The organism is Shinella sp. R2-11, from assembly GCF_055330205.1.
This window is the reverse complement of record NZ_JBVAPC010000013.1, coordinates 1-52,028: the sequence shown is the minus strand read 5'-3', so window position 1 is coordinate 52,028 and position 52,028 is coordinate 1. Positions and strand designations below refer to the sequence as shown.

Below are 52,028 nucleotides of genomic sequence, written 5' to 3'. Positions count from 1 at the left end.
GTTACAAATTGGTAATTGAACCTTATGACCGGAAAGGGTTTTTTCCGTGTCCGGAACAAGGCTTGCCTTGCGGGACCTTAGAGCAGCGCGTTGAGGAAGGCCGTCAGGTTCGACGTCGCATAGTCGATATGCCTGTCATCGTCCGTGCGCTTTTCCCAGGCGTCGGTGAATTCGTGGTCGATGTCGCGCGGGGTGAGCAGCACGGTCTTCATGCCGAGCGCCTTCGGCACGACGAGGTTGCGCGGCAGGTCCTCGAACATCACCGCATGGCCGGTATCGACCCGGTGCAGCGCCATGAACTTGTCATAGGTCTCGCCGGCCGGCTTCGGCACATATTCCGCCGCCACGATGTCGAAGACGTCGTCGAAATGATGGAAGATGCCGAGCGCCCTTGCGGCCATCTCGGCATGCTTCACGCTGCCATTGGTGAAGATGAACTTGCGGCCGGGCAGCGCCTGGATCGCCTCGCCGAGCGGAAGGTCCGGCGACAGCACGTCGTAATCGATCGCATGCGCCTTTTCGAGGAAATCGGCGGGATCGATGTGATGGTGGATCATCAGCCCCTTCAGCGTGGTGCCGTGATCGAAATAATACTGCTTCTGCAGCGCCCGCGCGTCCTCGCGCGAAAGGCCGAGCAGCGCCGAGACGTAAGCCGTCATGTTCTTGTCGATCTGGGCGAAGAGGTCGACATGGTGCGGATAGAGCGTGTTGTCGAGGTCGAAGACCCAGTCACGCACATGGGAAAAATCGGCTTTGCTCGGAAGATCGGTCATGGGCCGTCTTATGGCACGGGTCCGGGGCGAGGGAAACGGAATTTTCCGCGATGGCCCGCCGCGGGTGATGGATTTGCGGCAAGCCCCATGCTAGCGGGCTGGCATGGAACTCTGGATCCCCATCACCATCGCCGCCGCCTTCCTGCAGAACCTGCGCTCGGCCCTGCAGAAGCACCTTCAGGGCTCGCTCGGAACGCGCGGCGCGAGCTTCGTGCGCTTCGGCTACGGCTTTCCTCTGGCGATCCTCTACGTGCTGGTGCTGCGCCTTGCGGTCGGCCTGCCGTTTCCGGCGCTCAACGGAACCTTCGCCTTCTGGGCGGTGATCGGCGGCCTTGCGCAGATCTTCGCGACCATGCTGCTGGTCTACCTCTTCTCGCTGCGCAACTTCGCCGTCGGCACGGCCTATTCCAAGACGGAGCCGGTGCAGGCGGCGATCTTCGGCTTCGTGCTGCTCGGCGAGCGCATCACCTTCGGCGCGGTCGTCGCCATCATCGTTGGCGTCGTCGGGGTGATGCTGATCTCGCTCGCCCGCGCGCCGCTCTCCTGGCGCAACATCCTCGCGGCGCTGACAAGCCGCACCGCGCTGATCGGCATCGCCTCGGGCGCGGTCTTCGGCATCTCGGCGGTCGCCTATCGCAGCGCCTCGCTGTCGCTTCAGGGGCCGGGGCCGATCATGGACGCCGCCGTGACGCTCGCCTGCGTCACCACGTTCCAGACGGCCTTCATGCTGGTCTGGATGGGCTGGAAGGACAAGCGGGAGATCGTCGACGTCCTGAAGAGCTGGCGCTCGTCCTCGCTGGTCGGTATTGCCGGCGTGCTCGGCTCGGCCTGCTGGTTCACGGCGATGAGCCTCCAGCAGGTCGCCTATGTGCGCGCGCTCGGCCAGATCGAGCTGGTCTTCACCTTCATGGCGTCGTATTTCCTGTTCCACGAGCGGGTGAACCGCACGGAGGCGGCCGGATGCCTGCTGATCGTCTGCGGCATCCTCGGCCTTCTCTTCCTGTAGGGCTCAGGGCACCAGCAGCGTGCCCGCGCCGTGCTCGGTGAAGAGTTCCAGCAATACCGAATGGGCGGTCTTGCCGTTGAGGATGACGACGCCCTGAACACCCGCCTTGATGGCGTCGATGCAGGTCTCGACCTTCGGGATCATGCCGCCGGAGATCGTGCCGTCCTTGATGAGCGCGCGGGCCTCGGCGACGGAGAGCTCCTTGATGAGCTGGCCGTTGCGGTCGAGCACCCCCGGGACATCCGTCAGGAAGAGCAGGCGCGTCGCGTTCAGCGCGCCGGCGATGGCGCCGGCGAAGGTGTCGGCGTTGATGTTGTAGGTATGGCCGTCGCGGCCGGGCGCGACCGGGGCGATGACCGGGATCATCTCGGATTTGGCGAGCAGGTCGATCAGCGTGCGGTCGACCTCCACCACCTCGCCGACGAAGCCGAGGTCGAGGATGCGCTCGATATTGCTGTCGGGGTCGATGACGGTCTTCTTGGCCTTCTCGGCGAAGACCATGTTGCCGTCCTTGCCGCACAGGCCGATCGCCCATTCGCCCGTCTGGTTGATGAGCGCGACGATCTCCTTGTTGATCGAGCCCGCCAGCACCATCTCGACGATCTCGACCGTCTTCTGGTCGGTGACGCGCAGGCCCCCCTCGAACTTCGATTCGATGCCCATCTTGGTCAGCATCGCGCCGATCTGCGGGCCGCCGCCATGCACGACGATGGGGTTGACGCCGGACTGCTTGAGAAGCGCGATGTCGCTGGCGAAAGCCTTGCCGAGCTCGGCATTGCCCATGGCATGGCCGCCGTATTTGACCACGATGGTCTTGTTCTCGTAGCGCTGCATATAGGGCAGGGCCTGGGCGAGAAGGCGGGCTTGGGTTTCGCTTTCGGATAGGGACATGGCGGCCTCGTGGAATTGGACGGGGGCCTGTTTAACGCATGTTTCGTGACGATGGAATGATCCCCATGATCGGTGGCGCAAAAAGCCGATGGGGAATATGATGCGGCTCCGCGCCTGCCTATAGGCAAAGGCCCACCGGCGTCCCTATATGTGGAAAGAGGCCAAGTCCTCGCGTCAGTCCTGGAACCGAGAGAGTGGATGAGCCGATGGCGGCGTCCGACCGAGAGATGAGAGAACCGTGCTGCGATCAGGTGATCGCGGGCGAATACGTGCTCGGGGTCCTGTCCGACGAAGACCGCCGCAAGGTCGAGGCACGGCTGATGCGCGACCGCCAGTTCGCCGCCATGGTGAGCCGCTGGGAGGAGAACCTCGCCACCTTCGGCGACGGCTACGAGCCGCTGCATCTTTCCCCCGGCGCCCGCGCGCCCGTCGAGCAGCATATCCTCACCACCACCCCGTGCGACGCCGTGTTTTCCGGCAAGGTCTCCGGCGGCTGCTGGCATTCGCTGGCGCTCTGGCGCGCGCTCGCGCTCGCCTCCTTCGCCGTCGCCGCCGGCCTTGCCCTTCTCCTCAGCGCGCTTCTGGCGCCGCGTCCCGTCAATGGCGGCCGGCTGGTCGCCGGCATGACCGGCGAGAACGCCGCGATGGGGCTGGTCGCCCGCTATGACGATGCGAGCGGCACGCTCGCCGTGACGCCCGTCGCCGCCGGTCCCGAAAAGGAAAGGTCGCTGGAGCTCTGGCTGACCGAGGCGGGCAAGGCGCCCGTCACGCTCGGCGTCCTGCCGCAGACCGGCGAGGGACGGCTGGCGGTGCCGCGCGAAATGCGCAGCCGCATCGTCGAGGGCGCGACGATCTCCGTCAGCGTCGAGCCCTTCGGCGGCTCGCCGACGGGCAGGCGGACCGGCCCGGTGCTGGCGACCGGCGCGGCCCGGTTCGACTGACGGTCCCGATTATCGATCGATGGCGCTGAGGATCGCGGCCCGCAGGTCGTCGAGCCCGCGGCTCTTCTCCGACGAGGTGGCGAGCACCTCCGGATAGGCGGCCGGGTGCTTGGAGATCTTCTGGAGCGTCTCCTCGACGAGGCGCGGCACGCCGGCATCCTTGATCTTGTCGGTCTTGGTCAGCACGACCTGGTAGGAGACCGCTGCCTTGTCGAGCAGCGAGAAGACCTCGTCGTCGTTCTTCTTGATGCCGTGGCGGCTGTCGATCAGCACATAGACGCGCTTCAGCGTCGAGCGGCCGCGCAGATAGTCGAAGACGAGCTTCGTCCAGGCGTCGACCTGTTCCTTCGGCGCCTGCGCGTAGCCGTAGCCCGGCATGTCGACGAGCGCCATCGGCGGCAGGTCGTCCTCGGCGCCGGAAAAGCCGTCCGGCACGAAATAGTTGAGCTCCTGCGTGCGGCCGGGCGTGTTGGAGGTGCGGGCAAGGCCCTTGTGGCCGACCAGCGCGTTGATCAGCGACGACTTGCCGACATTCGAGCGGCCGGCAAAGGCGATCTCCGGCGGGCCTTCGGGCGGCAGGAATTTCATCGCCGGCACGCCGCGGATGAAGATCCACGGCCTGCCGAACAGCGGCTTGTCGCCCGTTGCGCTCGTCTCTGTCATTGCTTCCAGCCTTCCTTGTCAGGCCCCCGGCTTCCCGGTTTTGGCCGCGAAAGTCAAGCGCGCGCCCGCCGCCGGGCATACGGCAAAAGAAAACCCCGGCCGATGGCCGGGGTTTCGCATGTCGTCCGACGGGATCGTCAGGATGGTTTCGTCTTCTTCCCGAACAGGCCCTTCAGATTGTCGAAGAGCTCGATCTTGACGCCGTGGCGCTTCATGATGATCGCCTGCTGCACGATGGACAGCGTGTTGTTCCAGGCCCAGTAGATCACGAGGCCGGCCGGGAAGGATGCCAGCATGAAGGTGAAGACCAGCGGCATCCAGGTGAAGATCATCGCCTGGGTCGGGTCCGGCGGCGTCGGGTTCATGCGCATCTGCATGAACATGGTGATGCCCATGACGATCGGCCAGACGCCGATCAGAAGCACATGCGGCACGTCGTAGGGCAGGAGGCCGAACAGGTTGAACAGCGACGTCGGATCGGGCGCCGAAAGGTCCTGGATCCAGCCGAAGAACGGCGCATGGCGCATCTCGATGGTGACGTAGATCACCTTGTAGAGCGCGAAGAACACCGGGATCTGCAGGAGGATCGGCCAGCAGCCCGCCAGCGGATTGATCTTCTCCTCCTTGTAGAGCTGCATCATCGCCTGCTGCAGCGCCATGCGGTCGTCGCCGTGCTTGGCCTTCAGCTCCTCCATCTTCGGCTGCATCTTCTTCATGTTGGCCATGGAAGCGTACTGCTTGCTGGCGAGCGGGAAGAAGAGGCCCTTGACGACGATGGTCGTGATGAGGATCGCGATGCCGAAATTGCCGAAGTAGCGGTAGAAGAAGTCCATGAGCTGGAACATCGGCTTGGTGAAGAACCAGAACCAGCCCCAGTCGATCATCAGGTCGAAGCGCGGGATCGAGTAGGACGTCTTGTACTGGTCGATGATCGGCACTTCCTTGGCGCCGCCGAAGAAGAGGTTCTTGACCTCGATCGTCTGGCCGGGAGCGATGGTCACGTCATCCTGGCGATAGTCGGCCTGGTAGCGCGGGCGGCCGTCCTGGAAATAGGAGAAGCGCGTCTCGTAGGGGGTCGCCTGCGGCGGCACGAGCGCGGTCGCCCAGTACTTGTCGGTGATGCCGAGCCAGCCGCCCGTCGCCTTGCCGGGCGCGACGGTGGTGTCCTTCTCGGCGTCCTTGTACTTGACTTCATGCAGGCCGAGGTCGCCGAGCTCGCCGATGAAGCCTTCGTGCAGCACGTAGACCGACGGGGTCGTCGGCTTGAAGAAGCGCGTCGTGCGGCCATAGGCCGAAAGCGCGACCGGCGCTTCCGTGCGGTTCTCGATGCTGTCGGTGACGGTGAACATGTAATGCTCGTCGACCGAGATCGTGCGGGTGAAGGTCATGCCCTTGTCGTTGGTGTAGGAGAGCTTGACCGGGGTCGCCTGCGTCAGCTTGCCGGCGCCGTCCTGCGTCCAGACGGTCTGCGGGCCGGGCATCTGGCCGGTCGCCTCGCTGCCGACATAGCCGATTTCGGCGAAGTAGCCGTGCTCGGTCTCGGCGGGGCTGAGAAGGGTGATGATCGGGCTCGTCTTGTCGACGGTCTCGTGGAATTCCTTGAGCCTCAGGTCGTCGAAGCGCGCGCCCGTCAGGTTGATGGAGCCGGCAAGCGCGGGCGTGTCGATCTCGACGCGGGCGGACTTGGCAAGGGCCTGTTCACGCGTTTCCGTCGTGGTCGCCCCGGCTGCGGCGCCCGGCAGCGTGCCGTTCGTCCCGGTGGCGGCGGGCGTGGTGCCGCCTGCGGTGGTGGTCGTCGTCTGCTCGCTCGTCTGGGCGGTCTGCTGGGCTTCCAGCGCGGCGCGATCCTTCTCGAGCTTGGGGTTCACATAGAGGAACTGCCAGGCGACGAGGATCAGCACGGACAGCGCGATCGCCACGAAGTAATTGCGGTTTTTTTCCATCACTCTTTCCCGGGCGCAGCAGGGTGCTGCTGCTTGTGTTTCTTCTGCCGCGTGGTGATCCGGTCCTTCAGACCGGCCTGCAGGGTTTCGAAGGGCGCGCCGAGCACGTCCCGTCTGGCGACAACCACATAGTCGTGTCCGGGCTCCATTGCAAACCCGGCCGATAGCCGCACGGCCTCTTTCAGGCGGCGGCGCATGCGATTGCGTTCCACGGCGTTGCCGTGCTTCTTGGTAACGGTGAAGCCGACGCGGGGCGGTTCGTCCGGCAACTGCCGGTCACGCACTTCGAGAAGGAACAGGGGACCCTTGCGCCTCTCGCCCTCGCGCACAAAAAGAAACTGCGGACGGCTTTTCAGCCGTCCGACAGCAGATTTTTCATCAGTTTTCGTCATTGCCCGTCGCCTCTGTTCGGGCAGGCACGGCCTTAGGCCGAGAGACGTGCGCGGCCGCGGGCGCGGCGTGCGGACAGGACCTTGCGGCCGCCCTTCGTAGCCATGCGGGCGCGGAAGCCGTGACGACGCTTGCGGACAAGCTTGGAGGGTTGGTAGGTACGCTTCGACATTTATTTAATACCGCGGTGTGCGGCCCTTCTTGGGTTTGCGTTACGCAAGGAGCGTGAAAGTCCGGCACAGGGTTGCCCTCGCGGGAAGCCGAGCTTTCCGGACGTGCGCGGCTTATAAGGGCAAAGCCGGTCGAAAGTCAATTGTAGCGGAATTCTTGCCATGCGTCCGTCACAGTCGTTAATGGCGTTGCCCTTCAAGGTTGTATATTCCTTGAATATCGTCAGCTTCGCTTCACGCTGGGTGAGGGGAAGCGGAGCGGAAATTCCCCGGAAGCAGGGCATGCGCCAATATTAGGAAGCTTTCACTCGTCCCCCGTTTGTGCCGGGTTGCATCAAAATCTAATTAACCTTTAGCCTTTACCGTTCCTGCCAAAGGTAAGCAGGACCCTTCCGCTTGCCGATTGCTATCCGTGCCATTGGGAGTGTGACGTGAAGATACGCGGCAAGATTTATCTCATCGTTGGGGTGATGGGCCTCATTTCGGTCCTCATCGGCGGTATCGCCGTCCATGTCGTCTCCGAATACAGCGACAAGCTTCGCCAGTATGAGAATGCCGCCGACCGCGCCTTCCTCGGCGAGCACCTGAACCGCCAGGTCACCGCCGTCGTCATGGAAGCCCGCGGCATCTATGCCGCCAAGGATGCCGAGGGCGCCGGGAAGTTCGCCGAAGGCATCGCCAAGGAACTGGACGGTATCGACAAGACGCTGAACGAGTGGCGCCCGCTGGTGCCGGCCGAGCAGAAGGCCGCCTTCGACGCCGTCGTCGCCCGCGCCGCCGAATTCCGCACCTTCCGCACCGAGACCGCGCGCCTCGGCAGCGAGGGCTCCATCGCCGCGGCCAACGAGCAGGGCAACAACGAAGGCAACCGCGCCAACCGCAAGGCCTTCCAGAAGGAAATCGACGCCGTCGTGGAGACGGACAACCAGAACCTCGCCGCGATCCGCGGCGATATCGAGGCCTTCGAGACGCTGATGCTGATGCTGGTGCTCGGCACGGTCGGCGCGGGCCTCGTGATCGGCGGCGGCACCGCCTTCTATATCGCGACCAACGAGCTCAGCCGCCCGATCCAGAACGTCACCGAGACCATGAAGCGCCTTGCCGGCGGCGACCTCGAGACCGAGGTCCCCTATGCCGGGCGCAAGGACGAGATCGGCGAAATGGCCGGCGCCGTCGCCGTCTTCCGCCAGAACGCCATCACGGTGCGCGACCTCAACGCCCAGGAACAGATCCTGCGCGAGAAGAGCGCCGACCTGCAGTCCTCCATCGCGGCCGTCGTGCATGCCGCCGCCGCCGGCGATTTCAGCTCGCGCATCGCCAAGGACTACCAGAACGACGACCTCAACCGCTTCGCCCGCAGCGTCAACGAACTCGTCGCCGGCGTGGAGGAGGGCATCGCCGAAACCCGCCGCGTCATCGGCGCGCTGGCCGAAGGCGACCTGACGCAGACCATGGACGGCAGCTTCCGCGGCGCCTTCGCCGAATTGCAGCAGAACGTCAACACGACGCTCGCCACGCTCCAGAGCACCATGCGCGAGGTGCGCGCCTCCACCGACGCGATCAACGCCAATTCCGGCGAGCTGCGCACCGCCTCCGACGACCTTTCCAAGCGCACCGAGCAGCAGGCCGCCGCGCTGGAGGAGACCTCGGCCGCGCTGGAGGAGATTACCGCCGCCGTCAAGAACTCGACGGAGCGCGCCAACGAGGCGAGCGTCATGGTCGGCGAGGCGACGCAGAGCGCCAAGCAGTCCGGCGCCATCGTGCGCAACGCCATCGACGCCATGGGCCGCATCGAGCAGGCGTCGAGCGAGATCAGCCAGATCATCTCGGTGATCGACGAGATCGCCTTCCAGACCAACCTGCTCGCGCTCAATGCCGGCGTCGAGGCCGCCCGCGCGGGCGAGGCCGGCAAGGGCTTTGCCGTCGTCGCGCAGGAAGTGCGCGAGCTTGCCCAGCGCGCCGCCAGCGCCGCCAAGGACATCAAGGGCCTCATCACCAAGTCGGGCGACGAAGTCTCCGTCGGCGTGCGCTACGTGCAGGAGACCGGCACGGCCCTTTCCGACATCGAAAGCCGCGTCGTCACCATCAACGACCGCATCCACTCGATCGCCACGGCCGCCCGCGAGCAGGCGACCGGCCTTCAGGAGGTCAGCACCGCCATCAACCAGATGGACCAGGTCACCCAGCACAATGCCGCCATGGTCGAGGAGACCTCGGCCGCCACGCACAAGCTCAAGGGCGAGGCCGACAGCCTTGCCGGCCTTGTCGCCCGCTTCCGCACCGGCGACGGCGCCTTCCAGGCGGCGCCTGCTCCGGTTCGCGCCGATGCGCGCCCGGTCGAATCGCCCGCCCGCCGCATGATGGGCAGCGTCGCCCGCGCCTTCGGCGGCAACCGCGCGGCGGCCGCCACGGCCACGGAGAGCTGGGAGGAATTCTGATCTCTGATCGGGTTCTTTGAATGAAGGCGCGGCGGTCACAGGATCGCCGCGCCTTTGTCTTTCCTGCGGCAGCGTTGGAAAAATTGCCGTAATTCTCTATCATGGGCTGTCGGCTGTGGCCGAAGGTGTCGCCCATCGTCGGTCGCGGCATCGAGCGCCGCCTTGCGGCATGTCCGGGAGTGGGAGACATGGTGGACAGAGACGGGACGCCGTCCTTGACCGAGACGCCGGTTCCGGCGGTCGGGTTCCTGTCCGGCCTGTCGGGAAAGCTCCTGCTGCTCACCGCCGTCTTCGTCCTGATCGCCGAAGTGCTGATCTTCGTGCCCTCCGTCGCCAATATGCGGCTGATGTGGCTGCGCGACCGGCTGAACACGGCCGCCGCCGCCGCCGTCGTCATCGAGGGCCTGCCGGACCAGGAGCTGCCGCGCCCGGTGCAGGAGGAAACGCTGTTGGCGACGGGCACCAAGGCGATCGTGCTGAAGAAGCAGGACGCTTCCCGCATGGTCGCCGCCGTCGACATGCCGCCGAGCGTCGACGCGCAGTACGACCTTTCCGACGTCTCGACGCTCACTTCGGTCTATGACGCCTTCGAAACATTGCTCTTCGGCGGCAACCGCGTCATCCGCGTCTACGGCCCCGTCGGCGAGACGACGACGCGCATCGAGCTCCTGCTCGACGAGGGCGCCTTGCGCCGCGCCATGCTGCACTATGCGCGCAACGTCTTCATCTTCTCGATGCTCATGTCGCTCGCCACGGCAAGCCCGATCTTCTTCGCGCTCAACCGCCTGCTGATCCGCCCGATGCGCCGCATGACGGCCAATATCCGCGAATTCGCCACCGACCCGTCCAACCCGGCCCGCGTGCTGGAGCCGTCCGGCGGCCGCGACGAGATCGCCGTGGCCGGCATCCACCTCGCCGCCATGCAGCAGACGCTCCAGCGCACGCTGAAGGAGCAGAAGAACCTCGCCGATCTCGGCCTCGCCGTGTCGAAGATCAACCACGACATGCGCAACATCCTCTCCTCCGCCCAGCTCATGTCCGACCGCCTGTCGGATGTCGACGATCCGGTGGTCAAGCGCGTGGCGCCGAAGCTGCTGCGCAGCATCGACCGGGCGGTGGGCTATACCAACGAGGTGCTCTCCTATGGCCGCATGCGCGAGCCGGAGCCGCGCCGCCGCTTCGTGGCGCTGCGCCCGCTCGTGCAGGAGGTCTCCGAGGTGCTGGCGCTCGATTCGCGCGGCGACATCGATTTCGTGGTGCAGATCGAGCCGGGCCTCGAAGTGGATGCCGACGGCGAGCAGCTCTTCCGCGTCATCCACAATCTCTGCCGCAACGCCGTCCAGGCGCTGCTTCAGGATGCAGCCCTGCGCGAGCGCGCGGTCCTGGTGACGGGCCTTCGCACCGGCAGCGTCGTTTCCATCTCCATCGACGACAACGGTCCCGGCATGCCCGCCAAGGCGCGGGAAAACCTCTTCGCCGCCTTCCGCGGTTCCGTGCGCTCCGGCGGCACCGGCCTCGGCCTTGCCATCGCGCGCGAACTGGTGCTCGCCCATGGCGGCACGATCGCGCTGGTGGAGAAGGCGACGCCCGGAACGCTCTTCCGCATCGAGCTGCCGGACCGCCCCGTGCCGCTCGACGCCTTCCGCCACCGTGCCTGATTTCCCGGGCGATTTGCGTCGCGACAGGACGGCGCGATGAAAAAAGTACATTTTTTCTCCGAAAGGCGCTTGCAATAAGCCCAAGCACCCTTTAGAGAACCGCCTCGCAGCCGGGCACAACGACCCGCCACTGCCAGCGCACCCGTAGCTCAGCTGGATAGAGCACCAGACTACGAATCTGGGGGTCAGGAGTTCGAATCTCTTCGGGTGCGCCATTTCTCCTCGCTAAGCTGCTGTCTTTGTTGCGATTTTTGGGGCGGAATGTTTAGCCTTCCCCCATCGCTTCCCCCAATTCGCACCGGAAGGTGATAAATCTTGCTGGAACATGCTGGATGGTTCCAGCCGGATATCTTGCTGCCGTAGCGGAAAACCAATTTCAGTCATATCGTGCGAGCGGGAGCCGCCTCACGCTCGTTAAAGCCGGCGGGCAGGCGGAGCGAGCTTAAGGCAATGAACGAATGACAGCACCCGAAGGTAGCCTCAATCTCAAACTGTCTCCTAACGTTCGACTAAGGATGACGTTTGAACGTGAAATGATGCTGGATGAGGATGGCAGCATCTTCACCGATGCGCTCCATCAAAAGTATTTGGAGATGCACAGCCGGACGCTGGCAAAGCAGGAGGCTCTGATAAAGACGGCTCTCCTGAGTGACGGCCTATTGGCTCTCCTGCTTTTCGGCAAGAACGTCACCATCCCCGGAACATCCATCGGGATCCAGGACCTTCCTGCCGCGACAGAGGTTATGACCATATTTGCGTCATTCAGCTTTATGGTTCTTTCGTTGGCATTTATGAACGCTCAGGCTTATCAGGCGATTTGCGAGCAGTTTACAAATCGCCTTGCTGCGAGGAAAGGGATAGACCCGGAGTTCTTATCGGCAGCTCACACCTCAACCGAGCTCTATCTGAAACTATTCCGTGGAAAGATGAATATCTTCGGTGAGGATTTTTTTGACGCGGGTCTCGGGTACAGAGCCTTCTATGCAAGCCTTTCGTTTTTGCTGGGAATAGCGATGCTTAGCGTGGTCCTGCTCCACCTCTCGGTAATCGGATACGCGGTCTGGAAGAGCTTTTCAGCCAATTGGCTCTCCATACTCTTCTGCGTTTCAGTTTCACTGATGAACCTCGCAGCGATTCTGGTGAATATGGCCCCCTCATTCAATTTCACGGTCAGGCAGGGCGCCGCCAAGGTCCCTGACTAATTCCGACACGTCAATCGTTCGGCCGTCCACGGTAAGCGAGCCGGCAATGCCGCGTGCAATAGGGCTTGGTCGCCTCGGCCTTCTCACCGCAGAACAGGTGCAGCTCGGAAGGGCTGGCATCGTTCACCGGCCAACGGCAGGCGTGCCGCTCCAGATCGGCCAGGCGGCGCGGCACCGGGGCGGCGTGCATCGCAGGGGCCGCGCTCATGTGCGCCTCCGGTTCTTCGGGTCGCACTGGTCGATGATCCATACCCCGCAATCGGCCACGAGTTCGCCGGCCCAAGCAATGCCCTTGGCGGCTTTCAAGAGGAGGATTGCGAACATGAGGGCAAGGATTTTCATTTCCGAGCCTCCTCAGCCAAAAGCTGGGAGGCCGGCGCATAGACGTGAATGTCCTCGATCTCGTCATCTTCAAGGTCGGGGTCGCCGTCCAACAGGTCGAGGAGCGCTATAAACTCCTCGATGCGGCGTTCGATCTCCCGGCGGCGAAAGCGGTAGATGGCGGGGCTGCTCATGGCAGCTCCTCCAATTTCCGTTCGACTTCAATCTGGACATCGCCCGTAAGCAGCGCGCCCCATTCCAAGACGCATCTGATTTCCTGCCGAACGCGGGCGGCAACGTCGTCGCTCCAGTTCTCAGCGTCATTCACGGCGAGGGCGCAAACCGTGAAAAGGGAACCGAGGTTGGCGATTTTCGTCACCAGGTCGTCACGCTGATTGGCACCGGGCAGATGTCCGAACTGGCTTGCTGCGGCCTGTGCTGCCGATCGGTTGTCCGTGTTGGTCATTCTCATACCCTTCTCAAGGATGCTGGGAGCATGGTTTGGTACTGAGCCAATGCCGCGTTGCTTCGCTCGGCATCGTGGTCTCAATGTTCGGTTGAGGTGCTGGGCGCGCCTAGGCGAGGCGGCGGCCGATGAAGGTTTCGAGCCGGCTTTCAAGCAACTGCAGCCGTTCGGAGCCGTCGAGCGTTGTCACCCTGAATAGGCGCTCGTCATCAATGCGGTCGGGAAGGAGCGTTATCCGGTACTTGATCCGGTTGCCGTTCCACAGTTCCTCAGCACCGTCATAGATACCATCGCCTTCATATCGACCTGTGACGCGGAACGCTGAGACCAGCAGTGCGCAGCGCGCGCCATCATCTTCGAGTGGCGAGACGTGCCAGAAGCCAATGAGCGGGTCGAGTTCTTCGGCGGCCTTCTTCATCGCATCGAGGTGATATTCGAAACGCTCCTGCGCGGACTGTGCCGTCGGGATCGCGGAAGAGGCGGCGATTGCCCCGGCTGGAAGGGATGCAGCGGCCAAGCCGCCGAGGAAGCTGCGTCTTGTCGTTTGCATCTATGCGGCCTCCTGCGTGCTGGCCTGCGCCAGAGCTTCAATCTCGGGGATGATTGCGCCGGGGTTGCCGGCGAACTGGTGAGCGCGGGCCTTGATCAGCAGGCCGGCGAAGCAGGCGGGGCGGATCGGTGCGATTGCCTGCGCCAGATCCTCCAGCTTCTCGTAAAGCTCATTGACGTGATGGACCGTGCGGCCGGTGACGGCGAAACGATGCTCGGACCATGCCGAAGAGCCATAAGCCAAGCCGGCATCCGATGCGGTGCGGTCGGCCTCATGCTGGAGCGCGGCAAGCTGAGACTGCGCGGCGCGGTAATCGGCCATGACGGCGGCGAATTCAGCGCCGAGGCGGAGAAGGTCCGTATCGTTCATCACGCAATCTCCGGCTTGGGAACGATAGGCGTCTGGCCGCGCGCCGAGCGCGGAGCCACGACGATCAGCGCCGCATCGCATTCATGGTTGATCGAGACACGCCAGTCGCCGCCGTGCATGTCCTTCATGAGACCGGCCAGAAGGTCGGCCACGCGCTGGATACGCTTCTGCGCGGTGGTGGCGTCTTTCACGGCTTTCGTGAGGAGCGGGCTCGACATTATGCGGCCTCCAAGGTTGCTAGTTCGGCGGAGAGGGCAGCGCGCTCGGCACCGATCCGCATGCCGAAGGGCTTGCAGTCGAGGACGAGGATTTCGGCCTTGAGGGCGTCGATGCGAACAACCATGGCGGCATCGCGCTTTGCCTTGGCGGCTTGCGCCTTGGCATGCTTCCATTCGTCCTTGAGGCAGTCACCGAAGCGGACGACGGTGCCGCGCAGATAGGGGTTGCTGGCGACATATGCCTTGGCGCTGCGATACTGGGCCCAGGCGGCTTTCATGATCTGCGAGCGGTTGAACATTTGCTTCCACCAATTGCTAGATTTTGGGAACCGTTGTAGTGTGTTTTTTAACTAGCATAGTGGTTAGTTAATGTAAATACTCCACTAGGTAAAAAAACCAATGCTCAAGACCGGAAACCAAATCAAAGCTGCCCGCGCGCTCACAGACCTGAACCAGCAGCAGCTTGCCGAACTGGCTGGCGTGAACGTCAACACGATCCGCGCGATGGAATCCCGAGGGAACGAAACGCTGGTCAGCGGCCTCGATACCGTGACCAAGGTGCAGCAGGCGTTAGAGGGGGCGGGCATCACCTTCATCCCCGAGAACGGGGGCGGTGCCGGTGTCAGGCTCTCGAAGCCGAAATCAGGCGGCAACGTGCAGGAGCGTTAGGCGCTTAACGGCTTTTCGTGGGGAGGCCTCAATGAATGATGCGGATATCGGTAGCTGGTTTGACGCTGAAAGTATGCTTCGCGGGCTATTTTTCGGGACTGAGAACGACGCGCTTCGAAAGCAGTTTTTCGAGAACCAAACTCTCGCGCACTACACGACGGCGGAGAACGCCATAAATATTCTGGGAGGTGAGGTCTGGCTCAGGAACACGAGAGTCATGAACGATTTTGCCGAGATTCAGCACGGCCACGCCATGATTCGAAAGGCGATGGAGACCGGCCAGGGCACGGCTATAGAACCAGCTTTGAGGCGAATTGGACGAGTGTTAGACCAGGCACATAGTGGAATTTCTGCAGAGGTCTTTAACGCGTTTGAAGGGACAATCTGGAATCTCATCCATCGAACGCATGTAACCTGCCTATCTGTTCACGATCAGACTAAGGAAACAAATGGCCGCCTTTCGATGTGGAGAGCGTACACGGGTAACTATGCAGGGGTGGCGCTGGTTCTAGACCCGGCGCCCTTCACTGAACTCGTTGAGAACCCAAGCTTCTTTAGTGTTCCAGTCATTTATGACGACGAGGATCAACTCCAAGCGAGGCTGCACGCTGTGGCGTCTGGCCTAGAGCAAAACATTCCCTTCATAGCAACCCAGCCGCGGGAAACAGTCGCTTGGTATCTCGCATCAATGCTTCGACGAATAGCAACTGCCTCAAAACATCACGGCTTTAGTGAAGAGCAAGAGTGGCGAGTGATGCACACCCGAAATGTCGACCCTGAAGATGGCCTGCGGTACTCGGTGGAAAAGATTAGGGGCATCCCTCAGATTGTGACGAAGCTGTCGCTTCGCCCAGATGGTCCCTTCGCTGGTCGGGGTATCACGGTACCAAATCTGTTACGTGAGGTGATCATAGGGCCGACGAACTATCCTTTCGTGGTTGCAGAGGCTATTCAGTCCGCTATGGAGGTCGCTGGTGTTCCGAACGCAGAAAGTAAGATACGCATCTCAAAAATTCCTTTGCGCATGGAGGCGTAGGCCCCTTCGACGTCAAGCCGCCTAGTTTGGCCAGGAAGACTTGAACGCGCGCACGCCTGCAACTGAGGAAAGAATGAGCCCACGCGCTCGGATGGAGCTTCTATGAGCAGCGACCGCGAGGTGATCGAAGCCTTCCAAAAATCCATTGTGGAGGACCAGGAGCGCGATCGAGACGCTAAAGAAGCAGTCTTGGCGGCACTTGCCAGCGCAGATGCATATGCATTCTCAGACGCGATTGAAGGGCTATACTACTCGAATGCCTGGCGTTCCACGTTCCTCGCTATTCGCCGGCACGCCAATCCGGCCGTGTCGTTCAGGGCTGAAATGGGAGGCATCTGGTCACTTCATGGCAGCATGATCCGCAATGGCCTCAATGACGATCTGCTATTGGCGGATTGCCTTCGGAAGCTGCTGCCTCCCTATGAGGGGCAAGGCATGACTTTGTACCGCGGTGAGGGGGCGAGCAATAGGCGCCGACGAACCTACGGCTTGTGTTGGTCATCATCCGAATCGGCGGCGAGGTCATTCGCAATGGATGCCGCCCGAGACTACAGCAACGGTGCCGTGCTGTTGAAGGCAGAAGTCCCGAAGGCGGCTATCGTTGCCAGCATTCACGACCTCAACCCTGAAAGCGGCGAATATGAGTACCTGGTGGATAGGCGACTGTTGGCGCACCAGGCCATTCAAGTGATTGAGCGGCTGCCGCACCGCCCTCGCCCGATGATCCGGCTTGACGATTTCACCAATGGCTAGCAGGCGAAGCGATTGAGGATCATGTTTCCTCTTATTTATGTTTGATCCGATTGTAACATATTGAATGCATGCAAAAACTCTTTTCCTAACTCCTCGACCGTGTGAAAATCCGCGAGTAGTTGAGCATGGAAAACGGCTGTAGGTGAGCTTTCGTCGTAAGAATGGACGATGAATGGAAGAAACCGCTTGAGTTGATCCTGTTGTTCCAAAAGCGCCTCATGAAGGGCCAAGTCGCCGGCCTTGAGGGCTTCCCAGCTCTCGCTTTCAAATCGGTGGTATTCATCTTTGGCTTCAGGTGAGACTGTATATGGAGGAATGTACAGCGGGATGCGGTGCGCGAGCGAGTCCCTGAAATTCTTGATATGTTTGAACCAAGGGCGCCGTTTGCTAAGAAGCTTACGCAACTCGCCAGGAAGCGTGCGCCAAAGATGGGCATGTTCCGACGTAAGCCCGATTTGCTTCTGGAGAAGAGGTGTGCCGTCTTGCTGTACCGCATCGACCTCGAATGACCACGCCCACGCTAAATTATCACAGCAACCGGCTACGTTTATGACAAATGCCTGGATATAGACAGAGGCTCTGAGCAGGGCATCCTTATCGGGTATCCCCTCAAGCTCAGGTGGCAGGTCTCGGTAAACAGCGTCGATGCAATGCGCTAAGCTGTCTACACGTCGAGCGAAACCGGTCACAGCATACTCTCGAGCTTTCGCCTTCTCAAAAGGGTGGAGCACATAGCTCTCTTTCAGCTTGTTCGCCTTTCCGAGCACCTTCCCAGCGGCGTCGTTTAGTTCCGTGATGGTCTCTGCTGAGAAGTAAGATGCCATTTCCCTTCATCTCCTTTATTCGCCCGGAACCATCAAACGCGAAAGGAAAGAAGCAAGCAATCGACTGCTGCCAGCGATAGAAGGCCTTCATGCTATTAGCGACACCCTTCTTGAATGGCCGCTTTCCGGACGGAGGCAACGAGCGCCCTGTGCATCGTGTGGACGCTGAGATTAGCCTGATAGGATGGCTGTGTCAGTCGACGGGGTAAATTTGATGTTCAGCATCCCACCAAACGACATTGAAGACGTGCCCTGTTCGAAATCCCCAGATGCGCTGCTTCCCTCCGGTCCGGAAGCGAAATAGCTCGTCCTCGTCGCGATCAATCTCGATCCAGCGGTCTTGAGCTTCGGGACAGAGGCTGTCAAAGCTCTGAGAATGATGCTTCTTATGCCGGTCTTTGCCGCCGGTCATCTGTGCGATTATCTCGTGCCAGTACAGGCCGCTCATTTCGATCATGGTTGCCCTGATCATGCATGCGTTCTCGGGACCATAGGCGCTTGTATCGCACCAGTCGCGGACTTGGCCCCAAGACCATGAGCCAATTCGGTCCGCATGTTCATGAATGCGGTACTCCATCCGCATTTTCATGATGCTGCCGGGATCTTGTTCCGCTCGCGGCGCATGCGGTGATATGGGCTGAACGGCTATTCTGGGTTCAGTGTCAGATTCGACCTTCGCAACGAGGCGCGCGTTCTTCTCTTGCTCGCGAACAAGCTTTTCCAGCTTTCGTTCGATGCGAGCCTCTCGTTTGCTCATTAGTTCGAAGTGGGCGCCTGTAGACCGGAGTAATACTCGTGCATCTCGGCAAGAGTAATTTCCTCGGTGGAGGCAGCGCCATCGGCCACGCCTGCCCTGTTTCGCGCGTTGACCCACGGCGCTTCTAGATGCGTGAGGTCGCTCAGCCACTGCGCTGACTTGTCACCGTAGAAATCGAGAACAGCGTCGATCGTCGATCGAGCCTGCGCGTCCAGATTCGGCTCCACGGTCATGAGCTTGCCAGGGGATACGATGAACTGGCGGTAGTGGTCGGCGTAGAGCGACCGGCATACGGGACCGTTCGCCCACGCCTCGATCCGATCGTTGAAGAGAGCGCGCTCATCCCATACCAGGGACCACGCCTGGGCATAATAAACCAGCTTTTGCAGCTTCATCGCGGTCATTTCGCCGCGCGAGCGCAAGATGTATTCAGCGACGTCTCTAGCGGACATGTTGAATCTCCATACCTTCCGCACCGTGGCAGAACCCTCAGACACGCAAGCGTGTTCCTGCGATGTTCAGTATACACCAATCTATATGTGATTTCCGAGTGGAGTGTAAAGCGGTGCGACAACGTGCCGAGCAATGAAATACGAGTGTCCGCTGATAGGCATTGGTACTGTCAGCGACGTGCGCCTTCGATAGCAGATTTGCGAACCGACGCGGCATTGTAGTGGCTAAGCCCGTTGTCGATAGCGAGCTTCTGGAACTCATCCGCGTCGTTATAGCTGCGCAATCCGTACTTTCGCACGATTGCCCGAGTCCGTTTCGTGAGACCGAGGATATCGCTCCCGCTGAACCAGCGCGGATCTCCTATCTGGGCCTCGAACTCCTCTATGGCCGCCGGCGGCAAATCGGCACCGAACAGGAAATAGCGCAGGAAAGGGAGAAAGTGAGGATGCGTATATGCCTCGCGGCCGCTCGACCCGTTGCGAGCGAAGACATCTCTGTATGAGCCTTTCACCCGCCCGGCCTGGTACTTCGGGTCAGTCCAATACGCGAGCCGTTGTGCGGGGATGGCTGATCTCTCCGTCAGCGATTTCAGCAGCGCCATGATCGGCTCAAAGTTCGCTAGGTAGATCGCGTGGCCGTCTTCATGGTGCCCATGATCAAGCCGCAGATCGATCTTGGCGACCAGAGCCGTTTCCTCTTCGGTCAGCGCGATATGGTGTTTTGGCAGGCCGATAGTCAATTCACCCTCCATGGCTCCTCAAGACATACCCGCATTCAGCGAAGATGCATGGTCTGCATCGATAACGTCAAGTTGCGTCATGACCTAGCTGTGCCCACTCGAAGGCGGAGGTGCCGATGGAAGGTCGCCATCGACGCAGAGGAGGGCGGGAAAAAAGGCCGGGATGCTTTCATTTGCTGTCATTTTGCTGTAGCCCGGCTACTGTTTCGCATTGATTTCCTTTGATTAAATTCAAAGGTACGGCGCTCACCGTGAAGCCCCTCATTTCCTCTCCTGCTCATACCTCGAAATGTTGACATTTGTTGACGTTCTGACCCTGCCATAAGGCCGGTGCATATGAGCACAAATGAGAACATTCGTAGCGCCCCGGAAAGGCGTCGGCAGGCTTTAGAATGCTTTGCTTTTGCTTTAGTCCGGTGCCGGTTTGATATCCGATTGATTGTTTTTCAAACGGCACCTGCAAAGCGGCCTATCCGTTGTCCACTTTTGTCCACTTTAGACGCCCTGCCTCGCGTGATGACTTCACTTAAATCGGGCGCTGGCAGCTGCCGAATTTGAATTCGTTGATTGTTTTTCAAGTTGGGGGAACGCTATGCTTCGGCACGCGCCGCTGTGGCGCAAGGGGAGGAATGAGCATGCGGTTGATGATCCTGGGCCTATTGATGCTCTCTGCCGGCGCTGCCTCGGCTCAGGAATGCAAGGTGGGCTCTCCCGATGTTTTCCAGTTCAACACGGCATTCGCAGAGCTGCGCGGGAGCAAGGTGGTTGGCAGGCTGGATTTCGTAAACCGGACTGACGAAATCATTCGGATGGCCCATGTGACGGCTCAGATTCGGGACAAGCTCGGCGTCGAAATTGGCACGCTCAGTTTCCCTATCGACGACGTGCAAATCCCAAAGGTCCGCGGATACCATCATTTCCGGGTCGATGCCGATGAAGGCTTTGAGCGCCTACCCGGCTTGAAACCGGATCTAATCGAAGGGACGATTTGCACGACGCGGGTTCTCTATCAGTCGGGCGAAGCGCAGACCTTCGACTAGGAGAGGGTTAGCAGCGCTGCCGCTGGTACGGCATCACCTTGGCTCGGGTCCACAGGGCCGCCAATCTCATCTTCAAGCCAGCGGTGCGCGATCCATGACCGGATGCCGTTGCCATCGACAATGGCGAGCTGGAGGAAGCCGCCGCAGTTGTAGGTCTGAGGCTCACCCGTCACTTCATGAGCGACGGTGCCGCTGCTCGCCCGGCAGGCGCACACCAGAAGCGGAGCCCACCGGCCATCCGGCACCGTATCTCCATCTTCGAGATGGCACAGGGACAGCGCCGACTTTTTCGGGCTATGCGAGCACCAAACGCTGGGCAATGGCCGCAATTCCCAAGGCTCTATGACGCTATGCTCGCCGGTGTCGATGTTCAGGCTGCCCTTTGCATAGCTCAGGAGCCTGTATCCCTCGTATTGCTTATTCCGGGGGCTCCATCCAGCGATGACGACACTCACGTCGCGCATGTCCGAGGGGGCATCATCCTCGATGCCCTCTCTCTCCATCATTTCGGCATGGACGTCTTCACAGGTCTCCGCAAGGCCATCGACCAGATCGTCAAAGTCTCGGAAGCCGTCGCCCATCTCATGGCGAAGAGCCCACCCGAAATCAGCTATGCCGGTCCACCCCATGACGCAGTGCATTTCCACGATGGGGATGAGCTTCGATATGAAGCCTCTGATATCCCCGTCACCGTCATAGCAGACGCCATCAGCGGCAAGGACGATGCCGCCGCTCACGAATTCAACCGCTATCGCGCTCATGCGGCCTTCTTCTCCATGACGAACTCCGGGCCGGCCTCGCCACCGGGAAGGCGGGATGCAAGGCCACCGTCGGAGAAGGCCATGAGGTTCGCAGCGCGGGCGGACGCCGTGTTGTCATTGATCGCTTCCAGCAGCGGGAGCCACCTTTGCGTGGCCTTCGCGTTGACCACGAATTCCCCGTTGGAAAGCCTCGCGAGGATGCTGTCCGAAGTCCCGGTGCCGGCACCAAAGACACGCCCACCGTCAGCGAAGGGCCGGGGCGTCGGGACTGGTCCGATGGCCGGCAGGGATGCGAAGCTGGAACCGCCACCAAAGAGAGACCCGAGGAAACCGAGCAGGCCCCCACCGCTGCCACTGCCCGCGCTGCTCACCTTGAAGACGGCATCCAGGACTTCGTTCAAGAGCTTGTCGGTGATCCTGTCCAAGACACGCATCGCGGCGTTCCCGAACGCGGACCAGAAGGATTCGCCGTTGCGCAGGCCATCGCGCAGGTCGTTGATAAAGCCGCCCATGGTGGACTTGGCGAACTCCATGGCTTCTTGTGCCTTTTTCGTCGCCTCAGTTTGCTTGTTCTGCGCGACAACCGCGTTGGCATATGCCGTCGCCATCGAATTGATGTCCGCGATCAGACTGGGCGTGATTGCCTTTTTGTCACGCTCAGCCGCAGCCAGAAGGTCCATGGACGCCTTCACCCGCGCCGTGGCAAATCCATAGTCCTCGACCAACGGATTGAGCGCTGCTTGCGCCTTCGTCTGCGCCTCCAGCGCTGCCGTCTGCTCTCCGATAGAAAGCAAGGCCCTTTCATAGGCGGTCGCCTTCTCGCCCTGCTTGTTGACCTTCTCCCAGGCCGTGGCGAGCGCTTCGGCATTCTTCACGCCGCCGCCGAACGTCGTTTTCAGGGCATTCTCAAGGGTGGAGGTGGACGCCTCGGTGAGCGCAATTTGCGCCCGCATTTCAGTGATTTTCTCGTAGAGAGGATGCTTCTCTATTGCATCCATCGTCTTCGCGAGACCAACCATGTCGTCATCGAGGACATTCACAAATCGGCCGATGCGAGGGTCTGCATAACCTTCCGCCTCGTATCGCGGATTGATAAACACCTGTTGGGAGATGTCGCCTTTAATGTTCTTGGCGACGGATGCCATTTCGGCCCGCTGCACGGCGATAGACGCCTGTTGCCGCCTTAGTTCCAGTTCCAACAGAGACTTCTTGGCGCTGAACTCCTTTTCGGTGTTGGCGAGGATCAGCGACGTTGCCGATGCCTGCGCCTTGCCGGAGTTGACGATTGCCTCGGCATACTTCTTTTGCAGGCCCTCCAGATCCGAAATCGCAGAGGCCACGCCGTCGAGAGAAGCGGCATCGGCCGCCAACTGGACAATCTTGTTCGATAGCCCCTGAACCCCGGAGGACGTACTGAGCATGTTCGCGATGAGCGGCAGCAACGCGCCGGCCGCTACGCCTACCGCGATGCCGAACGCCCCAAATCCCAAGGTCAGGTCCGGTAGCTGGATCGCCAGTGACCTTACCCAATCGCCTGTGACGGATGCCTGTTGCGCGACCTGGCTAAGCTGCATCGCGACGAGCCGCGACTGATACCCGGCCTTGCTCGACGCGGAAGACATCGCCGCGACGTTCTGGTTCGCAGCGCGAGCCATCAACTCGACCTTGGATGCCGCCGCGCCGGCCGCCGCCCCTTCGGCCTGCATAGCCTTGGCGGCCCTTTCGGAAGCAGTGGCGGATTGGAGCGTGGTTCGGGCGGCGAGCTGCGCGGCGGTGGCTTTGTCGCGTTCTGCCTTCGCTGCCGCCAGTGCCGCGCTCGCCATCGCAGCCTTGGACCGATGCGAGGCTATTTCCGCTGCCGTGGCGGTGCCGGTCGCCCGCGCCGCGGCTAGGACCGCATTCGCTTGCGAGCTTTCCGCCCGCGCTGCTGCCACGGCTGCCTCTGCCTTGCTGCGCGTTGCGTTCGCCGCCTTGAGGGTCATTGCGGCTTGTGCGCTGGAGGCCGAGCCGAGGCCCTGCATGGCCGCTTCGGCGCGCGCCGCCGCCCCGCTGAGTGTTTTCAGCTTGTTGGAGGCGTTCTCCATGTCGTAGGTCTCGATGCGGAGCCCGAGTGTTGCCACGTCTGTCATCGGCGGACCTCCTTGCCCACGGTTTCAAGGATTTCGGCATGGGCGAAGGCCGAGAGCTTCCCGCCCCCTTTGCCAAATTCTGCCCTGATGCGCTCGAAAAGCAGCCTGCAGAATTCTTCCTCGTCCGGGCACGCTTCCCGCAGCGCCTTTATGCCCTTCCGCTCAAGCGTCTCGTTGACCAGTCGGACGAGCATGATGGGGAATTCTTCGTGCGTCTTCGCGTCCCATCCCGGAAGCTCAAAGGGCTGCGATTTGCGGACGCGGTGGAAGCGGCCGGGATGCCGCGCGAAGAACGCAGAATCGCGCTTCTGTGTATCCTGCATCGCCCGGCGGATGCGCCATGCGTGCATGGGGTCGGTGACGCCGAAGTGTGCGGGGTCTATGCCGAGTGCGGAAAGTGCCAAGGGAAGCCTCCTGCGGCGTCAGCCAATCATGCGGTCGTTGAGGTCGCCGGGGTGGAAGATGCCGGAGAACTTCCGGCCCGTTGCAGCCAGCTTTTCGGCCGCCGCCTGGAGCACGAATTCATTCGGCGTCATGCCGGCGCGGTTTGAGGCGTCGAAAAGGGCGTCACGATAGCTCGTCATCACGGTTGCACCGCGCAGCATGACCGGGCTCCGGCCTTCGCGCTTTGGCTTTTTGGGTTCGTTGTCGTTCATTGGATTTCTCCTTTCTCGATGCAGAATCGCACGGATGAACTCGGGGCGGCACCCCTTCGGCAACGCGCGGAAACCCACGGAAACTTCCCAGGCGCGGCCCGCCTCAGATTTTCGTGCCAGTCTCGACAAAGTGCCGGCGAACAAGGGGACTTTCCCGATCACCCGCGCGCAGCAGCTCCAGTGCCTCGGGATCGTCCTGCATGACCATGTTGAGAGCTGGAAGCGATATGACGAGGGGGCCGCCAGCCATAGGCACCCGGCCGATGCCGAAGCGCCGGCACCAAGTCCTGATGGTGCGATCCGACTTCCCTGCGAAATCACAAGCCTCGCGTATCCCGATGCGCTCGGCAGGGCGGATGAAGACAGGGGATGCCACCGGCTCATCCACTGCTTGCCTTCCTGCGCAGGGTGGCGACGGTCTGCGGGCTCACGCCGGCCCTGCGCGCGATTTCCCGGCTCGATAGCTCGGGGTGAGCGTCCAACATGGACAGCACGGCCGCCCGGCGCTGCGCCGTGGTCTGGTGTCCAGATTGAGCGCCATGCGGCGTGGCGCTTTCGTAGAGCGCGCGCAGAGCGCGGAAATCATCCTCCAGCCGGTCAAGGTCGGGGTCGTTCCGCTCCTGATCGTCAATCCATTGGCTTTTCCACTCGAAGAGCTTCCAATCGAAGCGGGCTTGCATATCGTCCCACGACGCGACAGGCCGGTTGTTGAGGAGGTCGCGCAGGATTTCGCACCGAAGCTCTGCTTCCATGTCGAGATGGTATTCACCATCCACGAAAAGACCACGGCCACGGCGAAGCGTCTCCCAATCCTGATATTCCTCCATGACACCGCGCAGGGTCTCAGGAATGGGATAGGCCGTTGATATCGCCGCGATGGCTTCTGGTGCAGTTCGGTCGAGCGGGAACACGCCGCCGCTGCGAAAGCCGCCAAGCTCGACGGTGTATGTCCGTGGCGGGTAGGGCTCATACCAGTCTTCGAATTGCTCCCGCCTCGCAAAGGGCTTCCCTGCTGCGATAAGGGCGGCCTCGCGCGACGTGAACGCGAAATAAGCCTGGGCGGTGCCGAACTGCTGGAGGATCGCCGCTCGCTCCACCGCATACCGGGCCGCACGGTCTGCCGCCTCCTTCGCGCGACGAGCCTTATATCCCGGCTCCTTCTCCTCCATCCAGTCGTCTAAGCCCTCGAAGAAATTGGCGGGTTTCGCATCCGGCACCGCGTCCAGTTTGGACACCGCGTCGAGCAGCGTCATGCCAGCCTTGCGCGCCATCGCGGTTGCTCGGGCCTTGGCCGCTGCCCGTTCCCCGTCGGTTGCTCCTCCCGTCATGAGGCGATGGACCTTGCGGAATTTCTCGATGTCCAGATTGGACGCATGAACATTCATCGGCGCGGCCTCCAGATGGTGAACACCAGGCCGAGCGCCGGGAGGATGCAGACGGCGAGAACCGTGAGGCAGGTCAGGAGATAGGTTCCGAAGGTCACGCCGCGCCCCCTTCCATATCCTGCGGGCGGCCGAAGACGTTCAGCTCCACCCAATCGCTAAAGCGCTGGAGGAATGCGAGGTTGGCCCCTGTCGCCTGATCGATCATCCGTTCGCTCGGGCTGGCCGGCGGCCGCCAGTTGTCACCCGTCGCAGCGCGATAGGCGGCAAGCGTTGGTTCGTGGCGGAGCGCCCAATGAAGGTAGGACAGGAAATCGCCCTGCATAAAATGGCCGTCCCATGAGGTCTTGAGGCTCATGCCTGTTCTCCGGTGATGTTTGCCAGCGTCTCGAAATACTGCCGGGCGGATGCCTCCTCCGCCTTCGCCACAATCAGCGCATGCTCCGGCAAGAGCGATTCGATGTTTGCCCGAAGCAGTTCCCGCATGAGCCGCGCCGGCATCGCTTCGGCCTCGACGGTCTCCGCGACGTGCAGCGCGCGGCGGTCGCCTTCCTTCCTCGGCTTGGTCGGGAGGTCATATTGGGCGATCTGTTCAAGGGTGATGCCGAGCCGGATGAAATGAAGGCCGATATCCGGGCGCAGATGAGCGCGAAGCTCTCGTTCAAGCGCCTGATCGATCAGCACGCCGGCCGGGTCGAAATCCCCGACGTAGTAGATCACCACCGGCTTGCCGTCCGACCATTCGTTGATGGCCTGCGCAGCCTCGTAGGCGAGCGTAATGCTGGAGAAGCCGCCGGCTGGATACAGCGACACGGCAAGCTCCCGGCAATCCTGCTCGATCACGCCCGCGATGGATCGGCTCTCGCACCAGACCTCGCAATAGTAGGCCGACATCTGCCACAGGTCGGCACGGTATAGCGCCTTCATCCGGCGCAGAAAGTCATCGCTGCCCCGAAAGGTCTGGGTGTGATAGCCGCGCCGCGTGGCGTCCGTCACCCAGTTGAACGGCAGGCGGCCGGATCGGCGGAGCTTAACCATGCGATCCTGAACATGCCGATAGCCTCGGTCGGACTTCTCCACCGGCTCGGGGAGGCGCGGGTTTGTCATCCGGTAGAAGACATGCCGCACCGATTGCGGATGGTCTTCGCGCAGCACGTCGAGAATCTGGCCGTCCAGTTGCTCGACCTTGGCCGATGTACGGCGTTCGCGTTTTATCGTGCGCGCACCATAAACCGTCATAGCCGCGCCCCCTGCTGATAGATCACGATGGGCGCGGCCCGTGCCGGCAAATCCTTTCCGCCGCTGCCGACAATCTCCCGCCTGCTGGTGTATGCCCCGCCCATCTCCTTCGCTGCTTGTTCCAGCAGCATGAGGAGAAGCTTCGTATTGCCTTGCGCCTCGGCTTTGTCGGCCATGCGCTGGAGCATTCGCAGGCGCACGGCGCGATGGGTGATGCCGATCCGGCCCACTTCCGCGATGAAGGCGGCCCGAGTAGCGAAAAAGATTGCCCTCCATTTCGGGCACAGACGCTCACCAGCGGCTTTCGTGGGGTCGTAGGCTTCGATGGACTGCCGAGCGATAGAAACGCCGTGTGTGGCCCGCAGAGAGGCCGCCACGTCGCTTGGGGTGTCGAAACAAGCGAGACTTTGCACGATGAACTTCTTCGCGGCGCTTGAAATGGTTGGTTTTCTCATGGGCTGTTGCCTCGGGTGGGCTCTCGCGTGATGACCCCAGATAAATCGGGTCGGCCTTGCTTGACGGGCAAAAACTGGCCGTTCGGCGCAACTGCCTGCGCGGCAGCGGCTGCGACCACATAGAAGCCGTTCGAAAGGGCCGATTTCGTCAGGAAGGGATCAGGATAGGACGGGTGATCAAGCATGGCGCTCTCCATCCGCTGGCGGCGTACTGCGGGCGAGCGCGATTGCTTCGCATGCCTGGAGGGCATTGAGGCCGAACCTCTCTCGCAGGGTCGGCACGACATGGGCGGCCGGTGCCGGCTGATCTGCAAGCCAGCGCGCGGCGCGGCGAATGATTTCCGCTCTCGGGTCGGGAAGGGGCGAGGTCACGCGGCCACCTCCATCTCCTGCCAGCCTTCACCGTCGCCGCTTTCCAGCAGCGAAGGCGGGACGAGGGTTCCGGGCTCACCGGGGCGCGGCCCCCATGATGCGGTTGACCACTTTCCTTGCGCTCGACCATAGCGAAGGCGCTTCAGCCATTTCTCGTCATCGACGGCGGCCGGATGCTCGCCCGGTGCCGGGGCATATCCCTCGAAGCGCCGCTTGCTGATGAACCTGCAAGCATGGATCGTCTCAAGGTCGGGCTTGGTTTTGAGGTAGGCGACATAGCCGGGAATGGCACGGATGCACTGTTTCCGCTCTTCGTCGGTCAGCCTCTTCCATGCGTCGAAGGCTTCCTTTTTCGCCATGTTGGGGGTCTTCGGATAGGTGGCCCAGAAGGCATCGAATGCCTCGGGATAGCTCGTCTTGCCCTTTTTCCCGCCTGCATGGTCCGTGTCGTTCGCGACCGGACTATATACTTTCCCTTCCTTTCCTTTCCCTTCCTCTTTCCCGGCGTGCCCCACGCGTGGCTCACGCGTGCCCGACGCGTCAGATACCTCCACGATTTCAGCCGGTTCAGGCAATTCGCTGGCCTTTTCCCGATTGTTGACGACTTGGTGCCGATGCCACGACGGGATGGCCCCGAATTCACGCCCGCCCGACGCGTACTTCACGACAAAGCCACGCGTGGCCAACGCGTCGAGCACGCGTGAAAAATCCACGTCGTCGTAAGGAAGGATGTCCACTTTGAGCTGCCGCGGTCGCCATGCAAACCGGCCCTCACGGTCGCATTGCGTCCACAACCCGGCAAAGGCCAATCGCAGAGGCAGGCCGGTTTCCTGCTCCGCATCGAAGATGCCTTCATGCTTGAAGAATTCCGGCTTTATGGTGCGGATACGGGCCATTACATCCTCACTGCGTTTCTCACCGAGGAGCTGGCGACGTCTATGAACAAGTCGATTGTTCGGGTGGCACCCATGCGCTGCTTGGCGATGATGAATTCAAGCTTGGTCTGGCACTCGGCCAGTTTCGCAACCCGGTCGGCCTCGGCGTCTGGGTCTTTGCCCTTCGTCTTCCCGAGGTAGTAGGCTTCCCGGTAGAGGAAAATTACCACGTCGGCATCCTGCTCGATGGACCCCGATTCGCGCAGGTCGGAGAGCATGGGACGCTTGTCGTCGCGGCTCTCGACCTGCCGGGAGAGCTGCGAGAGCGCAAGGACGGCGATGCCGTGCTCTCGGGCGAGATTGCGCAGGCCGGCGGATATTTCGCTGATTTCGGCCGTCCGGTTGCCCTGGTATCGCGTGGATGCGGCGATGAGCTGGAGATAGTCGACCACAAGCACCCGGAGCGGCGTCCCGTTGCGCTCTGCACTCTCGGCCATCCGCTCAAACTTCGTGCGAATGTCCAACATGGACAGGCCCGATGCGTCTTCGATCAGGAGAGGGAGGGCGTCGAACCTGCGCTGCGCCAGGACGATGCGTTCGTAATCGGCTTCCGACACGCGGCCGGTGAGCAAGTCGCTATAGGCGATGGTGCCGTGGTCATCGAACGCGATATCGGTGAGGGCGCGCATGGCGAGGCTCCTCGCCCCCATCTCAAGGGAGATGACGCCGACGCCGGCACCGGCCCGCGCCGCCTGAATGCCGATCGATAGGGCGACGGCTGTTTTCCCCATGGAGGGGCGCGCGCCGAGTATGATCATCTCGCCCGGCTGCATCCCGCCCGTCGCGCGGTTCACGTCGGCCAAGCCCCATGTGGTGCCGGTGAGCCCGCTGCCGCGCTGCATCGCCTCTGCGACGGCGCTCAAGGCGTCCTCTGATGCCTCGGCTATGGTGTGAAGGGTCTTGCGGTGCCGGCCGCTGCGAAGCGTCGATGAAACATCGTCGAAGGCAGTCGCCGCGGTGCGGATAAGTTCGGTCGGGCTGGTGCCGGGATCGGCGGCAGCGATAAGCAGGCGCTCGGCCTCGCGTCCGATGGAGAACCGGCCCCATTGATGGAGGAGGGCCGGCACGCTGTCCTTGAGCCCCGCAACGCCGCGCACGGTGCCGCCGACGAGCCGGGAAAGGTATTCCGGCACCGAAATGCCAAGAGGCTTGCCGAAGGCCTCCATATCGCCCGTCGCGGCTAGGACGTTGCGCACAAGATCCATTCGCACCGATTTGTACTGCGCGGCGGCCTGCTGGATGCTGGCGAAGATATCGCCGTGAAATGGCTCAATGAAATGCCCCGGATCCAGCAAGCGCGGGACGAGCCGGGCATCACCCGAGAGGAGAAGAGCGCCAAGCACCTCCTGCTCTAGCTCGGGGATATAGCTCGCGTCGAGGGGTGTACTCATCGGCCGCTCTCCACCTCATGGAACGCGAGCGCGGAGGAGGTGCTTGCCTCGTAGTAGAGGGCACCGATGCCGAAAAACTGCTGATACATGGACTGGCGAAGCGCAGGATCATTGATGAACCGGACATTCAATTCGGACATCGCGGCGAGCACGTCGGGAGTGTTTCGGCAGACGGCACCGAGCATCGAGAAGGCCAGTTCGCCTTTCCAATTGCCGCTATTGCGGATGATGCTCACCGTCAGGCCAGCATCCTCGAGAAAGTCGATAAGCCTATCTATCTCGGGATCGGAGGTCGGGCCGGGGAAAGAGATGATATCGGCCATCACGCGGCCTCCCGTCCATCGGACTCGCGCAGAATTTCCACGTTGGAGCGGAGCACATAGCGGGCATGGGTGCCTGCGAACTGGCCGCCGTGGTTCTCGTTCACGGTCTCGATGAGGAAGCCGAAGCCGCGCAGCTTGAAGACATAGTGGCTCCAGCGCGGGCCGGGATGGTCAATCGGGGTACATCCCGCCTCGCCGGCTTTGACGAGGTTGCGCAGCGCCCAGGCATCGCGGCCGACGACGGTCATGGGCTTGCCGTCGGGAACGATGCGGGCTGTAATGGTGAGTTTCTTCGTCATGCTGCACCTCCGAGACCGGAAAGGCGGCCGATGACGAGGGCGTGCCAGTAGGACACGCGAAACCTACGCATGACGGATCGAGCCGCCAGCAATTCCGATTGAGTTTTTGGGGCGGATTCAGTAGGGTTCCAGATATCGAGCGGTTTGGCGATTGCTGCGATTTCAGGAACCCGGTTAGCGCTTGCCCGCGCTGCCGGGTTTTCCATTGGAGCTGTCATGGGAAGGCCTCACGCGGCCATCTGCGCGTTGGCGGCGCGTTCGGAAAGCCATTTAGCAATGGCGCTTTCCGGCCAGGCGACGAGGCGCTTTCCGAGGTTCACAGGGCGCGGGAACTTGCCTGCGCTCATCATGTCGTAAATCGTGCTGCGGCTCATGCCTGTCGCATCGATTACAGCGGGAAGTCTCAGATGTTTTTCTAACATGTCGGTTCCTGTCGGAAGTCATTGGAAGACCCGAGCAGGAATGACGCCGGAACGGCGGCATGGACAGACGAGCAAAAAGGGCAAAACCCGGACGTGGGATTTTGCCCTTTTTGCGGTGATTGTTGCGGAGGGTTTTGCGGTTTTGCGGTGAGGTTTTGCGGCGTCAGCCGGATTTCAACGCACGCTGGATAGTGTCCTCAGAAACGGACTCGCCCAGGCGCTCCGAAACCTTCCGTGCAACATCCTTCCACCCATCGCCCGTAACGCGATGGCCCTGCGGATAGATTGCGTCATATGCCGCCACTGCCGAATCCGCTTTTTGCGGCCGCCCTACCCGTGGCGCGATTGAGGCCCCCTGATCGGACGGCGCACTCAATACCGCTTCGATTGCCCCTTCCTTGAAGAATATCTGTCCGTTCGGTTTATTGTCTCGATAGGATTGGTTGACGCCGAACGGCCAGTATCGCCCGCTCGCCAGCGTTCCGTCGGCATCGTCGCTGAGCCAAAAGCTACTCGATATGCTTGTGAGCCCGCCGCCAAAGGGTGACGGATAAAAGGCTGCGAGTTTTTCTGCGTAAAGCATTGAGCGGAGACGATGCAGCACTTCAAAAATCTGCTTTTCCTCTTCCGCAGTCAAAACCTCGGCTTGGGGCTTGTATGCCGAAAACAGCGGTGCGGCTCGTGGGGGCGATTTCAATCCATCCTTTACGACCGCTGCAAAAGGATCCGAATCGCGGTGAGTATCGGTCGATGGCGGTTGCGATTTGGGTTCAGTGTCGCGTTGTGTCGTCTCCTCATCAGTCTGAGGAAAGAGATGGTTCGCCACAACCTCGATAACTTGGAACGAGGTGACGTAGCCCGGCGGCACGAATTGTCTGCTCATCCGATCCTCACCACGTTATCCCTGCGGGCTTCCGCCACGAACGCCGCCCAAGCATCCATCATCTTGCGCCTCTTCTGGAATACGTCCGACCGGGCGTAGGCGCGCTCGACCGCATCGCCGGAAAGGTGCGCAAGCGCGGCCTCTGCCACCTCTCGGGGGAAGTTGGTGCGTTCCTGCGCCCATGTGCGGAACGAGGTGCGGAAGCCATGCACATCGACCGGGAAGCCTTGTTCCTTCACCAGTTTGCTGAGCGTCATATCGCTGAGCGGCCGGCCTTCCTTGGTGCCGGGGAAGACAAGGCCGCTGCCGTCGTCCAGCTTCTTCGCCTCCTCAAGGATTTCGAGCGCTCGCTTGCAGAGCGGCACGCGGTGAAGCTTCTTCATCTTCATCCGCTCCTCGGGGATCGTCCAAACCTTGGCCGCGGTATCGAATTCATCCCATCGCGCGCCGCGCACTTCACCCGATCGGCAGGCGGTCAGAACCACCATTTCGAGGGCGAGCTTGGTCGAGAGGCTTGCGCCGCTCGATGCGATAGCGGCAATGCATGCGTTCACATCCTCATAGGGCAGGGCCTTGCGCTGCCCTGCGCCCTTTTCCTGCCGAGGCAGGGCGAGCGCGCCGGTAAGGGCTGGATTATCCCCCCGCATGCCTTCCGCAATAGCCCACTTGAAGACGGCCGAGATGCGGAAGGTCAGCTTGCGCGCGACTTCCGGTGCCGTCTTCCTCGCACTGAGGATGGCTTGGCGAATGTCGGCGCTCGTCACCTCGGAGATAAGCACCTTGCCGAAGCGACCGAAGACATGCTTCTCCAAGGTGGAGAGGAAGGCCGCCTGGTCCTTCGGGTTCTTCCACGTTGGTGAAAGCTCAGCATGGGCGCGCTTTGCCGCCTCCTCAAAGGTGAGGATGGCCTTCGCCTGCCGCTTGTCCGCGATAGGATCTCCGCCAGCCCGAGCGGCCTTGCGGTTCTCTATGGCAACCGCGCGTGCCTCTGCCAGAGTGATGAGTGAGGCCGGCCCTAAGCCTATCTCCCTGCGCTTGCCGCGAATAACGATCCGCTGCACCCAATACCGGCCGCCGCCATCATCAACGCGGAGATAGAGGCCATGCCCGTCGAAGTATTTTCCCGGCTTTGAAGCGTTCTTGACGAGCTGCGCCGTCAGGGCCTTCTCGGGGCGGCGATTAAGCGTGCTCATCTTCCCCCGTCCATTCCCCCAATGCGTTTCGGAACGCTTGGAACGTTACCGGAACACCTCGGACAATGAAAGGGGGAGCTTTGTTGATTTCTCAGGACTTAGGGAGAATTCGCCGGAATTCCTCGGAAAACCGAATGGCGAACTTCGGGTGCGCCATTTCTTCCTCGCTTCATGAATGCCGGTTCCGTCTTCGACGGGGCGCCTTGCCGTGGCCGATCTGCCACGCGGGACGGCCTCTCGCTGGTCGCGTTCTTCCTAGTCCGCATCGCCTCTCTTCAAAACCGCCCGCCGCTCGGCTAAGCAGGTGCGAACGGTGCGTGCACGGCGCCGGCGAAAACAGGAAAGCGGAAGGAAGCGGGACATGACGAGCCGCGTTATGCCGCGCGTATTGCGTCGCGTGATCTTCGCCGGGTTGCTGGTGCTGGCGGGCTGCGCCGGCCGGCCGGAAGGCGTGCTGGTGCCGAGCGGCGAGACGCCGCCGGGCGTTTCCAAGGTCGACCTGCTGGTCGCGACCACCCGCGCGCCGTCGAGCCAGCCGGGCGTCCTCTTCTCCGGCGAGCGCGGCTCCCAGCTGGAACTGCGCGACATCGCCATCTCCATACCGCCGGACGCCAACCGCAAGATCGGCCAGGTGCAATGGCCGAAGAAGCTGCCGGCCGATCCGATGAAGGATTTCTCGACCGTCAGCGTGAAGCCCGTCGAAAGCGCGAAAGCCGCCCGCGCCTGGCTCGACCATAACCTGCCGAAGAGCCGGCGCGTACTCGTCTTCGTGCACGGCTTCAACAACCGCTACGAGGATGCCGTCTACCGCTTTGCGCAGATCGTGCACGATTCGAAGACGGATGCCGCCCCGGTGATCTTCACCTGGCCCTCGCGCGCCAGCATCTTCGATTATTCCTACGACAAGGAAAGCACCAACTATTCGCGCGACGCGCTGGAGGAGCTGCTGCGGGCGGCGGTCGATACGCCCGAGGTCGGCGAGATCACCATCATGGCGCATTCCATGGGCACGTGGCTTGCCGTCGAGACGTTGCGCCAGATGGCGATCCGCGACGGGCGCGTGCCGAAGAAGATTCAGCAGGTCATCCTCGCCTCGCCCGACCTCGACGTCGACGTCTTCGGCCAGCAGCTTCGCGCCATCGGGCCGGACAGGCCCCAGTTCACGCTCTTCGTCTCGCGCGACGACCGGGCGCTGACGCTCTCGCGCCGCATCTCCGGCAATGTCGACCGCCTCGGCCAGATCAACCCCGCCGCCGAGCCCTACCGTTCCATGCTGGAAAAGCAGGGCATCACGGTGATCGACCTCACGGCGCTGAAATCCGGCGACCGGCTCAATCATGGCAAGTTTGCCGAGAGCCCCGAGGTGGTTCGCCTCATCGGCAATCGCCTGATCGATGGCCAGTCCGTCACGGATTCGCAGGTCGGTCTCGGCGAGCGGCTCGGCGCCGTGGCGCTCGGCACGGCCCAGACGGTCGGCAGCGCGGCGAGCATCGTTGTTTCGACCCCCATCGCCGTCTTCGATCCGGTGACGCGCAGGAACTACGACGACCAATGGCGCCGCCTCGGCAATTCCGTCGAGGATACGACGGTGACCGCCGTCGGGCAGTGAAAAGGCGACCCCGCCGGGACCGCCTCCATCTTTAGCGGGATGCTTTAGCGCACCCAGATCACCTGGCGCGAGCCGCGGTCCACCAGGACCGGCCGCTGGTCGACATAGATATAGCCGTAGTTCGGGTTTTCCGGCACGTCGACGATCTGCACCGTATCGGGTACCACCATGCCGGCCTCGACTGGCCCTTCCAGGATGACGGGATCGACCGGGTGCCGCTCGACATAGGTGATCGTCGTCTCGGGAATGTCGGGCGAGATGCTGCCGGTGGCCTGGACGTCCGGCGCATAGATCACCTGGCGGCTATCGGTGCGCACGATGACCGGGCGGTTGTCGACATAGACATAGGCAAGGTCGGGATGCTCGGGGATCGGCGCCAGCGTCACGCTGTCGTCGAAGCGCGTGTCGGCCGTCACCGGACCTTCGAGGATGACGGGCGGCGTCGGATTTTCCATGACATAGACCCGGGCGTCGTCCGGAACGGCGGCATCCGCGCCGATGGCGAAGCCGGCCACGCCGCCGACGACGGCGCCGATCGGGCCGCCGACCACGGCGCCCGCCGCAGCCCCCGCGGCCCCGCCGGCAGCACCGCCGAGAACCTCCTTGTCGCGGTCGTCCGCATGGGCGGCGGTGGCGCCGAGAAGTGCCAGGGCGGCACCGGCCATGAGAATCTTGCGCATGTTCTTCTCCTTCGAAAATCGGGTTTCCCACCCCTTCGGCGGAGACAACGTCGCTTGGCCGGACCGGTTCCTGCGGAAGGCGGCCGGGGCATCACGATGTGTAACGCGCGTTAATCGGCGGCCTCAGGCGATTTCCGGGTCGCGCCGCGCGATTTCATAGTCCTCGTTGTGCACCTGCAGGCCCTCCTCGGTCACCACGACGATGCCGTAGGCGCCGGGCTCGTCGACCGAGAGCGAGGCGTTCGGCATGTCGAAGGGCATCGGCTGCTGGTGCACCGGGCTCTTGAAGATCGAGAAGGGAATGCCGCGATGCGAGCCGCCGATCGTGCGGTGGACATGGCCGGCGAAGATGTGCCGGACATTGCCGTGGCGGAGCACCAGCTCGTAGAAGGCATCCTCGTTGCCGAGGCGGATGGCATCCATGCCGGTAAAGCCTGTCTTGTGCGGCGGGTGATGCATGAAGAGGAGAACGGGACGCCCGTCCGCGCCGGAAAGCGCCCGGTCGAGCCAGGCGAGGCGCCTTTCGCACAGATAGCCGGCATGGCTCATCGGATAGTCGTAGGGCGGTGCGAAGAGCGTGTCGAGCAGCACCACCCGGCAGTCGGAAAAATCGATGGACTGCTGCACGAAGCCGTTCTCGTCCGGCCGGACATGGGTGAAGGTCTCGAGGAAGCGGTCGCGATAGTCGTGGTTGCCGATGGTGATGGCGACGGGCGGCACGACCCGCGCGAGAAGGCCGTGCAGGCGCTCGTAGGACAGCGTGTCGGCCCGGTGCGTGAGATCGCCGGTGATGATCACGCGGTCGGCGTCGGGATGGTAGCGGTTGACATGCTCGATGCCGGCCAAGAGCCGCTGGTAGGGATCGAGGCCGATGATGGTCGCGCCCTCGGGCACCATGTGCAGGTCGGTGAAGACGATGAGCTTGGTCATGAAGAGTTCCTGGCGGGACGGTCGTGGTCCCATCTTCGTAGCGCGCGAACCTGTCGCATGAAAAGCTGTTGGAACGCGAGGCGATCTGATATATCAGAGGGAAAGCAGCCGGGCGGCCGGCGAGAACGGAGCATATCGACATGAGATGGAAGCGCACGATCCAGTTGCTGGACGTTCATTGCGAGGGCGAGATCGGCAAGGTGGCGATCGGCGGCGTGCCGAAGATCCCCGGTAACTCGATCGCCGAGCAGCTCAACTATATCAACACGGTCGACGATAGCCTGCGCCGCTTCCTGTGCCTCGAGCCGCGCGCGGCCGCGACCGGCTCGGTCAACCTTCTGGTGCCGGCCAAGCGCCCGGAGGCCGACGCCGGCTTCATCATCCTGCAGGCCGACCAGGCGCATGCCTCCTCGGGCTCCAACTCGATCTGCGTCACCACGGCGCTGCTCGAATCGGGCATCGTCGAGATGAAGGAACCGGAAACCGTCGTCGTGCTCGACACGGCCGCCGGCCTCGTCAAGGCGACGGCGACCTGCCGCGACGGGCGCTGCGAGAAGGTGAAGCTCACCATGGTGCCGTCCTTCGTCCAGGAACTGGACGTCGAGATCGACACGCCGCACTGGGGCCGCGTGCGCTTCGACATTTCCTATGGCGGCATCTTCTATGCGCTGGTGGATGTCGACCAGATCGGCACGAAGATCGAGAAGGCCAATGCCCGCGCGCTCGTCGATACCGGCATGGCGCTGAAGGATCTCATCAACAAGTCGATGAAGATCGTGCATCCGGAAATCCCCGAGATCAACGGCGTCGCCTATGTCATGTTCCGCGACCGGGACCCGGACGGCCTCGTGCGCACCGCCACGACCATGTGGCCGGGCCGCGTCGACCGCTCGCCCTGCGGCACCGGCAATTCCGCCAACCTCGCCACGCTCCATGCCCGCGGCCTTGCCAAGGTGGGCGACACGTTCCGCTCGCGCTCGATCATCGGTTCGGAGTTCGAAGTCGGATTGCAGGCCGAGACCGAGGTCGCCGGCCGCAAGGCCATCATCCCCACCATCACCGGCCGCGGCTGGACCTTCGGCCTGCACCAGATCGCGCTCGATCCGACCGATCCGCTGGCGGAAGGTTTCGCCATGACGGATACCTGGGGCCCGCAGGCCGGCGAGATCCGCTAAGGCCTCTGGCCCCGCCCTGTTTCCCCGGGAACAGAGGCGGCGGCAGCGAAAGCGCATAAGAGTGTCCGGGAGGGCGGCGTGCGATTGACGCGCCGGCCTCCGTGAGGTCCAATCCGTTTCCGGCCCGTCCGCGAAAGGCACCCCGATGCGAACGCTCAACGCCCTGAGCCCCATTCTTGTCAGCCGAAGGCTCTTCATCGCCGGCGGCGCGCTGGCGCTGACGGGCATCGGCATCCGTGCCACGCAGGCCAATGCGATCATCGGCAAGGCCGTCGAGATCACCGGCAATGTCAGCCGCCGTCAGGCGAACCGTCTGGAGGGCCTGAAGGCCGGCGCGAGCCTGATGGACCGCGACTTCGTCTCGACGGGCAAGGAGAGCTTCGCGGAACTCGCCCTCGGCGAGGATACCAGCCTCCTGCTCGGCAGTGAGACGGAACTCCTGATCGACACCTTCATCGCCGGCCAGGGCGGCACCATCGAGCTCGGCACCGGGCAGATGGTCTTCGACCGGCCGGAAGGCCTCGCCAAGATCGACCTCACCATGCGCACCGCCTTCGGCATGATCGGCGTGCGCGGCACGAAATTCTTCGCCGGCCCCAATCGCGGCGTCTTCGCCGTCTTCGTCGAGCACGGCCGCGTCGAGGTGACGGGCGGCGGCGTGATGAAGGCGGTCGGCCGCGGCGAGGGCGTCGAAATCCGGGCGCCGGGCGAGGCACCCGGCGCGGTCACGCAATGGGGCAAGGCCCGCATCCGCGAGGCCTATGCGAGTGTCGGCATCCGTTAATCCAGCGTGAAAAGCGCCATCGTGCCGAAGCCGCGGATCTCGTGGCTGCCGATGGCGCGCAGCGTGCGGCCGGTCTCGCCGGCCGCGCGCGGGCCGACGCAGATCTGCGTGCCGAGGAACTTGTTGGCATCCTGCAGCCGCGCGGCGAGGTTCACCGCATCGCCATGGGCTGTATAGTCGAGCTTGCCGCCGGTCCCCACTTCCCCCAGCACCGCCATGCCCGTCTCGACGCCGATGCGCGTGCGGCCGAAATCCTTGTCGAGGAAGGCGGGGCGGCGGCGCATCTCCTCCGTCAGGGTGCGGATCTCGTCGGCGCAGGCGAGCGCCTTGTCGACATGCCGGTCGAGATCGTCCGGCGCGTTGAAGAGCGCATGCACCGCATCGCCCACCACCTTGTCCACCATGCCGCCATGGCGCGCGACGAGGGCGTTCACCTCGGAGAAGTAGATGTCGAGCAGCCTGACGAGGTCGTGCGGCCCGATCTTCTGGGCGAGCGCGGAAAAGCCCTCGATATCGGTGAAGAGCGCCGTCACCTGCCGTTCCTCGCCCGCCACGCGCCCGAGGTCGGGATTGTCGATATAGCGCGAGACGACGGATTGCGGCAGGTATTGCGCAAAGCGCAGGCGGGCCGTCGCCTCGGCGCGGCGCACATGGGCATATTGCAGGAGGCCGGTGACGAGCGCCGCCGTCGCCACGATCAGCGAGATGCCAACCGCATCCGAAAGCAGCGCCGTGCGCGCATAGAGCAGCACGGAAGCGCCGAAGACGAGGCCGATGAGGCCGATGCCGGCCACCGCCGCGCCGACCGGCCGCAGCCGCGCCGCCGCGAGCGCCGCCGCCGCCCCGGCAAGGAAGGCAAAGCCGGCTTCCAGCGGCAGGAGGCCGAGGTCCCGCGTCGGGATGCGGTCGGTGAGGATGGCGTTCGCCACGTCCGCATGGATCTGCACGGAGGGTTCGAGGGTCATGGAGGCGCTGGTGCGAAGTCCGCCGAGATTGGGCAGGCTGCTGCCGATCAGCACCACCTTGCCGGCGATCCGCTCGGCCGGCACGCGCCCGGCAACCACGTCGCCGGCTGAGAAGGTGCGCGCGGCGATAGCTGCGGGGCCGCTCGCCACGAAGCGCAGGCTGCCGTCCTCGTCGAGCCGCAGGATGCGCGAATCCTGCCGCAGCCAGGCGGGATTGCCGCCGAGGACGGGCGTATGCGCGCCCGCCGCAAGCCGGGCGGCCTCCACGCCGAGCGCCGGATAGGCCGCATTGCCGACGATGGCATAGGCCTGCACGCGGCGCACCACGGCATCCTCATCGCCGACGAGGAAGGCGGCGGCCGCCGCCGTGGACCTGTCCTGCAGGAAGACGCAGGAGCTCTCCGTCCCCTCGATGAACCAGAGGTCCGGCACGCCGACCGGCCGCTGCAGGGCGAGCTTGGGAACGGGATGCGGCGCGCCGTCCGGCGTCTCGCCGATGAGGAAGCCGAGCACGGTCGGCACCCGGCCGATGGCGCCGGCAAGGGCGGCATTGGCCGGCTCTTCCGCCGCGCAATCCGTGCTGAAGATGAAATCGAAGGCGACGGCCGCCGGCCTTGCCGCCGCGAGCCGGTCGACCAAAGCGGCCGTTTCGGCCCGCGTCCAGTCCTTGTTCGGCGCGCCCTGGAAGGCCTTGCGGTCGATGTCGACGACGAGGATCCGGTCGCTCTGCGCCGTCGGCATCGCCTGCGTGAGTGCATCGAAATAGGATTCGCGCTGGCGCTCCAGCGCCGTCTCGCCGAGGGCGAAGAGGGCGAGCGCGCCGGCAAGGCTGGCGGCGACGCCGGCGGCAAGGGGCCTGTATTTCTTGGCGATCATCTGGCCGGTGGCCTATGCATCATCCGGCTCGGCGATGCCGTAGAGCCGGCCGACATGGCAATGGATGATGCCGTCGCTGCGGCGGATGGCGCCGGCCTCTTCCAGCATCAGGATGGAGCGGTTGATCTTCGGCCGGCTGGCGCCGAGGATGCCGGCGATCTCCGTCTGGCTCAGCGAAAGCTGGAGATTGGCGCTGTCCGGCAGTTCCTCGCCGTGGATGGTGCGCAGCGTCGCCAGGAAGAAGCGGGCGACGCGGGCGTCGAGATCGTAGAGCGCGATGGTCTCGAGCTGCTCCGTCGTCTCGCGCAGCTTGGTGCAGAGATAGTGGATGATGGCCTGCGCGGCGGCCGGATGGCGCGCGATGAGGTCGAGGAAGTCGCGCTTGGAGATCACATAGCCTTCCGTGGCGACGGCCGCCGTGGCATCGGCCGAGCGCGGCTGGCCGTCGAGGATCGCCAATTCGCCGAGCACCGCGCCGGGCTCCAACTGGCGCAGCGACAGTTCCTTGCCCTGCGGCGTGATCAGCGAGAGCTTGATGCGGCCGGAAACGAGCGCGATGAGATAGGTGCCCTCGTCGCCGCGCTGGAAGATGACGGTGCCGGCCGGCCATTTGCGGTAGGTTGCGATGGCCGCGACCTCGCCGATCGTTTCCTTGCCGAACCCCTCGAAAATCGGAAAGGAACGCCAGAACGCAGCACTCCTGTTGATCTCGTTCATAACCGCTTTCCCCCGGCCGCTGACGGAGCGGGCGCCTCGTGGGGAAATCTTCGCCCAGCCGCCTGGCGCTTGCAACAGAAAAGAGCGACGCCCTGCGGTTGGTGGCGGGCGGCGCGCTACTGGCAGATGCGCACCCGCTTGGTGACGATCCGGCCATAGGCATCGGCCGTGCGGATGCGCTTGGTGATGCAGTTCTGCTGGTAGTGGCCGTAATAGCCCTCGCCGGGATTGCCGGCCTTCCCCGGATCGGTGAGGGCGAAGGTGGCGGCGGCAAGGACGAGGGCGGAAAGCAAGGGGCGCATGGCGTCTCCGAGAGGGAGGGGGCAGGTGGGGTGCCTCCTTCTCGCATGAAGCGCGGTGCGCTTCTGTTCCGCCGGGAACAGGAGATCGTTCACAAAAAGAGAACGATCTGTCTCCCAGGTGCCCGACTAGTTTGACGCGGGAAAGCTGGTATCTCTCTCGCCAACGCAAACACCGAAGCCTCAGGAGCTTTCCATGCCGCAGAACGCCGTCGTCCTCGTCGGACGCATCCTCCTCGCCCTCATGTTCATCACGTCGGGCTATCCCAAGCTGATCGATCCGTCGGGCACCGCCGGCATGATCGCCGGGGCGGGCCTCCCGGCCGCCACCGCGCTCGCCTACATCGCCGGCCTCTTCGAGCTGGTCGCCGGCCTCTTCATCCTCGTTGGCTTCCAGACGAAGATCACCGCCTACCTTCTCGCCGTCTTCTGCGTCTTCACCGCCCTCGTCTTCCACAGCGGCACGATCAACGTTCCGGATTTTCCGGAAGGCGCAAACGGCCTGCTGACCGTCTTCAACGGCCTGATGATGTGGAAGAACATCACGATCGCCGGCGGCTTCCTCGTGCTTGCCGCCTTCGGCCCGGGCTCCATCTCGCTCGACGCTCGCCGCGCCGCGGCCTGAACGACAGCCATATTCTGATCCTCCAGAACCCTTCCCGGCCCGCCGGGGAGGGTTTTTCCGTCCTGGGGGCCGTGCATCCGCTGGAAAGCCGCCGCTCTTGCTGCTATGCGCAGGCAAAGACAGTCATGCGGGAGATGCCGATGTTTTCCAATTCCTTTCCGGACCGAGACGTGATGGCGGAGCTGATGGCCCGCATGCTGTGGGAGATCAAGGCGGTGCACTTCCGCCCGCAAGAGCCCTACAAGCTCGCCTCCGGCATGGCCTCGCCAGTCTACATGGACTGCCGCAAGCTGCTCTCCTATCCGCGCATCCGCTCGGCCATCATGGATTTCGCCGCTGCGACCGTCACCCGCAATGCCGGCTTCGAGCGCTTCGACGTGATTGCCGGCGGCGAGACGGCGGGCATTCCCTTCGCCGCGCTTCTGGCCGACCGCCTCGGCCTGCCGATGATCTACGTGCGCAAGAAGCCGAAGGGCCATGGCCGCAACGCCCAGATCGAGGGCGTGATGGCGGAGGGCGCGCGCGTCCTCGTCATCGAGGACCTCGTGACGGTCGGCGGCTCCATGTTCACCTTCATCGACGCCATCCGCGCGGCCGGCGGCGTGGTCGAGCACGGCATGTCGCTCTTCTACTACGGCATCTTCAGGGAAGCCGAGGCACGCTATGCCAATGGCGGCGTCAAGCTGCACCACATCGCCACCTGGCGCGACGTGCTCGCCGTCGCCCGCAAGGAAAAGCTCTTCGACGACGCGACGCTCGCCTCCGTCGAGGCCTTCTTCGATGCGCCGCTCGCCTGGTCGGCCAGGCATGGCGGCGTCGCGGAACTGCCGACCGCGTAAAAATCGCTGGCGCTTTCGGTGGCGATCGTTTAAATCGATTGAAATTCCGATTGGAGGATACCGGATGATCCTGTGTTGTGGTGAAGCGCTGATCGACATGCTGCCGCGGACGACGACGCTCGGCGAGGATGCCTATGCGCCCTACGCGGGCGGCGCGATCTTCAACACTGCGATCGCGCTCGGCCGCCTCGGCGTTCCGGCCGGCTTCTTCACCGGCCTTTCCGACGACATGATGGGCGATATCCTGCGCCGGACGCTGGGCGAGAGCGGCGTCGACTACAGCTATTGCGCCACGCTGTCGCGCCCGACCACCGTCGCCTTCGTCAAGCTGGTCGACGGCCACGCGACCTATGCCTTCTACGACGAGAACACCGCCGGCCGCATGATCACCGAGGCCGAACTCCCGGTTCTCGGCGAGGATTGCGAGGCGCTGCATTTCGGCGCCATCAGCCTCATTCCCGAGCCCTGCGGCTCTACCTACGAGGCGCTGCTGGCGCGCGAGCACGAAAAGCGCGTCATCTCGCTCGACCCGAACATCCGCCCCGGCTTCATCAAGGACAAGGACGCCCATATGGGGCGCATCCGCCGCATGGCGGCCATGTCCGACATCGTGAAGTTCTCCGACGAGGACCTCGCCTGGTTCGGCCTCGAAGGCGACGAGGATGCGCTCGCCCGCCACTGGCTGCACCACGGCGCGAAGCTCGTCGTCGTGACGCGCGGCGCGGAAGGCGCGGTCGGCTATACGGCGGACTACAAGGTCACGGTGCCGAGCGAGCGCGTGACGGTGGTCGACACGGTCGGCGCCGGCGACACTTTCGATGCGGGCGTGCTCGCCTCGCTGAAGATGCAGAACCTGCTCACCAAGCAACAGGTGGCAAGGCTCTCCGAAGACCAGATTGCAAAGGCGCTGGCGCTCGGCGCCAAGGCCGCCGCCGTCACCGTCTCCAGAGCCGGTGCCAACCCGCCCTGGGCAAAGGAAATCGGCCTTGCCTGAGAGGGCAAAGCCTCTACAGCCTTCCCGCGAACAAAAAGGCCGGATCATCTGACGATGATCCGGCCTTCGATCTATCGGCCCGGCAATGCCAGGCCCCGCTTCGCATCCGCGCGATCAGCGCATCCGGCGGCGCTCGGCCGAGGGCTGGTAGGCGAGGCGCTGGTGGTAGGTGCAGTAGGGCGAATTGTCCGGGGACTCGTTGCCGCAGAAGTGGAAGTCGTCGTTCAGCGGGTCGCCGATCGGCCACTTGCAGGTGCGCTCGGTGAGCTGCGTCAGTTCCAGGCGGCGCGACATCGGCACGACGACGCCGTTGTTGCCGTTGGCCGGAACCGGAAGCTGTGCGCTCTGCATGTCGAAATCGGCGTCGAGCTCTTCCTTGGTCAGCGCGTTGCCGGCGGGACGGGCGGCCGGGCGGGCAGCGACGGGGCGGGCGGCGAAGTTCGACGGACGCGGGGTCGCCGCTGCCGGACGCTTCGGGCGCGAGGCGGTCTGCGTTCCGCCGGCCTTGGCGCGGCCCGGCAGGTTCAGCCGGTGCACCTTGCCGATGACGGCGTTGCGGCTCACGCCGCCGAGCTGGGCTGCGATCTGGCTCGCGCTCAGGCCTTCGCTCCAGAGCTTCTTGAGTTTCTCGACGCGCTCGTCTGTCCAGTTCATCTCTCGTCTCCGTTCGGCGCACGCAATGCGCGAATCCGTCATCGCGCCCCGGACGGGTCCGGGACCTGAACGCCTTGACTCTTTTGGTGACTAGTTCCGCCGCATGCAGTCTAGTAATTGGTCTTTAACCTAGAGACCGGGCGACTCCGTGACAAGAGTCGCGGGAATCGGCGCGAATCGATTTCTAAGTTTTCCCCAACTTGCTGGTCGGGTGTGACTCGATAGCGACACCTTCCGCGCGTGCCGTGAATCCTCACCTTGCGGCAGGTTCAGCGGCATTTCGGCCCCGCGATTTTGTTGACAGGCCGGGGGGAAATGCCGATAGTGCGGCATGCCGCCGAAAGGCGGCTTTTGATTTTTCTGGTGACCGGAAAAGTCAAGACTGAGACCCGTTTTTCCGCATCTCTTTTCGGAGGATCCGCCCCATGGCCGATGCCGCGCCGCTCTATGAAACCTATATGCGTGCACCGCTCCGGTTTGCGCGCGGGGAGGGCGTGTGGCTCGTCACCGAGGATGGCGAGCGATATCTCGATTTCGCCGCCGGCGTCGCCGTCAATTCGCTGGGCCACGCCCATCCGCATCTCGTCGCCGCGCTGAAGGATCAGGCCGACAAGGTCTGGCACCTGTCGAACCTCTACGAGATCCCGGGTCAGGAAAGCCTCGGCCGCCGGCTGACGGAGGTGACCTTCGCCGACAAGGTGTTCTTCACCAATTCGGGCGCCGAGGCGCTGGAATGCGCCATCAAGACGGCGCGGCGCTACCACTTCGCCAAGGGCCATCCCGGCAAGTACCATATCCTCACCTTCGAGGGCGCCTTCCACGGCCGCACCATCGCCACCATCGCGGCCGGCGGGCAGGAGAAATATATCGAGGGCTTCGGCCCCAAGGCCCCGGGCTTCCTGAAGCTGCCCTTCGGCGACATCGCGGCCGTCAGGGATGCGATCACCGAGGAGACGGCGGCGATCCTCATCGAGCCCGTGCAGGGCGAGGGGGGCCTTCGCCCCGTGCCGAAGGAATTCATGCAGGAGCTGCGCCGGCTCTGCGACGAATACGGCCTGCTGCTCATCCTCGACGAGGTGCAGACGGGCGTCGGCCGCACCGGCCGCCTCTTCGCCCATGAGAGCGCGGGCGTCGCGCCCGACATCATGGCCATCGCCAAGGGCATCGGCGGTGGTTTCCCGCTCGGCGCCTGCCTTGCCACGAACGAGGCTGCCGCCGGCATGGTCGCCGGCACGCATGGCTCGACCTATGGCGGCAACCCGCTCGCCATGGCGGTCGGCAATGCGGTGCTCGACGTCGTCCTCGAGGACGGCTTCCTCCAGCATGTGCGCGACGTCGCGCTGGTCTTCCGCCAGGGGCTCGCGGCGCTGAAGGACCGCTTCCCCGAGGTCATCGAGGATATCCGCGGCGAGGGCCTGATGCTCGGCATCAAGGCGAAGGTTCCGGTCGCCGACCTGCTCAAGGCCGTGCGGGCGGAAAACCTGCTCGCCGTGCCGGCCGGCGACAACGTGCTGCGCCTGCTGCCGCCGCTGGTCGTCACGGCGGACGAGGCGCGCGAGGGGCTCGCCCGCATCGAGCGGGCGGCAGAAAAGCTGACGGCGGCCGTGAAGGCCGCTTAAGGGACTGGGACAGACAGGACACATCATGGCCAAGCATTTTCTCGATCTTTCCGCCGTTTCGGAAAGCGATCTCCGCGTCATCATGGACGACGCGCACAGCCGCAAGGCCGCCAGCAAGGCCGGCACGGAGGCAAAGCCGCTCGCCGGCAAGATGCTGGCGATGATCTTCGAGAAGCCCTCCACCCGAACCCGCGTCTCCTTCGACGTCGGCATGCGCCAGCTCGGCGGCGAGACGCTGTTCCTGTCGGGCACGGAAATGCAGCTCGGTCGCGCCGAGACCATCGGCGACACGGCCAAGGTCCTGTCGCGCTATGTCGACGCCATCATGATCCGCACGACCGATCATGCGCGCCTGCTGGAGCTTGCCGAGCACGCCACCGTGCCAGTCATCAACGCCCTGACGGACCTCACCCATCCCTGCCAGATCATGGCCGACATCATGACCTTCGAGGAGCATCGAGGCCCGGCCAAGGGCAAGACCTTCTCCTGGATGGGCGACGGCAACAACGTGCTGCACTCCTTCGTCGAGGGCTCCGCCCGCTTCGGCTACACGATGAAGATGGCCGTGCCGATGGGCTCCGAGCCGGATGACAAGATCCTCAACTGGGCGCGCGACAATGGCGGCAATATCCTACTCGGCCATGACCCGGAAGCCATCGCCGATGGCTCCGATCTCATCGTCACCGATTGCTGGGTCTCGATGAACCAGGAGCATCGCGCCCGCGGCCACAACATCTTCCAGCCCTACCAGGTCAACAAGCAGCTCATGGCGCGCGCCGACAAGGATGCGCTCTTCATGCACTGCCTGCCCGCCCATCGCGGCGAGGAAGTGACCGACGAGGTGATCGACGGCCCGCAGTCCGTGGTCTTCGACGAGGCGGAGAACCGCCTGCATGCGCAGAAGTCGATCCTTGCCTGGTGCTTCGGCGCCGTCTGACGCGGCCTTGAAATATGTGAGGGCACGCACGATCTAGGTGCCGACACCCGGCGCCGGAAGGCGTCGTCTCTGGCGCTTGCCCGCCCGGTATGGAATGATCGGGCGGCAGGAGCGCGAAATCACGATAGACGCTGTCGGACGTGGCGGGGCGCAAGGCCCGCGGCGCGGCGGCGTGCAAGGAGCAGAACGATGATGGCTGAAAACGCCCTGAAACTCGGTGAGCCCGGCTTTGCCGGCGACGATCATGTCCTGCCGTTCCAGGTGGAAGGCCTCGATGTGCGCGGCAGGGCCGTGCAGCTCGGCCCGATGCTCGACGGCATTCTCGGGCGGCACGATTACCCCGCGCCCGTCGCCCGCCTTCTGGCCGAGGCGATCACGCTCACCGTGCTGCTCGGCACCTCGCTGAAATTCGAAGGCAAGCTGATCGTCCAGACCAAGGGCGACGGCCCCGTCGACCTGCTCGTCGCCGACTTCTCCGCGCCGGAGAACGTGCGCGCCTATGCCCGCTTCGACGAGGCCGCGCTGGAGGCCGCCGTCGCCGAAGGCCGAACGGAGCCGCACGAGCTGCTCGGCAAGGGCATCCTCGCCTTCACCATCGATCAGGGCGCGCATACTCAGCGCTACCAGGGCATCGTTCCGCTCGACGGCCACACGCTGGAAGAGATCGCCGGCGTCTATTTCCGCCAGTCGGAACAGATTCCGACCAAGGTGCGCCTCGGCGTCGCGGAGCTCTACGACCGCGACGAGGCCGGCAAGGCCCGCCATCGCTGGCGCGCGGGCGGCATGGTCGCGCAGTTCCTGCCGTCCTCGCCGGAGCGCATGCGCCAGGCCGATCTTCCCGGCGGCGACGGCGACGAGGCCGGCGACAGGATCGACGACGACGACAACTGGGCGGAAGCCAAGACCATGGTCGAGACGATCGACGCCGACGAGCTGACCGATCCCAATGTCGGCACCGAGCGGCTGCTCTACCGCCTCTTCCACGAGCGCGGCGTGCGCGTCTACCAGCCGCAGCAGGTCTTCGACCGCTGCTCCTGCTCGCGCGAGAAGCTGAAAGGGGTCCTTGCCGGCCTCAGCGCCGAGGAGATCGCCCATACGGCGGACGACAAGGGCGAGATCGCGGTGACCTGCGAGTTCTGCTCGACGACCTATCGCTTCGAGGCGGCGGAAGTCCTGCCGCAGTAGGGAAGACCCCTCCCTAAATCCCTCCCCGCAAGGGGGAGGGACTTAACCTGCCGCACCCTTTGCATTCCATTTTGAACGATGAGCAAGCCGCCTGCCTTCTCCCCCCCCTTGTGGGGGAGAAGGCAGGCAGAGGGGGCCTTTAATTCAGCGTGCGCACCTGCCCCGGCGTATCCAGCGAGAATGCCGGGATGGCGACGTCGAAAGCCTCGCCCGTCTCAGCCTCCATGCGATATCGCCCGAACATGATGCCCGACGGCGTCTCCAGCGGGCAGCCGGAGGAATACTCGTAGGTATCGCCCGGCCGCAGCACCGGCTGCTCGCCGATGACGCCCGGCCCGTTGACCTCGTCCACCTGTCCGTTCTGGTCGGTGATGTGCCAGTAGCGCGTCATCAGCCGCACCGCGACGTCGGAATGGTTGGAGATGACGACGCGGTATCCCCAGACATAGCGGCTGTCGTCGGGATCGGACTGATCGGCCAGATAATATGGCTCTACGGTCACTTCGATGTCGCGGGTCAGCGCACGATACATGGGAATGCCTTGGAATTTATTAGGTTCAGCTATTCTACAGGAATGTGGCTTCGTCAAGAACATGCGAGGGGGGCGCGGAGCGCCTCGATGCGTTCGAAGCGTGGGGAACTGAACCCTCTCCGTGACGGAGGAGAGGGGAGCCACACCCACCACGGTCATCTCAGGGCTCGCCCCGGGAATCCACGCCCCATGCACGCCATGTCTTTTGGCATGGATGGTCGGTTCAGGTCCGACCATGGCGGAGGAGAGGCTGTCGCTTCCCCCGGCATGAAGAAGGCGCCGCGCGCATGCCGGTGCCTCCTGTCGTTCTGATGTGCGTGTGGGTTTTTACGCCCCGACCCTGGAAAGCGCCCGCGCGAAATCCTCCAGCAGGTCCTCGCTGTCCTCGATGCCGGCGGAGAAGCGCACGGTGCCGGGCGAGATGCCGAGTTCGGCGCGGGCCTCGTCCGTCAGGTTCTTGTGCGTCGTCGTGGCGGGATGGGTGATGAGGCTCTTGGCGTCGCCGAGATTGTTGGAGATCTTCACCACCTCCAGTGCATCCTGCAGCGCGAAGGCCGCGTCCTTGCCGCCCTTCAGCTCGAAGCAGACGAGCGTCGAGCCGCCCGACATCTGCCGGGCGATGATGTCCGCCTGCGGATGGTCCTTGCGGCCGGGGTAGATCACGCGGGCGACTTGGCTCTGGTCGGCGAGGAAATCGGCGAGGCGGCTCGCATTCTCCGTCTGCTGCCTGACGCGCAGCGGCAGCGTCTCGATGCCTTTCAGCAGCGTCCAGGCATTGAACGGCGACATGGCGGGGCCGGTGTGGCGGAAATAATCCTGCAGGTGCTCGGCGATCCACTCCTTGTCGGAGAGCACGACGCCGCCAAGGCACCGGCCCTGCCCGTCGATATGCTTGGTGGCCGAATAGACGACGATATGCGCGCCGAGTTCCAGCGGCTTCTGGAAGAGCGGGGTCGCGAAGACATTGTCGACCACGACCTTCGCGCCGATCTGGTTGGCGAGCTTCGCCACGCCGGCAATGTCGACCACTTCCAGCGTCGGGTTGGTCGGGCTTTCGAGGAAGAACACCTTGGTATTCTTCCGGATCGCCTTTTCCCAGTTGGCAAGGTCGCGGCCGTCGACCAGCGTGCATTCGATGCCGTATTTCGGCGCCAGCGTCTCGACCACCCAGCGGCAGGAGCCGAAGAGCGCGCGGGCCGCGACGATATGGTCGCCGGCTTTCAGCTGGCAGAGGATGGCGGCGGTGACGGCGGCCATGCCGGAGGCGGTGGCACGGGCGTCTTCCGCGCCTTCCAAGAGGCACATGCGCTTTTCGAACATGTCGTTGGTGGGGCTCGCATAGCGGGCGTAGATGAAGCCGTCCGTCTCTCCCTTGAAGCGGGCTTCGGCCGCCGCCGAGGTGTCGTAGACGAAGCCTTGCGTCAGGAAGATCGCTTCCGCGGTTTCGCCATGCTGGGAGCGGGTGGTTCCGCCGTGAACGAGTTGGGTGGCCGGGCGCCAGGACTTGCTCATGTGATCGTCGCCTTCAAACAAAAAAACCGGCCGCGAAAGCAGGCCGGTTTGAATACCCGGCCTTTTTAGCTACTTGTTTTACGTGGCTGCAAGCCGGCCGGCCAAATCACCACGGGATAATCTGCTAATACTGCGGCCCCGCGCTTGCGTCAATTGCCGGCATTTGGTTTTGTGCGAGCCCTCTGAGAGGGACGGTACGACCATGGCTTCTGCGACGCGCAGCACGGGCATTCTGGCGGACAACGCCATTCGCGGCTTGTTCGAAAGCGGCAGGCTGAAGAGCGAGGCGGCGCTGGACGACGACCAGATCCAGCCGGCAAGCCTCGACCTTCGCCTCGGCGCGAAGGCCTTTCGCGTGCGCGCCAGCTTCCTGCCGGGCCCCTCCCATCTCGTCGCCGACAAGCTCGACCGGCTGCAACTGCACGTCATCGACCTTTCCGAGGGCGCGGTGCTGGAAACCGGCTGCGTCTACATCGTCCCGCTGATGGAAAGCCTCGACCTGCCGGCGGACCTCGCCGCCTCAGCGAACCCCAAGAGCTCCACCGGACGCCTCGATATCTTCACCCGTGTCATCACCGACCGCGCGCAGGAATTCGACAAGATCCCCGCCGGCTATTCCGGCCCGCTCTATCTGGAAATCTCGCCGCGCACCTTCCCCATCGTCGTGCGCCGCGGCTCGCGCCTGTCGCAGATCCGCTTCCGCAGCGGCAATGCCCTGCTCGGCGAAAGCGAGCTGCTGGCGCTGCATGCCTCGGACACGCTCGTCGCCAGCGAGACGCCGAACGTTTCCGGCGGCGGCATCGCGCTTTCCATCGACCTCAAGGGCACCGGCCCGGACGGCCTCATCGGCTATCGCGGCAAGCACCACACCTCGGTCGTCGATGTCGACCGCAAGAACCAGCACGATATCTTCGATTTCTGGGAGCCGCTGTTCAGCCGCGGCCGCAACGAGCTGATCCTCGATCCGGACGAGTTCTACATCCTCGTCTCGCGCGAGGCCGTGCATGTCCCGCCGCTCTACGCCGCCGAGATGACGCCCTTCGACCCGCTCGTCGGCGAGTTCCGCGTGCACTATGCCGGCTTCTTCGATCCCGGCTTCGGCCACGCCCCCGCCGGCGGCTCCGGCAGCCGCGCGGTGCTGGAGGTGCGCAGCCACGAGGTGCCCTTCATCCTGGAGCATGGCCAGATCGTCGGCCGCCTCGTCTACGAGCATATGCTGGAGGCGCCGGCAGGGCTCTACGGCTCCGGCCTCGGCTCCAACTACCAGGCGCAGGGCCTCAAGCTCTCCAAGCATTTCCGCGCCGGTTGAGGCCGGTCTTTTCGCCCTTTACAATAAAGTTAAACGTTTTTATCGTGCGATAGACGTTTAATGGCCTTCGCGCGAGGCGAGGGAAGACGAGCCAGGCGGGACGCGATGCCAAGACCTACGATCAAGACCATCGCGCAGGAGACGGGCCTTTCGATCGCCACCGTGTCGAAGGCGCTGAACGACAGCCCGCAGGTGCGGCCGGAAACGCGCGCCATCGTGGTGGCCGTCGCAAAGCGCGTCGGCTACCAGCTCAACATGCATGGCGTGCAGCTTCGCACCGGCAGGACCTACCAGGTCGCCGCCATCATGACCGCGCCCGGCCCCAAGCAGAACGAATGGGAGGGCGTCGAATACGCCCAGCTTCTCAGCGGCATCTCCTGGGCGCTGGAGGATAGCCCCTACCGCGTCTCGCTCTATGCCGTGCGCAATTTCGAGGAGAGCCTCGCCACCATCCGCCAGATCGTCTCCTTGAAGAAGGCCGACGGCATCATCGTCTCCGGCACCCGCGCGGACGATCCGCGCGTGCGCATCATGCAGGAGGCGGACTTCCCCTTCGTCACCTACGGCATCACGCTGCACAATGCCCCGCACGCCTTCGTCGACGCCGACAACGCGCGGATGATCCGCCACTCCGTCGCCCGCCTCGCCGAACGCGGCCACCGCCGCATCGCCCTCGTCAACCCCATGGCCGAACTCAGCTACGCCATCACCCGCCTTGCCGCCTACCGCGAGGCTCTCAAAGCCGCCGGGCTCCCCTTCGACCCCGCCCTCGTCGCCCACGGCCACCTGACGCCCGCCTTCGGCCGCGAGAACGTCCTTGCCATGTCCGCCCTGCCGAACTCGCCGACCGCCTATATCTGCGCCAACGAAGCCTCGGCCCTCGGCGCCTTCTCCGGCTTCCACGAGCGCGGCCTCGTCCACGGCCGCGACGCCGTGATCAACGCGACCGACGACCTCAATGTCAGCCAATACTTCGCCCCGCCGATCACCACCTACTACCTGCCGATCCACGAGCCGAGCGAACTGCTCGGCCGATACATCCTGCGCCGCATGGAAGGCGAGCCCCCCGAGGCGCTA

63 protein-coding genes, 1 tRNA gene and 1 riboswitch are annotated in these 52,028 nt (G+C 63.5%); of the genes, 21 read left to right on the top strand and 43 right to left on the bottom strand.

Annotated features, from left to right (window positions below):
• Positions 1-77 precede the first annotated feature (77 nt).
• Entirely contained in the window at positions 78-773 is a 696-nt protein-coding gene (locus ACZ1A1_RS23650; protein WP_313194674.1) for a pyrimidine 5'-nucleotidase, read from the bottom strand.
• Positions 774-876: 103 nt separating this feature from the next.
• Here ACZ1A1_RS23650 and ACZ1A1_RS23645 point away from each other — a divergent pair, with 103 nt between their 5' ends.
• On the top strand, positions 877-1,779 hold the full coding sequence (locus ACZ1A1_RS23645; RefSeq protein WP_463621841.1) for an EamA family transporter: 903 nt from the start codon (positions 877-879) through the stop codon (positions 1,777-1,779).
• A gap of 3 nt (positions 1,780-1,782) precedes the next feature.
• On the opposite strand, the gene argB is transcribed toward ACZ1A1_RS23645, so the two are convergent.
• A complete protein-coding gene (gene argB / locus ACZ1A1_RS23640; protein WP_313194672.1) occupies positions 1,783-2,670 on the bottom strand; it encodes an acetylglutamate kinase in 888 nt (295 codons plus the stop codon).
• Positions 2,671-2,876: 206 nt separating this feature from the next.
• Between argB and ACZ1A1_RS23635 the strand changes: the two genes are divergently transcribed.
• Positions 2,877-3,611 (top strand): anti-sigma factor, encoded by a 735-nt coding sequence (locus ACZ1A1_RS23635; protein WP_463621840.1) that lies wholly within the window; start codon positions 2,877-2,879, stop codon positions 3,609-3,611.
• Between the two features lie 9 nt (positions 3,612-3,620).
• On the opposite strand, the gene yihA is transcribed toward ACZ1A1_RS23635, so the two are convergent.
• The 4 genes from yihA to rpmH all read right to left on the bottom strand — a co-directional run bounded on the left by yihA (position 3,621) and on the right by rpmH (position 6,779).
• Positions 3,621-4,274: a ribosome biogenesis GTP-binding protein YihA/YsxC gene (yihA, locus tag ACZ1A1_RS23630; RefSeq protein WP_463621839.1), complete on the bottom strand. Its 654-nt coding sequence runs from the start codon at positions 4,272-4,274 to the stop codon at positions 3,621-3,623.
• A 137-nt stretch (positions 4,275-4,411) separates the two neighbouring features.
• Positions 4,412-6,217 (bottom strand): membrane protein insertase YidC, encoded by a 1,806-nt coding sequence (gene yidC, locus ACZ1A1_RS23625; protein WP_463621838.1) that lies wholly within the window; start codon positions 6,215-6,217, stop codon positions 4,412-4,414.
• Positions 6,217-6,609: a ribonuclease P protein component gene (gene rnpA / locus ACZ1A1_RS23620; RefSeq protein WP_463621837.1), complete on the bottom strand. Its 393-nt coding sequence runs from the start codon at positions 6,607-6,609 to the stop codon at positions 6,217-6,219. The genes yidC and rnpA overlap by 1 nt, the downstream gene beginning before the upstream one ends.
• 32 nt (positions 6,610-6,641) lie before the next feature.
• Positions 6,642-6,779 (bottom strand): 50S ribosomal protein L34, encoded by a 138-nt coding sequence (gene rpmH, locus ACZ1A1_RS23615; RefSeq protein ID WP_037405882.1) that lies wholly within the window; start codon positions 6,777-6,779, stop codon positions 6,642-6,644.
• 429 nt (positions 6,780-7,208) lie between these two features.
• Here rpmH and ACZ1A1_RS23610 point away from each other — a divergent pair, with 429 nt between their 5' ends.
• The 4 genes from ACZ1A1_RS23610 (at position 7,209) to ACZ1A1_RS23595 (ending at position 12,075) form a co-directional block, all read left to right on the top strand.
• Positions 7,209-9,215 (top strand): methyl-accepting chemotaxis protein, encoded by a 2,007-nt coding sequence (locus ACZ1A1_RS23610; RefSeq protein WP_313194667.1) that lies wholly within the window; start codon positions 7,209-7,211, stop codon positions 9,213-9,215.
• A 188-nt stretch (positions 9,216-9,403) separates the two neighbouring features.
• Positions 9,404-10,873 (top strand): sensor histidine kinase, encoded by a 1,470-nt coding sequence (locus ACZ1A1_RS23605; protein ID WP_463621836.1) that lies wholly within the window; start codon positions 9,404-9,406, stop codon positions 10,871-10,873.
• Between the two features lie 138 nt (positions 10,874-11,011).
• Positions 11,012-11,088: transfer RNA gene (locus tag ACZ1A1_RS23600), tRNA-Arg, on the top strand.
• Positions 11,089-11,331: 243 nt separating this feature from the next.
• The gene (locus ACZ1A1_RS23595) at positions 11,332-12,075 is read left to right on the top strand and encodes a hypothetical protein (protein WP_463621835.1); all 744 of its coding nucleotides are present in this window, start codon (positions 11,332-11,334) and stop codon (positions 12,073-12,075) included.
• A gap of 10 nt (positions 12,076-12,085) precedes the next feature.
• Here the strand turns inward: ACZ1A1_RS23595 and ACZ1A1_RS23590 are convergent, their stop codons facing one another.
• The 8 genes from ACZ1A1_RS23590 to ACZ1A1_RS23555 form a co-directional block, all read right to left on the bottom strand.
• Entirely contained in the window at positions 12,086-12,283 is a 198-nt protein-coding gene (locus tag ACZ1A1_RS23590) for a GcrA family cell cycle regulator (protein ID WP_463621834.1), read from the bottom strand.
• A complete protein-coding gene (locus ACZ1A1_RS23585; RefSeq protein ID WP_463621833.1) occupies positions 12,280-12,417 on the bottom strand; it encodes a hypothetical protein in 138 nt (45 codons plus the stop codon). The genes ACZ1A1_RS23590 and ACZ1A1_RS23585 overlap by 4 nt, the downstream gene beginning before the upstream one ends.
• Positions 12,414-12,590, bottom strand: a complete 177-nt coding sequence (locus ACZ1A1_RS23580; protein ID WP_463621832.1) for a hypothetical protein — start codon at positions 12,588-12,590, stop codon at positions 12,414-12,416. Before ACZ1A1_RS23580 ends, ACZ1A1_RS23585 begins: the two co-directional genes overlap by 4 nt.
• The gene (locus ACZ1A1_RS23575; protein ID WP_463621831.1) at positions 12,587-12,862 is read right to left on the bottom strand and encodes a hypothetical protein; all 276 of its coding nucleotides are present in this window, start codon (positions 12,860-12,862) and stop codon (positions 12,587-12,589) included. The genes ACZ1A1_RS23580 and ACZ1A1_RS23575 overlap by 4 nt, the downstream gene beginning before the upstream one ends.
• A 109-nt stretch (positions 12,863-12,971) precedes the next feature.
• A complete protein-coding gene (locus ACZ1A1_RS23570; RefSeq protein WP_463621830.1) occupies positions 12,972-13,412 on the bottom strand; it encodes a hypothetical protein in 441 nt (146 codons plus the stop codon).
• Positions 13,413-13,781 carry a hypothetical protein gene (locus tag ACZ1A1_RS23565; protein ID WP_463621829.1) on the bottom strand — a complete coding sequence of 123 codons (369 nt, stop codon included), beginning with the start codon at positions 13,779-13,781 and terminating at the stop codon, positions 13,413-13,415.
• Positions 13,781-13,999, bottom strand: a complete 219-nt coding sequence (locus ACZ1A1_RS23560) for a hypothetical protein (protein WP_463621828.1) — start codon at positions 13,997-13,999, stop codon at positions 13,781-13,783. Before ACZ1A1_RS23560 ends, ACZ1A1_RS23565 begins: the two co-directional genes overlap by 1 nt.
• Complete coding sequence (locus tag ACZ1A1_RS23555; protein ID WP_463621827.1) at positions 13,999-14,298, bottom strand: hypothetical protein; 300 nt, start codon at positions 14,296-14,298, stop codon at positions 13,999-14,001. Before ACZ1A1_RS23555 ends, ACZ1A1_RS23560 begins: the two co-directional genes overlap by 1 nt.
• Before the next feature lie 100 nt (positions 14,299-14,398).
• Here ACZ1A1_RS23555 and ACZ1A1_RS23550 point away from each other — a divergent pair, with 100 nt between their 5' ends.
• From ACZ1A1_RS23550 to ACZ1A1_RS23540, 3 genes are all read left to right on the top strand, one after another.
• The gene (locus ACZ1A1_RS23550; protein ID WP_463621826.1) at positions 14,399-14,668 is read left to right on the top strand and encodes a helix-turn-helix transcriptional regulator; all 270 of its coding nucleotides are present in this window, start codon (positions 14,399-14,401) and stop codon (positions 14,666-14,668) included.
• Positions 14,669-14,699: 31 nt separating this feature from the next.
• Positions 14,700-15,704 (top strand): DUF2971 domain-containing protein, encoded by a 1,005-nt coding sequence (locus ACZ1A1_RS23545; RefSeq protein WP_463621825.1) that lies wholly within the window; start codon positions 14,700-14,702, stop codon positions 15,702-15,704.
• A gap of 102 nt (positions 15,705-15,806) precedes the next feature.
• Positions 15,807-16,457, top strand: coding sequence for a hypothetical protein (locus ACZ1A1_RS23540; RefSeq protein WP_463621824.1), 651 nt, complete (start codon positions 15,807-15,809; stop codon positions 16,455-16,457).
• A gap of 35 nt (positions 16,458-16,492) precedes the next feature.
• On the opposite strand, the gene ACZ1A1_RS23535 is transcribed toward ACZ1A1_RS23540, so the two are convergent.
• The 4 genes from ACZ1A1_RS23535 to ACZ1A1_RS23520 form a co-directional block, all read right to left on the bottom strand.
• Positions 16,493-17,281 carry a hypothetical protein gene (locus ACZ1A1_RS23535; protein WP_463621823.1) on the bottom strand — a complete coding sequence of 263 codons (789 nt, stop codon included), beginning with the start codon at positions 17,279-17,281 and terminating at the stop codon, positions 16,493-16,495.
• Between the two features lie 193 nt (positions 17,282-17,474).
• Positions 17,475-18,038, bottom strand: a complete 564-nt coding sequence (locus ACZ1A1_RS23530; RefSeq protein WP_463621821.1) for a hypothetical protein — start codon at positions 18,036-18,038, stop codon at positions 17,475-17,477.
• Positions 18,038-18,490: a Panacea domain-containing protein gene (locus ACZ1A1_RS23525; RefSeq protein WP_463621820.1), complete on the bottom strand. Its 453-nt coding sequence runs from the start codon at positions 18,488-18,490 to the stop codon at positions 18,038-18,040. Before ACZ1A1_RS23525 ends, ACZ1A1_RS23530 begins: the two co-directional genes overlap by 1 nt.
• A 170-nt stretch (positions 18,491-18,660) precedes the next feature.
• On the bottom strand, positions 18,661-19,230 hold the full coding sequence (locus ACZ1A1_RS23520) for a hypothetical protein (protein WP_463621819.1): 570 nt from the start codon (positions 19,228-19,230) through the stop codon (positions 18,661-18,663).
• Positions 19,231-19,865: 635 nt separating this feature from the next.
• Here ACZ1A1_RS23520 and ACZ1A1_RS23515 point away from each other — a divergent pair.
• Positions 19,866-20,270, top strand: coding sequence for a hypothetical protein (locus ACZ1A1_RS23515; RefSeq protein ID WP_463621818.1), 405 nt, complete (start codon positions 19,866-19,868; stop codon positions 20,268-20,270).
• Here the strand turns inward: ACZ1A1_RS23515 and ACZ1A1_RS23510 are convergent.
• The 17 genes from ACZ1A1_RS23510 to ACZ1A1_RS23430 form a co-directional block, all read right to left on the bottom strand.
• Positions 20,267-21,031 carry a hypothetical protein gene (locus tag ACZ1A1_RS23510; RefSeq protein WP_463621817.1) on the bottom strand — a complete coding sequence of 255 codons (765 nt, stop codon included), beginning with the start codon at positions 21,029-21,031 and terminating at the stop codon, positions 20,267-20,269. The two genes, ACZ1A1_RS23515 and ACZ1A1_RS23510, sit on opposite strands and share 4 nt — an antisense overlap.
• Positions 21,028-23,160, bottom strand: a complete 2,133-nt coding sequence (locus ACZ1A1_RS23505; protein WP_463621816.1) for a hypothetical protein — start codon at positions 23,158-23,160, stop codon at positions 21,028-21,030. The genes ACZ1A1_RS23510 and ACZ1A1_RS23505 overlap by 4 nt, the downstream gene beginning before the upstream one ends.
• On the bottom strand, positions 23,157-23,564 hold the full coding sequence (locus ACZ1A1_RS23500; protein ID WP_463621814.1) for a hypothetical protein: 408 nt from the start codon (positions 23,562-23,564) through the stop codon (positions 23,157-23,159). The genes ACZ1A1_RS23505 and ACZ1A1_RS23500 overlap by 4 nt, the downstream gene beginning before the upstream one ends.
• An 18-nt stretch (positions 23,565-23,582) precedes the next feature.
• Positions 23,583-23,894, bottom strand: coding sequence for a hypothetical protein (locus ACZ1A1_RS23495; protein ID WP_463621813.1), 312 nt, complete (start codon positions 23,892-23,894; stop codon positions 23,583-23,585).
• Between the two features lie 25 nt (positions 23,895-23,919).
• The gene (locus tag ACZ1A1_RS23490; protein WP_463621812.1) at positions 23,920-24,204 is read right to left on the bottom strand and encodes a hypothetical protein; all 285 of its coding nucleotides are present in this window, start codon (positions 24,202-24,204) and stop codon (positions 23,920-23,922) included.
• The gene (locus ACZ1A1_RS23485) at positions 24,197-25,201 is read right to left on the bottom strand and encodes a winged helix-turn-helix domain-containing protein (RefSeq protein WP_463621811.1); all 1,005 of its coding nucleotides are present in this window, start codon (positions 25,199-25,201) and stop codon (positions 24,197-24,199) included. Before ACZ1A1_RS23485 ends, ACZ1A1_RS23490 begins: the two co-directional genes overlap by 8 nt.
• Before the next feature lie 94 nt (positions 25,202-25,295).
• Positions 25,296-25,556: a hypothetical protein gene (locus ACZ1A1_RS23480; RefSeq protein ID WP_463621810.1), complete on the bottom strand. Its 261-nt coding sequence runs from the start codon at positions 25,554-25,556 to the stop codon at positions 25,296-25,298.
• Positions 25,553-26,437 (bottom strand): hypothetical protein, encoded by an 885-nt coding sequence (locus ACZ1A1_RS23475; RefSeq protein WP_463621809.1) that lies wholly within the window; start codon positions 26,435-26,437, stop codon positions 25,553-25,555. The genes ACZ1A1_RS23480 and ACZ1A1_RS23475 overlap by 4 nt, the downstream gene beginning before the upstream one ends.
• A complete protein-coding gene (locus ACZ1A1_RS23470) occupies positions 26,434-26,892 on the bottom strand; it encodes a DUF2280 domain-containing protein (RefSeq protein WP_463621808.1) in 459 nt (152 codons plus the stop codon). Before ACZ1A1_RS23470 ends, ACZ1A1_RS23475 begins: the two co-directional genes overlap by 4 nt.
• The gene (locus tag ACZ1A1_RS23465) at positions 26,889-27,077 is read right to left on the bottom strand and encodes a hypothetical protein (protein ID WP_463621807.1); all 189 of its coding nucleotides are present in this window, start codon (positions 27,075-27,077) and stop codon (positions 26,889-26,891) included. Before ACZ1A1_RS23465 ends, ACZ1A1_RS23470 begins: the two co-directional genes overlap by 4 nt.
• A 183-nt stretch (positions 27,078-27,260) precedes the next feature.
• Complete coding sequence (locus ACZ1A1_RS23460) at positions 27,261-28,160, bottom strand: hypothetical protein (protein WP_463621806.1); 900 nt, start codon at positions 28,158-28,160, stop codon at positions 27,261-27,263.
• Entirely contained in the window at positions 28,160-29,590 is a 1,431-nt protein-coding gene (locus tag ACZ1A1_RS23455) for a replicative DNA helicase (protein WP_463621805.1), read from the bottom strand. The genes ACZ1A1_RS23460 and ACZ1A1_RS23455 overlap by 1 nt, the downstream gene beginning before the upstream one ends.
• On the bottom strand, positions 29,587-29,913 hold the full coding sequence (locus tag ACZ1A1_RS23450) for a hypothetical protein (protein ID WP_463621804.1): 327 nt from the start codon (positions 29,911-29,913) through the stop codon (positions 29,587-29,589). The genes ACZ1A1_RS23455 and ACZ1A1_RS23450 overlap by 4 nt, the downstream gene beginning before the upstream one ends.
• Positions 29,913-30,212: a winged helix domain-containing protein gene (locus ACZ1A1_RS23445; RefSeq protein ID WP_463621803.1), complete on the bottom strand. Its 300-nt coding sequence runs from the start codon at positions 30,210-30,212 to the stop codon at positions 29,913-29,915. Before ACZ1A1_RS23445 ends, ACZ1A1_RS23450 begins: the two co-directional genes overlap by 1 nt.
• Before the next feature lie 227 nt (positions 30,213-30,439).
• Positions 30,440-30,634, bottom strand: coding sequence for a helix-turn-helix transcriptional regulator (locus ACZ1A1_RS23440; protein ID WP_313526358.1), 195 nt, complete (start codon positions 30,632-30,634; stop codon positions 30,440-30,442).
• 163 nt (positions 30,635-30,797) lie between these two features.
• Positions 30,798-31,517 carry a hypothetical protein gene (locus ACZ1A1_RS23435; RefSeq protein WP_463621802.1) on the bottom strand — a complete coding sequence of 240 codons (720 nt, stop codon included), beginning with the start codon at positions 31,515-31,517 and terminating at the stop codon, positions 30,798-30,800.
• On the bottom strand, positions 31,514-32,710 hold the full coding sequence (locus ACZ1A1_RS23430; RefSeq protein ID WP_463621801.1) for a tyrosine-type recombinase/integrase: 1,197 nt from the start codon (positions 32,708-32,710) through the stop codon (positions 31,514-31,516). The genes ACZ1A1_RS23435 and ACZ1A1_RS23430 overlap by 4 nt, the downstream gene beginning before the upstream one ends.
• Positions 32,711-33,071: 361 nt before the next feature.
• On the opposite strand from ACZ1A1_RS23430, the gene ACZ1A1_RS23425 reads away from it, so the two are divergent.
• On the top strand, positions 33,072-34,319 hold the full coding sequence (locus tag ACZ1A1_RS23425; RefSeq protein WP_463621800.1) for an alpha/beta hydrolase: 1,248 nt from the start codon (positions 33,072-33,074) through the stop codon (positions 34,317-34,319).
• 44 nt (positions 34,320-34,363) lie between these two features.
• Here ACZ1A1_RS23425 and ACZ1A1_RS23420 read toward each other — a convergent pair whose 3' ends face one another.
• A complete protein-coding gene (locus ACZ1A1_RS23420; protein ID WP_313194664.1) occupies positions 34,364-34,999 on the bottom strand; it encodes a DUF1236 domain-containing protein in 636 nt (211 codons plus the stop codon).
• Between the two features lie 123 nt (positions 35,000-35,122).
• The gene (spdA, locus tag ACZ1A1_RS23415) at positions 35,123-35,929 is read right to left on the bottom strand and encodes a 2', 3'cyclic nucleotide phosphodiesterase SpdA (protein ID WP_463621799.1); all 807 of its coding nucleotides are present in this window, start codon (positions 35,927-35,929) and stop codon (positions 35,123-35,125) included.
• 140 nt (positions 35,930-36,069) lie between these two features.
• Between spdA and ACZ1A1_RS23410 the strand changes: the two genes are divergently transcribed.
• Entirely contained in the window at positions 36,070-37,104 is a 1,035-nt protein-coding gene (locus ACZ1A1_RS23410) for a proline racemase family protein (protein ID WP_463621798.1), read from the top strand.
• A gap of 145 nt (positions 37,105-37,249) precedes the next feature.
• Positions 37,250-37,888: a FecR family protein gene (locus ACZ1A1_RS23405; RefSeq protein ID WP_463621797.1), complete on the top strand. Its 639-nt coding sequence runs from the start codon at positions 37,250-37,252 to the stop codon at positions 37,886-37,888.
• Here the strand turns inward: ACZ1A1_RS23405 and ACZ1A1_RS23400 are convergent.
• The 3 genes from ACZ1A1_RS23400 to ACZ1A1_RS23390 all read right to left on the bottom strand — a co-directional run bounded on the left by ACZ1A1_RS23400 (position 37,885) and on the right by ACZ1A1_RS23390 (position 40,748).
• Entirely contained in the window at positions 37,885-39,726 is a 1,842-nt protein-coding gene (locus ACZ1A1_RS23400) for a CHASE2 domain-containing protein (RefSeq protein WP_463621858.1), read from the bottom strand. The genes ACZ1A1_RS23405 and ACZ1A1_RS23400 overlap by 4 nt on opposite strands.
• 15 nt (positions 39,727-39,741) lie before the next feature.
• Positions 39,742-40,446 carry a Crp/Fnr family transcriptional regulator gene (locus tag ACZ1A1_RS23395; protein WP_463621796.1) on the bottom strand — a complete coding sequence of 235 codons (705 nt, stop codon included), beginning with the start codon at positions 40,444-40,446 and terminating at the stop codon, positions 39,742-39,744.
• Positions 40,447-40,562: 116 nt separating this feature from the next.
• Complete coding sequence (locus ACZ1A1_RS23390) at positions 40,563-40,748, bottom strand: hypothetical protein (protein ID WP_463621795.1); 186 nt, start codon at positions 40,746-40,748, stop codon at positions 40,563-40,565.
• Between the two features lie 145 nt (positions 40,749-40,893).
• Between ACZ1A1_RS23390 and ACZ1A1_RS23385 the strand changes: the two genes are divergently transcribed.
• The 3 genes from ACZ1A1_RS23385 to ACZ1A1_RS23375 all read left to right on the top strand — a co-directional run bounded on the left by ACZ1A1_RS23385 (position 40,894) and on the right by ACZ1A1_RS23375 (position 43,203).
• Positions 40,894-41,370: a DoxX family protein gene (locus ACZ1A1_RS23385; protein WP_463621857.1), complete on the top strand. Its 477-nt coding sequence runs from the start codon at positions 40,894-40,896 to the stop codon at positions 41,368-41,370.
• A 140-nt stretch (positions 41,371-41,510) separates the two neighbouring features.
• The gene (locus tag ACZ1A1_RS23380; protein WP_463621794.1) at positions 41,511-42,209 is read left to right on the top strand and encodes an orotate phosphoribosyltransferase; all 699 of its coding nucleotides are present in this window, start codon (positions 41,511-41,513) and stop codon (positions 42,207-42,209) included.
• A 64-nt stretch (positions 42,210-42,273) separates the two neighbouring features.
• Complete coding sequence (locus tag ACZ1A1_RS23375) at positions 42,274-43,203, top strand: carbohydrate kinase family protein (protein ID WP_463621793.1); 930 nt, start codon at positions 42,274-42,276, stop codon at positions 43,201-43,203.
• Between the two features lie 114 nt (positions 43,204-43,317).
• Here the strand turns inward: ACZ1A1_RS23375 and ACZ1A1_RS23370 are convergent, their stop codons facing one another.
• Positions 43,318-43,857, bottom strand: coding sequence for a GcrA family cell cycle regulator (locus tag ACZ1A1_RS23370; RefSeq protein ID WP_313194655.1), 540 nt, complete (start codon positions 43,855-43,857; stop codon positions 43,318-43,320).
• A 425-nt stretch (positions 43,858-44,282) separates the two neighbouring features.
• Between ACZ1A1_RS23370 and ACZ1A1_RS23365 the strand changes: the two genes are divergently transcribed.
• The 3 genes from ACZ1A1_RS23365 to ACZ1A1_RS23355 all read left to right on the top strand — a co-directional run bounded on the left by ACZ1A1_RS23365 (position 44,283) and on the right by ACZ1A1_RS23355 (position 47,598).
• On the top strand, positions 44,283-45,476 hold the full coding sequence (locus ACZ1A1_RS23365) for an acetylornithine transaminase (protein WP_463621792.1): 1,194 nt from the start codon (positions 44,283-44,285) through the stop codon (positions 45,474-45,476).
• A gap of 25 nt (positions 45,477-45,501) precedes the next feature.
• On the top strand, positions 45,502-46,413 hold the full coding sequence (gene argF / locus ACZ1A1_RS23360) for an ornithine carbamoyltransferase (RefSeq protein WP_463621791.1): 912 nt from the start codon (positions 45,502-45,504) through the stop codon (positions 46,411-46,413).
• 192 nt (positions 46,414-46,605) lie between these two features.
• On the top strand, positions 46,606-47,598 hold the full coding sequence (locus tag ACZ1A1_RS23355) for an Hsp33 family molecular chaperone (protein WP_463621856.1): 993 nt from the start codon (positions 46,606-46,608) through the stop codon (positions 47,596-47,598).
• Between the two features lie 139 nt (positions 47,599-47,737).
• On the opposite strand, the gene apaG is transcribed toward ACZ1A1_RS23355, so the two are convergent.
• Both apaG and ACZ1A1_RS23345 read right to left on the bottom strand, forming a co-directional pair.
• Entirely contained in the window at positions 47,738-48,130 is a 393-nt protein-coding gene (gene apaG, locus ACZ1A1_RS23350) for a Co2+/Mg2+ efflux protein ApaG (protein ID WP_160788108.1), read from the bottom strand.
• A gap of 327 nt (positions 48,131-48,457) precedes the next feature.
• Positions 48,458-49,642, bottom strand: a complete 1,185-nt coding sequence (locus tag ACZ1A1_RS23345) for an O-succinylhomoserine sulfhydrylase (protein ID WP_415215205.1) — start codon at positions 49,640-49,642, stop codon at positions 48,458-48,460.
• Positions 49,643-49,686: 44 nt separating this feature from the next.
• A riboswitch (SAM riboswitch) is annotated at positions 49,687-49,765 on the bottom strand.
• A gap of 79 nt (positions 49,766-49,844) precedes the next feature.
• Here ACZ1A1_RS23345 and ACZ1A1_RS23340 point away from each other — a divergent pair.
• Both ACZ1A1_RS23340 and ACZ1A1_RS23335 read left to right on the top strand, forming a co-directional pair.
• Positions 49,845-50,951 carry a 2'-deoxycytidine 5'-triphosphate deaminase gene (locus ACZ1A1_RS23340; protein WP_463621790.1) on the top strand — a complete coding sequence of 369 codons (1,107 nt, stop codon included), beginning with the start codon at positions 49,845-49,847 and terminating at the stop codon, positions 50,949-50,951.
• A 105-nt stretch (positions 50,952-51,056) separates the two neighbouring features.
• A partial coding sequence (locus tag ACZ1A1_RS23335; RefSeq protein WP_463621789.1) for a LacI family DNA-binding transcriptional regulator occupies positions 51,057-52,028 on the top strand: 972 nt, incomplete at its 3' end.

What these genes read in the sequence shown, in the direction of transcription:
- ACZ1A1_RS23650 (WP_313194674.1), bottom strand. Translation starts at nt 773, where the DNA reads ATGACCGATCTTCCGAGCAAAGCCGATTTTTCCCATGTGCGTGACTGG.
- ACZ1A1_RS23645 (WP_463621841.1), top strand. Translation starts at nt 877, where the DNA reads ATGGAACTCTGGATCCCCATCACCATCGCCGCCGCCTTCCTGCAGAAC.
- argB (WP_313194672.1), bottom strand. Translation starts at nt 2,670, where the DNA reads ATGTCCCTATCCGAAAGCGAAACCCAAGCCCGCCTTCTCGCCCAGGCC.
- ACZ1A1_RS23635 (WP_463621840.1), top strand. Translation starts at nt 2,877, where the DNA reads ATGGCGGCGTCCGACCGAGAGATGAGAGAACCGTGCTGCGATCAGGTG.
- yihA (WP_463621839.1), bottom strand. Translation starts at nt 4,274, where the DNA reads ATGACAGAGACGAGCGCAACGGGCGACAAGCCGCTGTTCGGCAGGCCG.
- yidC (WP_463621838.1), bottom strand. Translation starts at nt 6,217, where the DNA reads ATGGAAAAAAACCGCAATTACTTCGTGGCGATCGCGCTGTCCGTGCTG.
- rnpA (WP_463621837.1), bottom strand. Translation starts at nt 6,609, where the DNA reads ATGACGAAAACTGATGAAAAATCTGCTGTCGGACGGCTGAAAAGCCGT.
- rpmH (WP_037405882.1), bottom strand. Translation starts at nt 6,779, where the DNA reads ATGTCGAAGCGTACCTACCAACCCTCCAAGCTTGTCCGCAAGCGTCGT.
- ACZ1A1_RS23605 (WP_463621836.1), top strand. Translation starts at nt 9,404, where the DNA reads ATGGTGGACAGAGACGGGACGCCGTCCTTGACCGAGACGCCGGTTCCG.
- ACZ1A1_RS23595 (WP_463621835.1), top strand. Translation starts at nt 11,332, where the DNA reads ATGACAGCACCCGAAGGTAGCCTCAATCTCAAACTGTCTCCTAACGTT.
- ACZ1A1_RS23590 (WP_463621834.1), bottom strand. Translation starts at nt 12,283, where the DNA reads ATGAGCGCGGCCCCTGCGATGCACGCCGCCCCGGTGCCGCGCCGCCTG.
- ACZ1A1_RS23585 (WP_463621833.1), bottom strand. Translation starts at nt 12,417, where the DNA reads ATGAAAATCCTTGCCCTCATGTTCGCAATCCTCCTCTTGAAAGCCGCC.
- ACZ1A1_RS23580 (WP_463621832.1), bottom strand. Translation starts at nt 12,590, where the DNA reads ATGAGCAGCCCCGCCATCTACCGCTTTCGCCGCCGGGAGATCGAACGC.
- ACZ1A1_RS23575 (WP_463621831.1), bottom strand. Translation starts at nt 12,862, where the DNA reads ATGACCAACACGGACAACCGATCGGCAGCACAGGCCGCAGCAAGCCAG.
- ACZ1A1_RS23570 (WP_463621830.1), bottom strand. Translation starts at nt 13,412, where the DNA reads ATGCAAACGACAAGACGCAGCTTCCTCGGCGGCTTGGCCGCTGCATCC.
- ACZ1A1_RS23565 (WP_463621829.1), bottom strand. Translation starts at nt 13,781, where the DNA reads ATGAACGATACGGACCTTCTCCGCCTCGGCGCTGAATTCGCCGCCGTC.
- ACZ1A1_RS23560 (WP_463621828.1), bottom strand. Translation starts at nt 13,999, where the DNA reads ATGTCGAGCCCGCTCCTCACGAAAGCCGTGAAAGACGCCACCACCGCG.
- ACZ1A1_RS23555 (WP_463621827.1), bottom strand. Translation starts at nt 14,298, where the DNA reads ATGTTCAACCGCTCGCAGATCATGAAAGCCGCCTGGGCCCAGTATCGC.
- ACZ1A1_RS23550 (WP_463621826.1), top strand. Translation starts at nt 14,399, where the DNA reads ATGCTCAAGACCGGAAACCAAATCAAAGCTGCCCGCGCGCTCACAGAC.
- ACZ1A1_RS23545 (WP_463621825.1), top strand. Translation starts at nt 14,700, where the DNA reads ATGAATGATGCGGATATCGGTAGCTGGTTTGACGCTGAAAGTATGCTT.
- ACZ1A1_RS23540 (WP_463621824.1), top strand. Translation starts at nt 15,807, where the DNA reads ATGAGCAGCGACCGCGAGGTGATCGAAGCCTTCCAAAAATCCATTGTG.
- ACZ1A1_RS23535 (WP_463621823.1), bottom strand. Translation starts at nt 17,281, where the DNA reads ATGGCATCTTACTTCTCAGCAGAGACCATCACGGAACTAAACGACGCC.
- ACZ1A1_RS23530 (WP_463621821.1), bottom strand. Translation starts at nt 18,038, where the DNA reads ATGAGCAAACGAGAGGCTCGCATCGAACGAAAGCTGGAAAAGCTTGTT.
- ACZ1A1_RS23525 (WP_463621820.1), bottom strand. Translation starts at nt 18,490, where the DNA reads ATGTCCGCTAGAGACGTCGCTGAATACATCTTGCGCTCGCGCGGCGAA.
- ACZ1A1_RS23515 (WP_463621818.1), top strand. Translation starts at nt 19,866, where the DNA reads ATGCGGTTGATGATCCTGGGCCTATTGATGCTCTCTGCCGGCGCTGCC.
- ACZ1A1_RS23510 (WP_463621817.1), bottom strand. Translation starts at nt 21,031, where the DNA reads ATGAGCGCGATAGCGGTTGAATTCGTGAGCGGCGGCATCGTCCTTGCC.
- ACZ1A1_RS23505 (WP_463621816.1), bottom strand. Translation starts at nt 23,160, where the DNA reads ATGACAGACGTGGCAACACTCGGGCTCCGCATCGAGACCTACGACATG.
- ACZ1A1_RS23485 (WP_463621811.1), bottom strand. Translation starts at nt 25,201, where the DNA reads ATGAATGTTCATGCGTCCAATCTGGACATCGAGAAATTCCGCAAGGTC.
- ACZ1A1_RS23480 (WP_463621810.1), bottom strand. Translation starts at nt 25,556, where the DNA reads ATGAGCCTCAAGACCTCATGGGACGGCCATTTTATGCAGGGCGATTTC.
- ACZ1A1_RS23475 (WP_463621809.1), bottom strand. Translation starts at nt 26,437, where the DNA reads ATGACGGTTTATGGTGCGCGCACGATAAAACGCGAACGCCGTACATCG.
- ACZ1A1_RS23470 (WP_463621808.1), bottom strand. Translation starts at nt 26,892, where the DNA reads ATGAGAAAACCAACCATTTCAAGCGCCGCGAAGAAGTTCATCGTGCAA.
- ACZ1A1_RS23465 (WP_463621807.1), bottom strand. Translation starts at nt 27,077, where the DNA reads ATGCTTGATCACCCGTCCTATCCTGATCCCTTCCTGACGAAATCGGCC.
- ACZ1A1_RS23460 (WP_463621806.1), bottom strand. Translation starts at nt 28,160, where the DNA reads ATGGCCCGTATCCGCACCATAAAGCCGGAATTCTTCAAGCATGAAGGC.
- ACZ1A1_RS23455 (WP_463621805.1), bottom strand. Translation starts at nt 29,590, where the DNA reads ATGAGTACACCCCTCGACGCGAGCTATATCCCCGAGCTAGAGCAGGAG.
- ACZ1A1_RS23450 (WP_463621804.1), bottom strand. Translation starts at nt 29,913, where the DNA reads ATGGCCGATATCATCTCTTTCCCCGGCCCGACCTCCGATCCCGAGATA.
- ACZ1A1_RS23445 (WP_463621803.1), bottom strand. Translation starts at nt 30,212, where the DNA reads ATGACGAAGAAACTCACCATTACAGCCCGCATCGTTCCCGACGGCAAG.
- ACZ1A1_RS23440 (WP_313526358.1), bottom strand. Translation starts at nt 30,634, where the DNA reads ATGTTAGAAAAACATCTGAGACTTCCCGCTGTAATCGATGCGACAGGC.
- ACZ1A1_RS23435 (WP_463621802.1), bottom strand. Translation starts at nt 31,517, where the DNA reads ATGAGCAGACAATTCGTGCCGCCGGGCTACGTCACCTCGTTCCAAGTT.
- ACZ1A1_RS23430 (WP_463621801.1), bottom strand. Translation starts at nt 32,710, where the DNA reads ATGAGCACGCTTAATCGCCGCCCCGAGAAGGCCCTGACGGCGCAGCTC.
- ACZ1A1_RS23425 (WP_463621800.1), top strand. Translation starts at nt 33,072, where the DNA reads ATGACGAGCCGCGTTATGCCGCGCGTATTGCGTCGCGTGATCTTCGCC.
- ACZ1A1_RS23420 (WP_313194664.1), bottom strand. Translation starts at nt 34,999, where the DNA reads ATGCGCAAGATTCTCATGGCCGGTGCCGCCCTGGCACTTCTCGGCGCC.
- spdA (WP_463621799.1), bottom strand. Translation starts at nt 35,929, where the DNA reads ATGACCAAGCTCATCGTCTTCACCGACCTGCACATGGTGCCCGAGGGC.
- ACZ1A1_RS23410 (WP_463621798.1), top strand. Translation starts at nt 36,070, where the DNA reads ATGAGATGGAAGCGCACGATCCAGTTGCTGGACGTTCATTGCGAGGGC.
- ACZ1A1_RS23405 (WP_463621797.1), top strand. Translation starts at nt 37,250, where the DNA reads ATGCGAACGCTCAACGCCCTGAGCCCCATTCTTGTCAGCCGAAGGCTC.
- ACZ1A1_RS23395 (WP_463621796.1), bottom strand. Translation starts at nt 40,446, where the DNA reads ATGAACGAGATCAACAGGAGTGCTGCGTTCTGGCGTTCCTTTCCGATT.
- ACZ1A1_RS23390 (WP_463621795.1), bottom strand. Translation starts at nt 40,748, where the DNA reads ATGCGCCCCTTGCTTTCCGCCCTCGTCCTTGCCGCCGCCACCTTCGCC.
- ACZ1A1_RS23380 (WP_463621794.1), top strand. Translation starts at nt 41,511, where the DNA reads ATGTTTTCCAATTCCTTTCCGGACCGAGACGTGATGGCGGAGCTGATG.
- ACZ1A1_RS23375 (WP_463621793.1), top strand. Translation starts at nt 42,274, where the DNA reads ATGATCCTGTGTTGTGGTGAAGCGCTGATCGACATGCTGCCGCGGACG.
- ACZ1A1_RS23370 (WP_313194655.1), bottom strand. Translation starts at nt 43,857, where the DNA reads ATGAACTGGACAGACGAGCGCGTCGAGAAACTCAAGAAGCTCTGGAGC.
- ACZ1A1_RS23365 (WP_463621792.1), top strand. Translation starts at nt 44,283, where the DNA reads ATGGCCGATGCCGCGCCGCTCTATGAAACCTATATGCGTGCACCGCTC.
- argF (WP_463621791.1), top strand. Translation starts at nt 45,502, where the DNA reads ATGGCCAAGCATTTTCTCGATCTTTCCGCCGTTTCGGAAAGCGATCTC.
- ACZ1A1_RS23355 (WP_463621856.1), top strand. Translation starts at nt 46,606, where the DNA reads ATGGCTGAAAACGCCCTGAAACTCGGTGAGCCCGGCTTTGCCGGCGAC.
- apaG (WP_160788108.1), bottom strand. Translation starts at nt 48,130, where the DNA reads ATGTATCGTGCGCTGACCCGCGACATCGAAGTGACCGTAGAGCCATAT.
- ACZ1A1_RS23345 (WP_415215205.1), bottom strand. Translation starts at nt 49,642, where the DNA reads ATGAGCAAGTCCTGGCGCCCGGCCACCCAACTCGTTCACGGCGGAACC.
- ACZ1A1_RS23340 (WP_463621790.1), top strand. Translation starts at nt 49,845, where the DNA reads ATGGCTTCTGCGACGCGCAGCACGGGCATTCTGGCGGACAACGCCATT.